This is a genomic window from Klebsiella sp. HN106 (assembly GCF_051209435.1).
Lineage (GTDB): Bacteria > Pseudomonadota > Gammaproteobacteria > Enterobacterales > Enterobacteriaceae > Klebsiella > Klebsiella oxytoca.
In genome coordinates this window covers 1-42342 of the sequence record NZ_JBLURD010000023.1, presented here as the reverse complement: position 1 = coordinate 42342, position 42342 = coordinate 1, and the positions used below count along the sequence as shown (strand labels likewise).

Here is a 42342-nt window from a genome sequence, read left to right as displayed (position 1 = left end):
GTGGCGAAAAGGGACTGGTGGGCGTCGCGCAGGACGACATCGGTAATGGCAACGGTCATGGATTCCTCCGTGAATTAAGGGTTAAGTCGGCGATGGTGGTGGAGAGCGGCGGCAATCACCGGCTTCAAGCGGGCGAAATCGTCAGCGTGCGCGGCGGCGGGCGCAGGTGCCGCCTTCGGCGCGACAGCCGGTTCGGGGAAGAAGCGGTTGACGGCGGCGGACATGCCCTGAATGGCGAAAATCAGCAGAAACAGAAACGCCAGCACGAACCCCATGCCGAGGAACATCAGGGTGAAGCCTTCGCCTAATAGCAGTGCTGCATCAGTCATAGAATAGCCTTCGAGCAGGAGGCACGATAATGATGTTATTTATCCCCGTCGTCTTTCAAGTTGCTTCTTTGTTGGCCAGGTTCATTCACCCCAGTCACTTACTTGAGTAAGCTCCTGGGATTCTCTCTTGCCGCCTCAAAGCAACTCAAAATCCATGGGGTATATAACGAAAATAATAAGGGTGGATTTCCCTGAACCGCCCCGGTCAGAGTCCCTGTTTATTACCGTCATAAACATAACGCCATCATTATCGTGCGAATGATATAAATCAGATTATTTGATAAAACTTACGTTCTGGCATATTTCATCAGCGACAATCTCTTTACGCTGATTGAAAATAACTTTGTTCTGTTCAAACAGGTTATTACCATGCGTATCAATAGAAACAATTAACGGGCCAAACTCTTTCACCCGGCATACCCACAGCGTTTCCGGCATTCCCAGATCGCGCCACTGCGCATCTTCAATCTCTTCCACGCATACTGCCGCCACTACCGCACAGCCTGCCGGGAATACGCAGTGCAGCGCTTTATGCTCCGCACAGCCCTCTTCGGTGCCTTTCCCCATTCCGCCTTTACCAACGATTAATTTCACACCCGTTTTGGCAATGAATTCTTTTTCGAATTTTTCCATGCGCATACTGGTGGTTGGACCAACGGAGACCATTTCAAACTTATCGTCTTCGCCTTTAATTGGGCGGACGATTGGACCAGCGTGCAAAATAGCGCCACCGTTAACGTCTACGGGTAATTCGCGGCCACCTTCAATTAAGCGACGGTGCGCCACATCGCGACAGGTAACAATATGGCCATTGAGGTAAATAATATCGCCAGCTTTAATATCGGCTAAATCTTCATCTTTAATTGGCGTGGTAAGAATTTTTTTAGTCATCAGAAATTCACTCCGCTGTGAGACGTAATGGTGTAGTTCAAGTCTTTATCAAAAACGATATGCCCTTTACGGTGCGACCAGCAGCCGACGTTCACCGCCACTCCGATGGTGGATGGATGGCGCGCGGTGTTTTCAATATTCACGCCCATAACGGAAGTATTACCGGACATGCCCTGCGGCCCGAGGCCAATTTTATTGATGCCGTCTTCAAGCATTTTTTCCAGCGAAGCCGCACGCTCATTCTCATTATGCGAACCAATCGGACGCATCAGCGCTTTTTTCGACAGCAGCGCCGCCGTTTCAACGGAAGTCGCCACGCCCACGCCCACCAGCAGCGGCGGACACGCGTTCAGGCCATAGCTGGTCATCACATCGAGGACAAAGCGAGTGACGCCTTCATAACCCGCGCCCGGCATCAGCACCATCGCTTTCCCCGGCAGGGAGCAGCCGCCGCCCGCCATATAGGTATAAATGCTGCACTGGTCGGAATCCGGGACAATCTCCCAGAATACCGTCGGCGTCCCTTTACCCACGTTTTTGCCGGTATTGTATTCATCAAAAGTTTCGACGCTGTTATGGCGCAGCGGAGAATCGACGGTCGCCTTGATCACCGCTTCACGCAGCAGCGCTTCCAGTTCGCCGATCAGCGGGAAGTTCGCCCCGCACTCCACCAGAAACTGAATCACCCCGGTATCCTGGCAGGAAGGACGATCGAGCTCTTTCGCCAGGCGCTGGTTCTCAATCATGGTCGTAAAGATGACGTCGGCCAGTTTACTGGTCTCTTTTTTATGCAAATCTTCCAGTTTTGCAGTGACGTCATCGGGCAAGACTTTGCCGGTGTATCCCACAAACTTGGCCATAATATTGGTCATATGGGATATCTGTTCACTTTTGCTCATAAATGCTCCTTAGTCAGAACAGCTTCCGTGAGTTACGGATGAAACGGGAAAAGGATTGGCAGCAGAATCAGGCTGACAATAGTGGAAACGATAATCAGAGGGATGCCGGATTTGGCATAGTCGACAAACTTATATCCACCCGCCGACAGCACCATCATGTTGGCAGGCATACCGATTGGGGTGGCATAGGCGCAGGAACTGCCAATCACCGTGGCCATCAGCACGGCGCGCGGATCGGCCCCCATACCGGCAGCAATCGACAGGCTCACCGGTACCAAAAGCGCAACGGTCGCAGTATTGGACATAAAGTTGGTCATAACGACGGATAGTGCGAAAACCACCACCAGCAGCATGAATGGCGAAGAGTTGTTCCCCAGCATGCCGATAACCTGATCGGCAACCAGCTTTCCGGCACCGGTCATTTCCAGCGCTTTTGCTAACGCCAGGGTGCCGCCGAAGATAAAAATAGTTTGTGAATCAATGGCTTTATAGGCCTGCTTTTCGCTCAGCACCCCGGTGACTACCAGCACCAGCGCGCCAATACAGCCCGCTACCGCCAGGCTAATACCGGTCTGTTTTTCGAAAATCATGCCCAGGATCGTGGCAATCAAAACGACCAGCGACAGGATCTGCTTCCAGCGCGGAACGTGGCTGTAATCGCGCTGTTCACCGATGCTGCCGACTTCGCTGCTATTCGGGTTATTGGGCAGAAACTTATAGCCAATCGTCAGGAAATAAATGATGCCGCAAACCAGCATCGGTAGACCCACTTTGGCATATTCAAAAAATCCGAAACCGCTGCCGATATTCTGCAACGCCGATTGTGCAATCAGATTGCCCGGCGCGCCGATCAGCGACAGGTTGCCGCCAAGCGCTGCGGCAAAAACCAGCGGCATCAGCAGACGAGAACGGGTAAAGCCGGATTTCGCCGCCACGCCGATGACGACGGGGATCAATACTGCGGCAGTACCGGTATTTGAAAGAAAGCCGGACATCACGCCGACCACCACCATAATCGTGAAAATCAGCTGCTTTTCAGTTTTGGCGAAGTGCGTAATCACGCCGCCAACTTTATTCGCCATCCCGGTTTCAAATAGCGCGCCGCCGACGATGAACATAGCGACGAAAAGAATAACGTTGGTGTCGATAAAGCCGGCAAAAGCCTGTTTGAGGTCAAGTACGCCGGTGAGAACCAGCGCTACGCAAACCACCATCGAAGTGACCGCAAGGGGAATTTTCTCCCACACGAACATGGCGATAGCAAACACCAGCAAACATAGAGTAATGGTAATCGGTTCCATATTTATAATTGTCCCATCAATGATATATGATATTGTATCCAATATTGACGAGAGGGAAATTATTCCCATGCAAAGAGTAAGTCAATGCGTTTTTCAGGAAAGCGTCAGGAGTGCGATCTTTATCAAAATATCGCAAAAGCAGTCACTTAGCGTAATTAATTGAGCAGATAAATAAGTAAGACGCCTGTAGCGATCGTACAGGCGGGGGGCGTCAAGCGCCGGGATCGTCAACGTAGCGCGTCAGCATATTCTCCATCGAACGGATAATATGTTCGCGCATTCGCAGGCGCGCCAGCTCTTCATCATGCAGCTCCAGGGCCTGTAAAATGCCCTTGTGCTCGCGTATCGAAATGGAAGCGTACTCTTCCTCAGTGACCTTATGTCCCATCGACAGCCCGTTCCACATATTGCTGAGCAAGAGCTTCATTTTAGCATTTCCGGCCGCATTCCATATCTCCATATGAAAGGCCTGATTCATGTCGGAATATTCAGCCGAGTTATTTTCGGCCAGCGCTTTTTCTGCTGAGTAGTGCACTTCGGCAATTCGCGAAATATCCGTCCCGGGATGAGAGGCTTTAGCGACCGCTTCACTCTCCAGCAGCGCGCGAATCTCATAATGCTCGCGAATCGTTTGTTCGTTAATCCCCAGCACGACCGCCCCTTTATTGGGCCGGACTTTAATCAGCCCATCCGCGGCCAGGATCTGAAATGCTTCACGCACGGGCATACTGGAGACGCCGACCATGCTGGCGATCCCTTCAAGGGTAATTTCTTGCCCTTCAACTAAATCGCGCGACAGTATAGCTTTACGTAATACTGCCGCGACCTGCTCTTTCGCTGAAAGAAGCTTAATTTTCCCTAATCGAGGCTTCTGCACTTTCCCAATCCTTCATGTGTTGACGCATTATTTCTGCCAGAGAGAGGAAATAACGCTGCGTTTCCTGCGCGATCTCATCACCATCGCCCCGACGGATAGCGTCCATCAGAGAGCTGAGTATTTGCGCCGACTCCTGATTATCCTCTTTCAGATACAGAATGACATAGCTGATATAGCCATCCAAAAACTGCTGATAAATCTTTTGCAGATAGCGGTTATCAATATATGAAATTAGCGTCTGGTGGAACGCCAACTCCCGCGACCGCTCACCCGGATGCGCCAGCGCGCGCGCGCGCGCAGCGAGCGATTCGCCTGCCGCCGCGGGCACCAATAAAAAAAGCTCCGTGGCCATCACCGCAATTGCCCGAAAAATGTGGCTGACATGGTCAGGCTCCAGCTTCGCGACCTGCATATGGCGGTTTGGCAAGCGCACCAGAAACCCTTCCTGCTCAAGGGCCTGTAGCGCTTCCCGAACCGGCATACGAGAGAGCCCCAGCTGTTCCGCAATACTTTCCTGCGCAAGCTCCTCTCCGGGTTTCATCCCACCGGAAAGGATCTCATAACGGATCATCTGAGTAATGTGGTCCCTGGTCTGCTTTCTTTCAATTTTTTTCACGATGTCCTCATTTGTAGCCGCTTAAGACGCGGGGGAGTTTAGCAGATTTACCAGGCGGGTGAGTCATTCAGAGGCAGGAGAAAACCATAAAAAAGCCGGAACCCAGGTCCCGGCTTCTCTTTTTATGCCAGATTATTTATTCACAAAATCTTCGCCAAGGGCGATATCTTTCTGCAACGTATCCAGCATCCCTTCAAGCGCCTGTTGCTCAAACGCACTGAGTTTGCCAATAGGCTGACGCTGCTCTACGCCATTTTTCCCCAGCAGTAGCGGCTGAGAGAAGAAACGGGCATATTGACCATCACCTTCCACGTAGGCGCATTCCACCACCCCTTTCTCTCCCTGCATGGCGCGAACTAAAGAGAGACCAAATCGGGCTGCGGCCTGACCCATCGACAGGGTTGCTGAGCCGCCGCCAGCTTTGGCTTCAACGACTTCAGTACCGGCGTTTTGAATACGTTTAGTCAGATCCGCCACTTCCTGCTCGCTGAAGCTCACGCCTGGAATTTGTGATAATAAAGGAAGAATAGTTACGCCTGAGTGGCCGCCGATTACCGGAACCTCAACATCGGATGAAGATTTGCCTTTCAGTTCCGCCACAAAGGTATTCGAGCGGATAATATCCAGCGTGGTTACGCCAAACAGCTTGTTCTTGTCGTAAACGCCGGCTTTTTTCAGCACTTCTGCGGCAATCGCCACGGTGGTATTCACCGGGTTGGTGATAATCCCGACGCAGGCCTGCGGGCAGGTTTTAGCAATTTGCTGAACCAGATTTTTCACAATACCGGCGTTAACGTTAAATAAATCGGAGCGATCCATACCGGGCTTACGCGCTACGCCCGCGGATATCAGCACCACATCCGCGCCTTCGAGTGCAGGGGTGGCGTCTTCGCCGGAAAAACCTTTGATTTTTACATCGGTAGGGATATGGCTAAGATCAACCGCCACGCCCGGAGTTACCGGAGCGATGTCGTACAACGAGAGTTCTGAACCTGAAGGCAGTTGGGTCTTAAGTAGTAGGGCAAGCGCCTGGCCAATTCCACCAGCGGCGCCGAGGACTGCAACTTTCATCCTAAACTCCTTATTATGGTTAAAATAATCTTTCGTTACTCCGTCGCCTGGACCTTAATTCACAAGATGAACAATTACAATAAGTATGGCTGAAGAATGCGTGGTCGTGCGCAGCGATGCAGCAGCTTCGCATTTTCCTCCCTGAGACTGACCATCCAGCAAAGTAGTACCGGATCGACTATTGGTTACAATACACCCAGCGTATTGAGCAGAACAACATCATTTAATAACATTTCATTTACTTTTGTAGCAACTCACACGCCGTGACGAAGGCATGTTCCTTATTAGAGTTTTTTGCTAAAATATGCGCCCTTCATAACATTATTTACGCTTCTCCCCTGTGGATTATTTGCATAAAAATGCATTGTTATGCATAATGATGTTGTTTTTACCACCATAATTGGGTGACTTATGCGAAGTTCGGCAAAACAAGAAGAACTGGTTAAAGCGTTTAAAGCGCTGCTTAAAGAAGAAAAATTCAGCTCTCAAGGTGAAATCGTCCAGGCACTACAGGAAGAAGGCTTCGATAATATCAACCAATCGAAAGTCTCACGTATGCTCACCAAATTTGGCGCTGTACGCACGCGCAACGCCAAAATGGAAATGGTTTACTGCCTGCCCGCCGAGCTTGGCGTCCCGACGACCTCCAGCCCGCTGAAAAATCTGGTGCTGGATATCGATTATAACGATTCAGTCGTGGTCATTCACACCAGCCCTGGCGCGGCACAGCTTATCGCCCGGCTTCTCGACTCGCTTGGCAAGGCTGAAGGCATCCTCGGGAGTATTGCAGGTGATGACACCATCTTTACCACCCCGGCCAGAGGTTTTACCGTTAAAGAGCTGCATGACGCCATTCTCGTTCTGTTTGAGCAAGAACTCTGATCCCCTCCCCTCAGGTTAACGCCAGAGGGGAACCTTTCAAAAAATTATCATTCCTTTAACATTTTGTGTGTTTTTCCGCTTCTATACATTCATTTACTTGATGAAATTAACGTAAGCGCACAAAAGATCAAATTATCCTATCTTCATGATTTAAAAAGCTATAAAAGCAATCCATGTCGAAAAAATGACATTTCTAATACTTATACGTTATAAAAACGACGTTTCTTTGTAATTATTTACATGAACAACAATTAGCAAGGTATTAATATTTTCAGTTATTAGTGTATACTTGATTTTGTGATGAGGGTCACGAAACAAAAGACCCCAACAAAAAGATTCGACGAGGTGAACATCATGAAAATCAAAACCACTGTAGCAGCATTGAGCATCCTTTCCGTTCTCTCCTTTGGCGCCTTTGCCGCTGACTCTATCAACAGCGAACAGGCTCAGGGCCGTCAGGCAATCGGCACCGTTTCCGTCGGCGCGGTAAGTTCTTCCCCGATGGATATGCATGAAATGCTGAACAAAAAAGCGCAGGAAGAAGGTGCTTCTTCTTATCGCATTATTGAAGCACGTACCGGTGACCACTGGCACGCAACGGCTGAACTGTATAAATAAGATTTAACGATTGTCGGTCATTAACTAAACAGAATCTCTTCAGCGGCCTCAAGTTGATTACAACTTTCCGCCGCTGAAAATATGAAGGTTGGAGAAAAGATTATGAAAAGCGCAATTATCATCGCATCCCTGGGTCTGGCTTCCGTTCTCTCTTTCGGTGCAAACGCCGCCGTTAATCAAGTGAACGCAGAACAGGCGCAAAATTTACAGTCCATGGGCACCGTTTCCGTTTCTCAGGTAGGCAGCGCACCGATGGATATGCGTCAGGAGCTGGCGGCTAAAGCTGAAAAAGAAGGCGCCAGCAGCTACCGCATCATTGAAGCCCGTACCGGCGATAACTGGCACGCTACGGCTGAACTGTACAAATAAACCCTCGTCGTCTTATCCGACGACTTGCCCCCGCTCTGTCGGGGGCTTTTTTATGAATGCCGCACATTAAAACGAAGCTCTCCTTCCAGCTCCTCTTCCGCCTCATCAAAAAGCAGAATTAATGCGCCGAATCGGCGTCGCTGATTATCGCTTAAATGAATAAACTCAATCTCCAGCGGTAGCGGCAGCAACCCGGCGATCACCGCATCCCATAATGAATCAAGGTTGTTCACTTTCTCACGCTCTAAGTGAAAAGTACGTGAAAACTCGCGATAAAAATCCTGCTGCTCAGCTATTTCGTCAAAATCAAAGGTATAGGTAGTCGTCATTGCCCGCATCCTGTCCACACCTGCAGCTCGTCTTAGCCCGATATTCCGGCGTATCGTCCCACTCTGCTGGAGGAATTCGTTTTCTGACGATTAAGTATAGCGATAAAAAAACCGACGCTTCAGGCGTCGGTTATGGATGCTAGCTGTTGGTGAGTACGTGCTGATACTTATGCAGCATATCCACCAGCCTTCGTACCGGCTCGGTCACCTGGGAAGAGGCTTCCCAGTGCTGTAATTTTTGCTGATAGATATCCAGTTCATCAAGCAAACGGGCAAAATAGTAGCGACGCTTATCATCGCTCTTCGCGGAAATGACGCGATCCGCCGTGCGACGCAGCTGCCGGTGAAAGGCGGACAGATCGTCGTTTATCGGTACCGGTGCATCGCGCAGCCGCTGATGGGCAATAATCAGGGTTAATGCCAGACGAAAGCGCGCGATATCGCCAGGAAACTTATTCAGCAATAAAAAAAGCTGACGATACAGAGCGGGCAAATGGTTCTCTTTACGTCGCGCCGTATTGGTGGTCAACGATGATACCGCTGCCGAGACAAACTGGTTAAGCAGCACGCGTCCGGTGCGAGCCTGGGAGTTATCACGCACCAGCAGGATCACCATCAGCGCGAGGAAGCATCCTACGATCTGACCTAAGGCGCTATCAAGAAACTGGTTGAATTCAAACTTCATCGGGTTGTCGAGCACCAGGATATTAATCGTGCTGGCCAGCGCGCCCAACGACCCCAGGCGCCGCTTCTGTACCTCGATGCCGATAAAAAATGCCATCACCGCAAGGCTAATGCACAGCAGCAGCATACTTTGCTGCGTCGCAGGCATAATCACCAGGAAAAACAGCGCGCCCAGAGGTAAAGCCGCCAGCGTGCCATAAAGGAAATCAATAGCCACCATCCGCGGATTTGGCAAACGCATCGCCAGGGCCGTAACAACCGCAATCATCACCATCGCCCCGCTTCCCGAAGTCCAGCCGGTCCATAGCCAGAACAACGTACCGAGGATACAAGAGATGGAAGTTCGCCAAAAGTTCACCATCGCATGATGGCGCTCGGCGGATTCCACCTTCACCACCACTTCGCCCTGCAGTACTTCCTCTTCAATACGGCTGATTTTGGTATTGCCGACCACGCCCCGCTTCAAAAGCAGATAGCGCGTCGCAGCACCTACCCAGCTGTAGATCGTCACCGGCGTATTATGCTCCCCCTTCCAGGTCAAAAAGCGGCGCATACGTTTTAGCTGACGGTGCACGTCCTGCACGGTCTCAACCGGTTCAGCAAAGAGCTCCCGATAATCATCCGTCACTATCTCAGGCCGGGTGTTCTGAATCAGAAAGGTTTCACAGGCCTGAGTAATCAGGGTCAAAGAGAGGGTGTTGATCGCCTTCAGGCGTTGATTCACTTTAGCCCAGCGCGAAGACTCCATGATCAGGTTGGCGCGCATCCCCTCCAGCCCGTTGGTACGGCGTACCAGGGCGCTCCAGGCCTTATCGACCTCATCTTTATCGCCATGGGCCACGCAAAGCTGCATCAGGCGATATTGATCGATCAGCAGGTTATCCAGCTCAAGATCGATCTCTTTTTTTATCGATCGCGGAGAAAACAGCAGATCGGCCACAATGGCGCTGACGATACCGATGACAATCTCACTGCATCGTTCGACGGCGAACTGCGGCGCCAGCATCGGCTCTTCGTGAATAGTGATAATAATGATGAGCGCGGTATAACCCGCCAGACCCCACGCATAGGAGTTCTCAACCCGCACCAGCGAGGAGATCCAGGTACAGAAGCCCGCCCACAGGCAGCAGACCAGTACCATCAACAGCGGGGCGCGGATCATCAGGATGATAATCGCCAATGCGGCGATACAGCCGATAAAGGTGCCGACGATACGCAGCATCCCGCGATAGCGAATGGCGCCGGAGTAAGGCTCCCCGCCTGCGGCAAATGCCGGACCGGCAGCAACGATCGCTGCAGTAAGCACCGCCCAGCGCGGAGTTTCCAGCTGAAAATGAAAACCGACGAATAACGCCAGCACCACCGCGCAGGCTAACTTAACGGCGAAGCGGAGATGCCGGAGTTCGATGGTGAAGATCCCCATGGCGATTAACCGAACTCACGCAGGCGCATCGCCAGTTTCTGGAAGAAGTTTGCCTGACTGGTATCGCGATCCTCTTTACCCGTGATCACCACCGTCGCCGTGGTGCCCGCTGGCCAGAGATTGCCCTGCTGCTGATCAAGGCGAATACGTACCGGTACCCGCTGCGCCAGGCGCACCCACTCAAGATTAGAATCAATAGAGGCCAGCCCTTTTGAATCGCTGCTGCTGCTGGCATTGGTGACGCCAGCAGCGATGCTGTCGACGGTCCCCCTGAGGGTATGTACGCTTCCCAGAGGGGTAATTTCAGCACGAAACCCGGGGCGCACGCCTTCAAGCTTGGTCTCTTCAAGATAGGCCATGACATAGAAGGTATTTTGCTTCACCAGCGCAACCGCGGTGGAACCTCGGGTGATAAACTCGCCGCGGTACACGTTCAGGTTGGTCACCCAGCCATCGGCCGGAGCGCGAATCACCGTCCGTTCAAGGTCAAGCTTCGCCAGATCGCGACTCGCCGTCGCTTTGGCTAATTGATGTTCAACGGTTTGCAGGACGTTATTCGCCTGGTCTATCTCTTCCCGGGACATGGCCTGGACGCCAAGACGGTTACGACGACCGGCTTCCACGCGCTTCTCCTGCGCCAGAGTCTGGTAATAGGAGACATCGGCTTCGGCCTCTGCTAACGCTTTCTGGTAACGCGGTTGGTCAATGACGAACAAAACCTGGTCTTTCTTAACCAGTTGGTTATCCTTGATATTCACCTGCGAAATCAGGCCGGAAACATCGGGAGCAATGGCTACAATATCCGCACTAAAGCGCGCATCGCGCGTCCAGGGCGATGCGGTGTAGTACACCCATGCGCGAAAAATCGCCATAAATGCAAGGATAACCAGTATCACAGTGATTGCGGTACGGAGGATATTTCTTGTTAGTGTTTTCACATCAACCTCAAACGAACAAACGTGATATCAGATAAAACAAGCAGCAATATAGCGCGGTATTGAACAGGGCCGGGTGCCAGACAAAATCATAGATGCCCGTTGGAACCAGCAGGCGGTGCACCAGCCAGAAGACGGCGAGCGACAACAGCAACTCAAAGAAGATCGGCGGAAATGACAAGCCGAAAATCACAATGACAGGAAACAGACTCATGATGACCTTGATAAGAAGCGTGCAGGTGATATGCGCAATGCGTTTATTATTTAGCTAACTATATAGTACCGTAACAATTGCAGCCTTATCTACAATGTGTGATCTAAATCACTTTTAAGCCAGAGTGAATAATGGAACGATTAAAACGCATGTCCGTTTTTGCCAGAGTGGTCGAATTAGGGTCATTTACCGCCGCGGCTCGCCAGCTCCAGATGAGCGTTTCTTCCATCAGCCAGACGGTAGCCAAACTGGAAGATGAGCTGCAGGTTAAGCTGCTCAACCGCAGTACGCGTAGCCTTGGCTTAACAGAAGCGGGAAAAATCTACTATCAGGGCTGTCGGCGAATGCTGTTCGAAGTCCAGGATGTCCATGAACAGTTGTACGCGTTTAACAATACGCCCATCGGTACCCTGCGCATCGGCTGTTCTTCAACTATGGCACAGAATGTCCTGGCGCGCATAACGGCGGACATGCTTAAAGAGCACCCCGGACTATCGATAAATCTGGTCACGGGCATCCCCGCTCCGGACCTGATTGCGGACGGTCTGGATGTGGTTATTCGCGTGGGGGCGCTGCAGGATTCCAGCCTCTTTTCCCGCCGCCTGGGTTCGATGCCGATGGTGCTGTGCGCGGCGAAAAGCTATCTCCAGCATGCCGGATGTCCGGAAAAACCAGCAGATCTCGCCAGCCACTCCTGGCTGGAATACAGCGTCCGGCCGGATAACGAATTTGAAATCATCGCCCCGGAAGGGATCTCAACCAAACTGATCCCTCAGGGCCGATTTGTCACTAACGATCCAATGACGCTGGTCCGCTGGCTGACGGCAGGCGTCGGCGTGGCTTATGTTCCGCTGATGTGGGCGATCGACGAGATCAACCGCGGCGAACTGGAGATCCTGCTGCCGAGCTACCAGTCCGATCCGCGCCCGGTTTACGCGCTGTATACCGAGAAAGATAAGCTGCCTCTGAAAGTACAGGTATGCATTAATTATCTGACGGAGTATTTCGTCGGGGTGGCAAAAATTTATCAGGGCATGCACGGTCGGGGAATTGCCCGCTAGCCGTCCAAATCAGCCAAAGAGGGCATTAACTCATTATCAGGTCCGGCATCGGAAATGATTTGCGTCACTTCGCTGAGATTTCCGATGCGCACCTCGCCGGCACGATGAAATTTACTTTTGTCGATAAGCAATAGCGACTGCGCCGCCCGTTTCAGGAGCAAGGATTTGTACGCGGCATTGTTAACGCTGGAATCCCAGAGTACGCCATCGTTATCGATCCCTTCGCAGGAAAAAATAAACAGATCGATCTCCAGCGATTTGACCTGCGATAACAGCGCGGGGTTAACGTAATAGCCATATTGACGCAGAAGCTGACCACCGGCGCTAATTAACTGGAGCCGCTCGCGGCGGCCAAGTTCAACGCAGACCGGGTGGCTATTGGTAAATACCGTCAGGTTAATATCCGGCAGCTGACGCGCCAGAAACCAACAGGTTGAGCTGGCATCCAGCGCGATCGTCATGCCTGCATCAATCCACGCCAGCGCCGTACGCGCAATATCGGATTTATGGGCATAGTGGCTTTTCACGCGACGATGAAAAGGCTTCTCGCCGTGATGATTATCGCGTTGAAGAACTCGCGCCCGCCCGTGACTACGCTGAATGCTCCCCTGCCTCTGTAGCTCACTCAAATCGCGGCGAATGGTCTCAATGCTGACCTGCAGAAGATGGGACAACGCTTCGGTGGTTAAAGTGTGATGCTGATTGAGTAACTCAACTATCTGCTGCTGACGCGCGGCTTTCATCGCGACCCCGCGGAGGTAATTTGCGCTTTCGCGGAATGCGAAAGCGCATGATGAGGGATCAGGCGGTACCGCCGACGGTGAGTTTATCCACTTTCAGCGTGGGCTGACCGACGCCAACCGGCACGCTCTGGCCCTCTTTACCGCAAACGCCGACGCCGCTATCCAGCTTCAGATCGTTCCCCACCATCGAAATCTGCTGCATCGCTTCAATGCCGGAGCCGATAAGCGTTGCCCCCTTCACCGCTTTGGTCACTTTCCCTTTCTCAATCAGGTAGGCTTCCGAGGTAGAGAAAACGAATTTCCCGGAAGTGATATCTACCTGACCGCCGCCGAAGTTCGGCGCATAGATACCGTAATCGACCGATGCGATAATTTCCTGCGGCGTGGATTTACCCGCCAGCATGTAGGTGTTGGTCATACGCGGCATAGGCAGATGCGCGTAGGATTCGCGGCGACCGTTACCGGTTGGCGCCACGCCCATCAGCCTGGCGTTGAGCTTGTCCTGCATATAACCTTTCAGAATCCCGTTTTCGATCAGCACGTTATACTGCCCAGGCGTACCTTCATCGTCAATGGCGACGGAGCCGCGACGGTTGGCCATGGTGCCGTCATCCACAACGGTACATAGCTCAGAGGCCACCAGTTCCCCCATATGACCGCTGAACACCGAGGTTCCGCGACGGTTAAAATCGCCTTCCAGGCCGTGACCAACGGCTTCATGCAGCAGCACGCCAGGCCAGCCAGCACCCAGAACAACCGGCAACATCCCGGCAGGCGCTGCGACGGCGGTCAGGTTGACCAGCGCCATACGCACGGCTTCTCTCGCCCAAACATCAGCGCGCACTTCTCCCTCCAGCGAGGCCAGGAAATAGTCGTAGCCAAAGCGGCCGCCGCCGCCGCTGGCGCCGCGCTCGCGTTTGCCGTTTTCTTCCACCAGCACGCTGACGGAAAGACGAACCAGCGGACGAACGTCAGCCGCTAGCGTGCCGTCGGTGGCGGCAACAAGAATTAACTCATAGACACCGGTCAGACTGGCGGACACTTCCTGCACGCGTTTATCGGCCGCGCGGGCGGTTTTATCGACCCGGCGCAGAATATCCAGCTTCTCTTCGCGGCTCATGCTCTGCAGCGGGTCAATGCTGGTATAGAGGGAGCTGTACTCCACCGCTCCAAGGGTATGAACTTTACCATCACCGCGATCGCGCACGATGGTGCGTGCCGCCTGCGCGCTCTGTTCCAGCGCCAGCCGGCTAATCTGATCAGCGTACGCAAAGCCGGTTTTTTCCCCGCTCACCGCGCGAACGCCGACGCCCTGGTCGATATTGTACGAACCATCTTTTATGATGCTGTCTTCCAGAACCCAGGACTCGTGATAGCTCGACTGAAAATAGAGATCGCCGTAATCCAGACGACGCTCGGCCAGCTGGCCAAGAATGGTAAACAGATCCTGATGATTCAGGCCGTTTGCCGACAGTAATTGTTCACTTACCAGGTTCAGACTCATCGTTATGCTACTCGTTTGTTGCCGCCTCTCGGGCGGAAATAAAAAACGCTATCTATTGAGAGTGCGGTAATTCCCCGCAATCGTCAAATCATTGCTTTTTGTCGCTCCGCGCCTGGCGCAGCACTTCGTTAATTTGCGGCTGATCGATAGGACCGGTGATGCGATAGCGCAAAATAGAGACCTTATTCCATAGCGGTCCCAGCACCTTACTGGCGGCAAAGACCGCAGCACCGATTATCGGGTTAACGGCAAAGGCCGCCGCAACGCCTACGGTCGCGGAGATTTCCGGCGCAACCACGGCCTGCATATCCAGCTGGCGGCGAACAAGATCCACCGAGCCTTTCATTGCGATATCCGCTTCCAGACCATCGACCAGGGTATCATCGGTATGCAGAACGCCGTCTTTAATCCATGCCGTGCTGCGAATCGAATCGAAGTAGAACCCTTCGCTGAACGTATCGCTAAAGTCGAAGCGCAGCTTGCGCAGCAGCGCATCAACGCTCAGCAGGCGCAGAAGCTGGCCGGCGTGTCCGGTGCTGATATCGGTAAACTCTCCCTTCCCGAGACGGCTTTTAAGAATGCCGTTAAGCGAAGCAACGTCCGGCTGCCACGGCGGCGCGCGCCAGTGTAGATCGTAATCAATATCGAACGACGATCCTTTTACCGGTGTGGACACGCCGAAGAAGTTTACAAAATCATCGGTTTTATTCCCGTGCAGCTTACCTTTTAATGAGGTCCGTACGCCGCTCGGGGCGCTAACCCATACGCCATCGCTCGTCAGACGGCCAAAACCGGTATCCACCAGCCCGTTCGCCAGGGTCAGGGTATCGCCGCTGATCGTAAAATCGCCGTCGATACGACCATATTTTTGCCCCCACAGCCAGCACTCTGCGCAGCGAAGCTGGAGATCGGGCCAGCCGTGGAAATCTACTTTTGTCTCGGTCAGCGGAGCGCTGCTATTTTCCGTCCCGCTGCTTTTCGCCGAAGTTGGGTTGTAATAGAGGTAGCGAATGGCCGCCAGCCACGGGGCATTTTTGCGCATCGTCAGGGTAGCGTTGACTTCACGCCCCTGAGCTTCAATCTTCGTTCCACCTGCATCGGGCCGGGAGACCAGGCTGACGTTATTCCAGCTCTGACCCGCCATCGTTAACGTCGGCGTACGCAGCGTGACCTGCTGCGGGAAGACAATACTACTGCTGACGTCAGTTGCCGCACCGCGCTGGAACAGCGCCAGCCACTGCGCGCCATCCATCGGCGGCATATTCAGCTCGACGCCTGACTGCGCAGGCAGCGGAGATACGGCTTTACTGTCAGAAGTTAAAATCGCGCGATCTAGTGTGAGCTTATTGCCCAGCAGCCAGCGGCTATTAATGTGATTCTTCGTCCCCATGGAGCCGGTCAAATTAAAGCTGCTTAATCCGCCATCAACCTTAATTTTTACCGGTAAAGGCTCACCGGCCTGCTTATCAACCGGAGCAGGTAAGTGACTACTTACGTTTTTCAGCTCACCGTTAATATCGACTTTATAATTTGCGCTGCCGCGGTACGGAAGCTCAATCGCCACTTTACCGTCCCAGGGCACGCTGCCGCTCAGGCTGTTCTCCAGCGCTTTCGGCAACAGACCGGTACGCGCAGGCTCCCAGTTGGCGTTCATCCCGACGTTAACCAGGAACGCTTTCTCGCCCTCGGTGGTCGAGAAATCAACGTTCAGCGGCTGATTAAACCAGGTCGCGCTCATCGGTTCGCTTTTCAGATCGCCGTTTACAAAGCTGAATTTACCGCTCAGGTTTTGCAGCGTGGTATCGATAGGCTTGATAAACAGACTATTATTCTTCAGCTGGACGTCGCCTTTGGCGGTGGTCATCTCGCCGTCCAGCGGGATGTTCAAATGTAAGCGAGCGCTCACATCCCCATCCAACTGAAGCTCGTCCAGCGCCGCGCCCAGCGTCTCTTTCAACGGCGTCTCGTTAAAGTAAGGACCAACCTCTTTACCCGGGCCGTTAACATCGGCATCAATCAGCAGTTTTTCTCGCGAGTAGTCCGGTATCACCGCGTCCAGATTACTGGCCGTCACTTTGCCGAGCATCGCCTTATCGGCCTTCATCCACAGCCCGTCATTGATAAAGTTAAGATCGATATTCAGGCCGGTGAGCGCTGGCCAGTCAGGCTGAAAGGCGAAGGTGGCGTTTTTTAGCGGTACCGAGACCTGAAACTGACCTTCATTGTGCTTGTAAGGGAACAGATGGGGATTACCGCCGTAAGCCAGCGTGGCGTCGGTGGCCTGGCCGCCTTTAATCGCCCCGCTAAGATAATCCACCAGCTCTTTACCCATCAGATTTTCAGGGAAGTAGCGCCATGCCTGACCGCCATCATTGGTACTGATACCGGCCAGAATACCGAGCCAGGGTTCATCACCCTGCGGTTGCAGATAGCGGAAGCCGCCGCGGGCGCGAACGCCGGTAGCCTGCACGTCAATATCGCGACCGTCGAGCATAAAACCTTTGTCGTTCTTTATCCAACTGAGCGTCGCATCGCCTTTAGCGATCTCCAGCGGCGCGCGAAATACCGTCTCATAAGGCATTTTTGCCTGCTTTATGCTGGCATGCAGGATACCGTTCTCCACGCTCCCGGCAATGCTGCCGGAAAAATGCTCCGCGCCGGGCAACAGCTTCCACTGCTTCCAGGACATGTCGCTCCAGTCCGCTTTGAAACGCGTTTTCTCCGCCATCTGGAGAGGAATATCGAGCGCCAGAAGATTGATCTTGCCATCCGGCTGCGTTGTACGCCAGATTTCACCCAGCGACGGCGCCAGTTTATCCGCCATCGGCTGCAGCCCGGTCAGGCCGCTAAGATTAAGGTTGCTGGCGCGTATGCGCAGCTCATCGCTGCGTTGAGCATTTGTTCCGCCGACATCCTGGGCAGGTATCCACGCCATCGCCAGCGCGCCGCGCGGCCAGGGTTTATCATCCATGGAGATACGCGTGTCCGGGATGCGAAAGCCCCAGCTGTGGTTATCGCGATAGATGTGCGCGGTCAGATTATCGACCGACAGATGATGCTTATCTTTATCGCCCTGCCAGCTGGCGCCGCCTTTTTTCAGCCACACATCGCCACTGGCGACATCGCCTTTATCGATAGTCATCCAGCCTTCCAGGCTAAACTTCGCGCTCTGTAGGGCGATGTTGTCCTGCATCCAGCGTCCAAGCCAGGGCTTAACGTCGATATCATCGGCCTGAAGCCAGACACGCCCCTTATTGAGCAAACCGTCTTCGTCGCGCAGATCCATTCGCACCTGCATCACGCCATGCTGGCCGGTCAGGCTGCTGAGGCTAAGCTGTCCTTCCGCGCGATGGCGATTTTTACCGTTCAGCCAGGTAAGCTGCGGAATCGTAAGTTCTGCCCGCTGACCGGAAATCGTCAGGAAGCTCAGATGACTATCGCGAAGGGTAAAGTGATCGAACTGGCGGAGGAAAAGATCGCTGATGCGGTCAGTTTTCAGACCTTCGCCGCTGTTATTGGTTTGGATCGGCGTGTTGGTATGAACCTGTAGCTGCCAGAAGGTCAGGTCGCGAAACTGCCAGCGCATATGCAGCAGACTTTGCCATACGTCGAGCGCCAGAGTGACGCGTTTGACGGAAAGCTCACCGCCGTCGCTCAGGCCTGCCTTGATATCACGGACATCAAGCGTCGGGCCAAACGTCTGCCAGCTGGCGGTAATTTGTGAGGCATCGACCGGTACGCCGGCCATCGCCGATACTTTTTCCAGCACCTGCGGACGCCAACTGTTCAACTGCGGCAGTACGAGACGCAGACCGCTCACCAGCAGTGCGACGACAACAATCACTGTTGCCGCGGTGAGCAGTAAAATCCCGGGCAGTCGCCTCACGCATCTCTCCTTGTCAGCCTTTTACGCGCCATCCTTTTACCTGCCCCTGTCCTGAAGTGAGCCAGGCAAAACGGATGATTACATCATAACTACATCAAACTGCTCTTGATTATAGAGCGGTTCAATTTGTACTTTGACCTGCTTACCGACAAAGATCTCGACTTCCGCCAGCGCATGCGACTCTTCCCCTTTCAGAGTTTCCGCTACCGCAGGAGAAGCATAGACCAGGAATCGGTCGGAATCGTAGGCGTGGTGTACGCGCACGATTTCACGCATGATTTCGTAGCACACCGTTTCTACCGTTTTCACCGTGCCGCGGCCGTGGCAGGTCGGGCACTCATTGCACAGCACGTGCTCCACACTTTCGCGGGTGCGCTTGCGGGTCATCTCCACCAGCCCAAGCTGAGAGAAGCCGTTTATGCTGGTTTTTACCCGATCCTTGCTCAGCGCCTGTTCCAGCGAATGCAGCACCCGCCGACGGTGATCCTCATTATTCATATCAATGAAATCAATGATGATAATACCGCCAAGATTGCGCAGACGCAGCTGACGGGCAATGGCCTGGGTCGCCTCAATATTGGTATTAAAAATAGTATCGTCAAGATTACGGTGACCGACGAATGCTCCGGTATTGATATCGACGGTAGTCATCGCTTCCGTCTGGTCGATGATCAGATAACCGCCTGATTTCAGTTCAACTTTACGCTCCAGCGCGCGCTGGATTTCGTTTTCCACGTCAAAGAGATCGAAAATCGGCTGGCGGCCGCTGTAGTGCTCCAGCTTGCTGGTCATCTCCGGAATATATTCGGCGGTAAACTCAAGCAGCGATTCGTAGGTCAGACGGGAGTCTACGCGAATACGGTCAAGATGCGCATCGGCGAAATCACGTAGCACGCGCTGCGCCAGGGCCAGTTCACCGTACAGTTGATAACGCGTCTGCTGGCGCTTTTTGCGCTCCATGACTTTTGTCCAGACGCGCTTGAGGTAGGCGGCATCTGCGGCCATCTCCTGCTCATGTACCCCTTCAGCCGCGGTACGAATAATGAAACCGCCCTGTTCGTCACAGTATTCAGACACCACTTTTTTCAGGCGCTCACGTTCCGCTTCGCTTTCAATACGCTGAGAGACGCCGACGTGCGAAGCGCCTGGCATAAAGACCAGATAGCGAGAAGGAATGGTGATATCGGTGGTGAGACGGGCGCCTTTGGTACCCAGCGGGTCTTTCACCACCTGCACCATTAAATCCTGCCCCTGGCGCACCAGTTCGGAAATATCGCGAACGGTGAACTGTTTTTGCTCTTCGCCTGCCACGCATTCGGTGTGCGGCATAATATCGGAAGCGTGCAGAAACGCGGCTTTATCGAGGCCAATATCTACAAAAGCCGCCTGCATTCCCGGCAGCACCCGACTGACACGACCTTTGTAGATATTGCCTACTATTCCGCGTCGCGCTTCACGCTCAATATGAATTTCCTGAAGAATACCGCCATCAATATAAGCGACGCGCGTTTCCGATGGCGTTACGTTAACTAATAATTCAGCAGTCATCTTTATCCCTTTTCTTCACGCAGTGAGTTAAAGTTACTCAGCAACTCATACGTCTCCACCAGCGGTAAGCCCACTACGGCGTGATAGCTGCCGTTTATCTTCCTGACAAAACAGCCACCCAACCCCTGAATACCGTATGCACCTGCTTTATCTAAAGGTTCGCCGCTGGCAACATAATCGGCGATATCCTGTACTGAGAGCACACGGAAAGTGACCTCCGTGACCACCAGGCAATCCAACGTCTGCTGCTTATCGGCCAGGGCCACGGCGGTCATCACCTGATGGGTTTTCCCGGAAAGCATACGCAGCATTTCGGCGGCGTGGCCGGCATCGCGCGGCTTCTCCAGCACTTCACCATTAAGGATGACAATGGTATCCGCTCCCAGTACGGGGAGATCAAGCGGCGCTAACGCCACTCCAGCCTGAGCCTTCTCACGCGCCAGACGTACAACATACTGCTGCGCGCTCTCCTGGGGACGGCGCTGTTCCTCAATACCGGGAATCACGCGTTCAAAAGAGAGACCGAGCTGAGTCAGCAGTTCCTGCCGACGGGGAGAGCCTGAAGCCAGATACAGAGTCGTCATATCAACCTTATTGCACCGCAAACTGCTGACGCACTTTACGCATTAGCAGGAAAATCCATGGCCAGAGCACACCGTTTACTACACTACTCCAGAACACTTCCGGGCGGAAAGAGACGTTGATCACTAAAAACTCTGCCCAGAAAACAATGATATCCACGGCGAGGGATAACATGACTACCACCAGCGCCTGTTGCCAGAGCGCCAGATTGCGGAACAGCTGATATTTCAGCGCAACCAGATAAGCCACAATACTTAATGATAGTGCGCGAACGCCAAGCGTCGAACCGCTAATGAGATCGAGGATTGCGCCCATCACAAAGCCTGTGCCGACGTTAACCCGATGGGGCAACGCAAGAATCCAGTACAACAGGATGAGAAATACCCAGTTTGGCCGGTAAACGCTAATGTCCGCCGGCCAGGGCATAATCTGCAACAAGAGTGCAATAAGGAACGAGAGCCAGATAACCCAGCGTCCCTGGCTACGGTAGCTTGCCACTATTGCCCCCCTGCAGGCAGAGGCTGCTGTGGCATACCGGTTGCTGGCGCCGGCATCTGCGGCCCCATCGCATCCGGCGCAGGCAGAACCTGCGGCATCATCTGCATCAGGCGCTCGTTCGCTACGCGATGAACCTCTTCCGGCGTCATGGGATTAGCTCCGTTGCGATCGGCGCCCCACAGCAGCAGCAGATAGCGCAAGCGCTGCAGACCGGCGGTCGGACGGGCCTGAATCACCGTGTACGCGCGCTGCGTATCCAGCTTAACGGAAGAGACCACGCCCACCGGATACCCTTCCGGGAAGCGGCCGCCGAGCCCCGAAGTCACAAGGACGTCGCCGACGCGAATATCAGTATTGGCCGGCAGATGTTCCAGCTGCAGATCGTCAGTACAACCGTTGCCTGCCGCAATCACGCGAATATCGTTACGCAGCACCTGAATCGGTAACGCATGAGTGGCATCGCAAATCAGCAGCACGCGGCTGGTCAGCTTCGCCACCGCGACCACCTGGCCGACGACGCCTTTATCGCTGATGACCGGTTGACCTTCATATACGCCGTTAACGCTGCCTTTATCGATAACAACCTGATCGCTGTATGGGTCGTTAACCGTTGAGATGACCTGGGTCACCATTTTTTGCTCGTCCTGACGCAGCGGAGAGCCCAGCAGCTCGCGCAGACGCGCGTTCTCCTGTTTATACTGACCCAGCATCAATAGATCGCTGTTTTTTAACAGCAGTTCCTGGCGCAGCGCGCGGTTTTCCAGTTCGAGCTGGTCGCGGGTGGCCAGCGTTTGCGAAACGCTATCCAGCAGTTCCCGGGGACCATTAGAGACAAAGTAGAAAGGGCTGACGGCAGTATCCATGTACGTTCGAATCTGGCTGAACGTACCCAGGCGGCTGTCGGCGATTATCACGCCAAGCGCCACCAAAACCGCCAGAATAAGGCGAATCTGTAGCGACGGGCCACGGCTAAAAATTGGCTTCATAGGCTATGCGTATTCTCGTGTCAGTTAAGACCGGGGCAGCCGTAAGCCAGCTACCCGGATCTCAGGCTGACTACTCTTCGCTGAACAAGTCGCCGCCGTGCATATCGATCATTTCCAGTGCCTTGCCGCCGCCACGAGCGACGCAGGTCAGTGGATCTTCTGCAACTACGACAGGAATTCCTGTCTCTTCCATTAACAGGCGGTCAAGGTTGCGCAGCAGCGCGCCGCCGCCGGTCAGAACCATACCGCGTTCGGAGATATCGGAAGCCAGTTCCGGCGGGCACTGCTCCAGCGCGACCATCACCGCGCTAACGATGCCGGTCAGCGGCTCCTGCAGCGCTTCGAGGATTTCATTGGAATTCAGCGTAAAGCCGCGTGGTACGCCTTCAGCAAGGTTGCGCCCGCGAACTTCGATTTCGCGAACTTCATCACCCGGATAAGCGGAACCGATCTCGTGTTTGATACGTTCTGCGGTCGCTTCGCCGATCAGGGAGCCATAGTTACGACGCACATAATTAATCACCGCTTCGTCAAAACGGTCGCCGCCGATACGTACGGAAGAGGAGTAGACCACGCCGTTCAGGGAGATGACCGCCACTTCAGTCGTCCCGCCACCGATATCCACAACCATCGAACCGGTTGCCTCGGAGACCGGCAGGCCTGCGCCGATCGCAGCCGCCATCGGCTCTTCAATCAGGAAAACTTCACGGGCGCCAGCGCCCTGTGCGGATTCACGAATCGCGCGACGTTCAACCTGAGTCGCGCCAACCGGCACGCACACCAGCACGCGCGGGCTCGGACGCATAAAGCTGTTGCTGTGCACCTGTTTAATAAAGTGCTGAAGCATTTTTTCGGTAACGAAGAAGTCGGCAATAACGCCGTCTTTCATTGGGCGAATAGCTGCAATGTTGCCCGGTGTACGCCCAAGCATCTGCTTCGCTTCATGACCCACCGCTGCGACGCTTTTCGGCGATCCGGCACGATCCTGACGAATGGCCACCACGGAAGGCTCATTCAATACGATGCCTTGTCCTTTTACATAAATCAGGGTATTCGCGGTACCCAGGTCAATGGACAGGTCATTGGAAAACATGCCACGAAATTTTTTTAACATACTAAGGGATAATCCTGAAAGCTGGGGCGGAAAACAAAATCCGCTTACTTTACCAACCACGCGCAGCAGCGACAAGGCGCAAAAATCATCTGCTGCGGTGAAAATTAGTGCAGTTCGTTACCTTTGTTACAAATTTGACTGAGTCCGTCCGATGCCGAAATCTTCAGCAGCGCTCCGCGCTTGAATCTGCAACCTGTCAAAGGTCATTCACTGGCATTTACATTGCGACAATCCGGCAGGTAGACAAGCACACCCCCATCACTATGGCGCGCATTATTCTACGTGAAATCACGCTAAACGGCAGATCAAACAGAGTATCTTTGCGAATATTTTTTCACATTTGTGTCAAGTGGCTGTGAGGCGGCAAAAAATTCCCCCTGACCGCCGGTGACACCGCATTGAGACAGCACCTGCCACTCGCTACGGCTGAGCACGCCGGTTGCGAAAACCTGAACCGGCATCCCCTTACAGGCTTCCACCAGACTCTGCACCAGCAGCTGATTCTCACTGCGTTTTTCTATATTGCGCGATAACCCCGAATGCAGCTTGATAACCTCAACGTCGAGCTGCTTAATCCAGCTGGTTCCAACCAGCGTCAGACCAGCCTGAACTACGGCAACTCGAACACCTAAAGCATTAACCAACCGCATAACCGGCTGCAGGCGGCCGATATATTGACAAACATCCGCCTCTGCAAGTTCAAAAATAATACGCCGACGTTGCGATTTTTCGCATTGCATCAAAGTATCGCGCAGCCAGCGCTGGAAGCGGGGGCGAATTAATGACTCAACCGTCACCTGTAGCGCGAGATTTTCTTCCGGCCAGAAGCCTAAAAACGGCAGCAACCGGGTGATTTGCAGGCGGTCATACTCTTCCGCCAGACCGAACTGCAGTACCATCGGCATATATTCCGCCGCGATAACTTCTTCCTTGCCATCGTAAAGACGACACATTAGCTCGCGGTGGTGTACGCGACCGTCACGCGTTACGGCAGGTTTTTGGTAGAGACGCGGTCCGCCGCGGCTGAGCATTTGCTCGATAAGCGTGCGCCAGCGGACGTTGCCGCGTCCCTTTTCCGGGAGAGAGTCATCGTAGACGGCCCAGCTGTTGCTACCCTGCAATACCGCATTGCGCGTTGCCGCTTCCGCATGCTCCATCACCTGGGCTGCCGTTTGTCCGCTACGGAAGGCGCAGATCCCGATATGCATCATGTCGTCACGATCGAGAATTCGCGTTGGCGGCAGGGCATCCATAGCCTTCAATAGCAATCCGGCGATGCTATCCGCCTCTTTTAACGTGCGATGAGGGAGCAGAACGGCAAAATCGCTTCGGTGATAGCGGGCCAGCAGCGCGCCGGGATAACGCATAATAAAGGTGGAAAGCATGTTGATCAGCGTAAAGTAATGCTCTTCAGTCGCTGTACGCCCCCAGTTATCGCGCAGCAGGTCGAAATCCGGCAGGCGGATCATCATAACAATACCGTACGACCCCACCTTCTCCTGATCTTCAAGCAGCGTCGACAGCTGATTATCAAAGAACAATCGGTTACTGAGTCCGGTTTTTGAATCCTGCGCAACGTAAGAACGAATCAGGGTATCCATGCGGCTTCGCTGATCGCTGGCAAACTGCAGTTCTGATAGCAGCGTATCTAACGCACTGCTGGTGTTGACTGGCCATTCGTGTACCGACCCGCGCACCTGCGGGCCGCGTTCGCCGTTAAGAATACGCACAGAGCGAAGCTCCAGTAGCTCCTGGCCCGCCAGCTGACGACGGATCCAGCGGACGGAAAAAAAGATAATCAGCACCATGAAACCAATGGCGATGGAAAGCGGCGCGGTAACGTGCAGCGAACGGAAATAATTGGCCATCGGATCCAGATAAACCAGATGGATAACCATGCCCGGGTGCTTGAGCGACGGCACGGTGATACTACGGAACTGATTGCTGCTGCCTAACGGACGATAGTTATCGTTGCGGGAATGGCTATAGACTGATTTGCCATTAAGCTGAAAATCAACGTGCACGACTTCGACCGGCGTCATCAGCTCATCCATCTGCGGTTCTAACTGGTCAAAAGATATAGAGACCAGGCGGTTATCCAGCATCGTTGCCACCGCCTGAACGCGGTTGGTCATTTTTAGCTGAATACCGTTATAAAAACTCAGCGAAGCGCCAATCAGCGTGACAAAGATAGTCAGGCTGGTGAGTAACGTGACAAAGGCTGAGAATTTCGTCGTTAATCGCATCCCTGTGTTAACTCCGCGAGTGAATGAGTGCCCGATAAACATCCGGGCTCCAGTGCTGGCGCCTAAACTAAAGTAAGCACTAACTTTCTAAAGAGCGACGCATACTACCAAAGCTGGCGTATCTGGCAATTTATTGCGTTACATCGGTGTAATAATGCCGTTAGCGAGTATAGTCTGCAGAAAAATTTTTCCAATCATCCAACCTACGAGGACCGGCGCATGCAGGCTTTAATCTTAGAACAGCAGGATGGCAAAACTCTCTCTTCGGTGCAAACCATTGACGCCAGCCAGCTGCCGCAGGGCGATGTGACAGTGGATATCGAGTGGTCCAGCCTCAACTATAAAGATGCGCTGGCGATCACCGGTAAAGGAAAAATCATCCGCAACTTTCCGATGATTCCTGGCATCGATTTTGCCGGTTCGGTCCACAGCAGCGAAGATCCTCGCTTTCATGCGGGCCAGCAGGTGCTGCTCACCGGATGGGGCGTTGGCGAAAACCACTGGGGCGGTCTGGCGGAACGCGCTCGCGTTAAAGGCGACTGGCTGGTAGCAATGCCTCAAGGACTGAATGGGCGTAAAGCCATGACCATTGGTACCGCGGGCTTCACCGCCATGCTGTGCGTGATGGCGCTGGAAGATGCCGGAATTCGTCCTGAAGATGGCGAAATTGTAGTTACCGGGGCCAGCGGCGGCGTCGGCAGCACCGCAGTCGCTTTGCTGCATCAGCTGGGGTACAAGGTAGCGGCGGTTTCCGGGCGCGAAAGCACCCATGAATATTTGAAAGCCCTCGGCGCGCAGCGCATCCTTGGCCGAGATGAGTTCGCCGAAACCCGCCCGCTGGAAAAGCAGCTGTGGGCCGGCGCTGTTGACACGGTTGGCGATAAAGTACTGGCAAAAGTACTGGCGCAAATGAACTACGGCGGCTGCGTTGCAGCCTGCGGCCTCGCTGGCGGATTTGCGCTGCCGACCACCGTGATGCCGTTTATTCTGCGCAATGTACGCCTGCAGGGCGTTGACTCGGTGATGACCCCGCCCGCCCGCCGGGCTGAAGCCTGGCAAAGGCTGGTTCGCGATCTGCCGGAATCGTTCTATGCGCACAGCGCAACCGAAATCACCCTCGCCGAAGCCCCTGAGTTTGCTGAAAAGATTATGACCAATAAGATTCAGGGCCGCACGCTGGTTAAAATCGCCTAATCTGCAATTTTTCGTGACATATTCGCAATAACGCCTCGCCTCCGTCATGCTTAGAAAAAACGCATGACGGAGGATGCTATGAAACCCAAAAAACTGACAGAAGCCGACGTTACGGCAGAATCCGTTTTTATGCTGCAACGTCGCCAGGTCCTGAAAATGCTGGGCATCAGCGCGACCGCCCTTTCCCTTACCCCCTCCGCGCAAGCCGATCTGCTGGATTGGTTTAAAGGCAACGATCGCCCGCCGGCGCCGGCGGGCAAAGCGCTAACGTTCGAAAAACCGGCGCAATGGCAAAATAACCTGCCGCTCACGCCGGAGGATAAAGTTGCTGGTTACAACAACTTTTATGAGTTCGGTCTGGATAAAGCCGATCCGGCGGCGAATGCCGGCAGCCTGCGCACCGATCCCTGGACGCTGACGATCGGTGGCGAAGTGGCAAAACCGCTCACGCTCGATCATGACGACCTGACCAGCCGATTCCCGCTGGAAGAACGAATTTATCGAATGCGCTGCGTAGAAGCCTGGTCGATGGTGGTTCCGTGGGTCGGTTTCCCGCTCCATAAGCTGCTGTCGCTGGTCGAACCCACCAGCAATGCTCGCTACGTTGCATTTAAAACGCTTTATGCTCCTGAGCAGATGCCGGGTCAAAAGGACCGTTTTATCGGCGGCGGTCTGGCGTATCCCTACGTTGAAGGACTGCGGCTCGATGAAGCAATGCATCCTCTGACGCTGCTCAGCGTGGGCGTGTATGGCAAGGCGCTGCCCCCGCAGAACGGTGCGCCGGTTCGGCTCACCGTGCCCTGGAAGTACGGCTTCAAAGGGATTAAGTCCATCGTCAGTATTGAGCTCACCCGTGAGCGTCCGCCCACCACCTGGAATCTGGCCGGGCCCGAAGAGTATGGCTTCTACGCCAACGTTAATCCGCATGTCGATCATCCCCGCTGGTCGCAGGCGACTGAGCGTTTTATCGGCGCCGGCGGCGTACTCGACGTTAAACGCCAGCCAACGCTGCTGTTCAACGGCTATGCCGAAGAAGTGGCGTCGCTCTATCGGGGCCTGAATTTGCGGGAGAACTACTAGTGCGCCTGAATGTAAAGCAGATAACCTGGCTGAAAGTGCTTCTCCATCTGGCTGGCTTTTTGCCCGTTGTCTGGCTGTTCTGGGCCGGGCAGCAGGGCTATTTCAGCGCCGACCCGGCAAAGGATATTCAGCACTTTACCGGTAGGATGGCTCTTAAATTCCTGCTGGCTACCTTGCTTGTTTCGCCGCTAGCGCGCTACGCTAAACAGCCGTTATTGATACGCACCCGGCGCTTACTTGGCTTATGGTGCTTTGCCTGGGCAACGCTGCATTTAACCAGCTATACGCTGCTCGAACTCGGGATTAACAATCTGGCGCTTTTGGGTTCAGAAGTTATCAGCAGGCCTTACCTGACGCTGGGTTTACTCAGCTGGCTGATTCTGCTGGCGCTGGCGGCGACCTCCACCCAGGCGATGCAGCGGAAATTAGGCCGCCGTTGGCAAACATTGCATAACTTCGTCTATGTTGTCGCGATCCTTGCGCCGATTCACTACCTGTGGTCGGTGAAGATTTTATCCCCGCAGCCGATCATTTATGCGCTGCTGGCACTGCTGCTTTTAGCATGGCGATACAAGAAGTTTCGCCAGTGGTGGCGCTGATTCCGGATATGTGCAGTTTCCCGCAGTTCTTTTATCAACCGCCCCACTTTACACGATAGCGGTTGATAATCTTCCCTGATAAGACCAGTATTTAGCTGCCAAATGCTACGAAATCGTTATAATGTGCGACTTTGGTTTTCCTTACGGGCTTTTTGAGTCCCGAAAAGGTGACAATCGCGTATCGAAGGTATATTTTGTTTTTTACCCGAGAATGGCAGAAGATGGCCGCATGTTGGCCGGTAAGTTTCGCTTTTTGCTTTCGGGCAGCCGGAGCGTAACCTGTCGACTTATGCCCAATGGCGGCGTCATGAATCAGCAGTAATTCATATGCTTTACAGACGGTGCTAACACGCCTGTCACAATCACACTAAACAAAGAGTACGGAACCCACTCATGGATATTCGTAAGATTAAAAAACTGATCGAGCTGGTTGAAGAATCAGGTATCTCCGAACTGGAAATTTCTGAAGGCGAAGAGTCGGTACGCATTAGCCGTGCCGCGCCAAACGCAGGTTTCCCGGTGATGCAACAGGCTTATGCCGCACCGATGATGCAGCAACAGCCGGCTCTGTCTAACGCAGTCGCAACTGCGGCCACTCCAGCAATGGAAGCCCCTGCGGCAGCGGAAATCAGTGGTCACATCGTACGTTCCCCAATGGTTGGTACTTTCTACCGCACCCCGAGCCCGGACGCGAAAGCCTTCATCGAAATCGGTCAGAAAGTTAACGCGGGCGATACCCTGTGCATCGTTGAAGCCATGAAAATGATGAACCAGATCGAAGCCGATAAATCCGGCGTGGTGAAAGCCATTCTGGTCGAAAGTGGTCAACCGGTAGAATTTGACGAGCCACTGGTCGTCATCGAATAACGAGGCGAACATGCTGGATAAAATTGTTATCGCCAACCGCGGCGAGATTGCATTGCGTATCCTGCGTGCCTGTAAAGAACTGGGCATCAAGACCGTTGCTGTGCACTCAACGGCGGATCGCGATTTAAAACACGTATTGTTAGCGGATGAGACGGTCTGTATTGGCCCGGCTCCGTCCGTAAAAAGTTACCTCAATATCCCGGCTATCATTAGCGCAGCTGAAATCACCGGCGCGGTGGCTATTCACCCGGGTTATGGTTTTCTGTCCGAAAACGCTAACTTCGCTGAGCAGGTTGAGCGTTCCGGCTTTATCTTTATCGGTCCGAAAGCAGACACTATCCGCCTGATGGGCGACAAAGTCTCTGCCATTACCGCAATGAAGAAAGCGGGCGTTCCAACCGTACCGGGCTCTGACGGCCCGCTGGGTGAAGATATGGACGTTAACCGCGCCCATGCCAAACGCATTGGCTACCCGGTGATTATCAAAGCCTCCGGCGGCGGCGGCGGTCGCGGTATGCGCGTCGTGCGCAGCGATGCTGAGCTGGCTCAATCCATCTCCATGACCAAAGCGGAAGCAAAAGCCGCTTTTAACAACGACATGGTGTATATGGAGAAATACCTGGAGAATCCTCGCCACATCGAGATCCAGGTACTGGCTGACGGTCAGGGCAACGCTATCTATCTGGCTGAGCGCGACTGCTCCATGCAGCGTCGTCACCAGAAGGTCGTCGAAGAGGCACCGGCGCCGGGCATTACTCCGGAACTGCGTCGCTATATCGGCGAGCGTTGCTCCAAAGCGTGCGTCGATATCGGCTATCGCGGGGCGGGTACTTTTGAGTTCCTGTTCGAAAACGGCGAGTTCTATTTCATCGAAATGAATACCCGTATTCAGGTAGAACACCCGGTAACCGAGATGATCACCGGCGTCGATCTGATTAAAGAACAGCTGCGCATCGCTGCTGGTCAGCCGCTGTCCATCAAGCAGGAAGAAGTTATGGTTAAAGGCCATGCGGTGGAATGCCGTATCAACGCTGAAGACCCGAACACCTTCCTGCCGAGCCCGGGTAAAATTACCCGCTTCCACGCGCCGGGCGGTTTTGGCGTACGCTGGGAGTCTCATATCTACGCAGGCTACACCGTACCTCCGTACTATGACTCAATGATCGGCAAGCTGATCTGCTATGGTGAAAACCGTGATGTCGCGATTGCCCGCATGAAAAATGCGCTGCAGGAGCTGATTATCGATGGCATCAAAACCAACGTAGATCTGCAGATCCGCATCATGAACGACGAACATTTCCAGAATGGTGGCACCAATATCCACTATCTGGAGAAAAAACTCGGATTGCAGGAGAAGTAATTCTCTTACTGCTGCAAAAGGCCGGATAATCCGGCCTTTTTTCTTTTTCTCTCCTCTCCGCTTTTCCATGCGGTACAATCCCCGCTTTCTTCATCCTCAAGGGACAAAAAATGGACAAACGTTTTGTTCAGGCCCATAAAGAGGCGCGCTGGGCGCTGTGGCTAACCCTTCTTTATCTTGCGGCCTGGCTGGCTGCCGCCTATTTGCCGGGCGTCGGTATTGGCATAACCGGCCTGCCGCACTGGTTTGAAATGGCCTGCCTGCTGGTACCGCTGGTGTTTATCCTGCTGTGCTGGGCAATGGTAAAACTGATTTATCGCGATATTCCTCTGGAGGATGACGATGCAGCTTGAAGTCATACTGCCGCTTGTCGCCTACCTGCTGGTGGTGTTTGCTCTCTCCATCTATGCGATGCGTAAGCGCGTAACGGGTTCCTTCCTGAACGAATATTTCCTCGGTAGCCGCTCGATGGGCGGCATTGTATTAGCCATGACGCTTACGGCTACCTATATCAGCGCAAGCTCGTTTATAGGCGGCCCCGGCGCGGCCTATAAATATGGTCTCGGCTGGGTACTGCTGGCGATGATCCAGCTTCCTGCTATCTGGCTCTCGCTGGGAATTTTGGGTAAGAAATTCGCCATTCTGGCGCGACGTTATAATGCCGTAACGCTGAACGATATGCTCTTTGCCCGCTATCAAAGCCGCCTGCTGGTCTGGCTCGCGAGCCTGAGCCTACTGGTTGCTTTTGTTGGGGCAATGACGGTGCAGTTCATCGGCGGGGCGCGCCTGCTGGAAACCGCGGCGGGCATCCCCTACGAAACCGGCCTGCTGATTTTTGGCGTCAGTATCGCACTTTATACCGCGTTCGGCGGTTTTCGTGCCAGCGTCCTCAATGACACCCTCCAGGGGATGGTAATGCTGATAGGAACGATTGTTCTGCTGGTTGGCGTCGTGCATGCGGCTGGCGGGCTACATAATGCGGTAGAAACGCTACAAACTATCGATCCTAAGCTGGTCTCTCCGCAGGGTGCTGATGATATTCTTTCTCCCACCTTTATGACCTCTTTTTGGGTGCTGGTCTGCTTCGGGGTGATTGGCCTTCCGCACACCGCCGTTCGCTGCATCTCCTATAAAGACAGCAAAGCGGTTCACCGGGGAATTATCATTGGCACAGTAGTCGTCGCGATCCTGATGTTTGGTATGCACCTTGCCGGAGCGCTCGGCCGCGCGGTGATCCCGGATCTGACGGTGCCGGATCTGGTCATCCCTACCCTCATGGTGAAAGTATTGCCGCCATTTGCCGCCGGGATCTTCCTCGCTGCGCCAATGGCCGCCATTATGTCGACGATCAACGCTCAACTGCTGCAAAGTTCCGCTACGATCATTAAAGATCTGTATCTGAATCTGCGCCCCGAGCAGATAACAAATGAAACCCGGTTGAAGCGGATGTCGGCAACGATCACCCTGCTGTTGGGCGCTTTACTGCTGCTGGCAGCCTGGCGTCCGCCTGAGATGATTATCTGGCTCAACCTGCTGGCGTTCGGCGGCCTGGAGGCCGTGTTCTTATGGCCGCTGGTGCTGGGCCTGTACTGGGAACGAGCGAACGCGAAAGGCGCATTGAGCGCGATGATCGTCGGCGGCGTACTCTATGCCATACTCGCCACTTTTAATCTTCAGTACCTGGGCTTCCATCCGATAGTGCCCTCGTTACTGTTAAGTTTATTGGCTTTCCTGGTCGGAAACCGCTTCGGAACCTCCGCCCCGCAAGCCGCCGTATTGACTACTGATAAATAAAGAGTTTTGCCATGCCATGGATCCAACTGAAACTGAACACTACCGGCGCGAACGCGGAAGAACTGAGCGATGCGCTGATGGAAGCGGGTTCCGTTTCCATTACTTTCCAGGATACGCACGACACGCCGGTATTCGAACCTCTGCCGGGCGAGACCCGTCTGTGGGGCGATACTGATGTTATCGGCCTGTTTGACGCTGAAACAGACATGCAAGAAGTGGTCGCGATTCTGGAGCAGCATCCGCTGCTGGGCGCCGGTTTCGTGCATAAAATCGAACAACTGGAAGATAAAGACTGGGAGCGCGAATGGATGGATAACTTCCACCCTATGTGCTTCGGTAAACGCCTGTGGATCTGCCCGAGCTGGCTCGATGTGCCGGATGAAAACGCCGTTAACGTGATGCTCGATCCGGGCCTGGCGTTTGGTACCGGTACGCATCCCACAACGGCAATGTGCCTCGAATGGCTGGATGGACTCGATCTCGCAGGCAAAACGATCATCGATTTTGGCTGCGGCTCAGGCATTCTGGCCATTGCGGCCTTAAAGCTGGGCGCAGCGAAAGCGATTGGTATTGATATCGATCCGCAGGCGATTCAGGCCAGCCGCGATAACGCCGAGCGCAACGGGGTCTCTGAACGCCTGGAACTGTATCTGCCTAAAGATCAGCCAGAGGCGATGAAAGCCGATGTCGTGGTCGCAAACATTCTGGCTGGCCCATTACGCGAGCTAGCCCCGCTTATCAGCGTGCTGCCGGTTACAGGCGGTCTGCTGGGGCTTTCCGGCATCCTTGCCAGCCAGGCGGAAAGCGTTTGTGAGGCATACGCCGACCTCTTTAATCTCGATCCCGTCGTGGAGAAAGAGGAGTGGTGCCGGATTACCGGTATTAAAAAGTAATCTCTCCTTGTGGCCTCATCGCAGGCCACAACTTTTCGCGTTTTCTGTACAAAATCATTCGCCCAATAAGCATAAGATGATGCGGTAACATATTGTAGTTACCAATAAAATCATCATCTTATTCATTGGACGAATTATATGAAAACATCTTTAGGCAAGGCGGCATTGTTGGTGTTAAGCATGATGCCCATTACGGTTTTTGCTTCCCATTGGGGCTATGAAGGCGAAGGTTCGCCGGAGCACTGGGGAGCGCTCAGTGAAGAGTACAAAACCTGCCAGAGCGGCATGAACCAATCTCCCATCAACATCGATACCACGTTCAAAGCGCACCTGTCACCGTTGGAAACCCACTATATTGATGGCCCAATTACGCTCATCAACAATGGTCACACCATTCAGGCCGGGTTAAAAACTACCACAGCGGACACCATTACAATTGACGGTACGCCATTTACCCTTCAGCAGTTCCATTTCCATGCCCCGAGCGAAAATACCGTTCACGGTAAGCACTATGCGATGGAGATGCACCTGGTCCATACCAACGCTCAAGGAGCCATCACTGTCGTAGCGGTGATGTTTGACCAGGGGGCGGAAAATAGTGAGCTGAACAAACTGTGGGCCACTATGCCGGAAAAAGCGGAGCAGAATGCGAAGATCAGCACGCAAATGGACCTCAACGCCCTGCTTCCTGCGGACAAGACATACTGGCGATTCAGCGGCTCTCTGACTACTCCGCCCTGCTCTGAAGGGGTAACCTGGATTGTCCTTAAGCATCCGCTAACGTTGTCTGCCGCGCAGCTGGCAAAATTTAGCCACACCATGCATCACGATAATAATCGTCCGGTGCAGCCGCTGAATGGTCGCGTCGTCATTGAGTAAACATCAGATACGCTTCACGATCATGTTCTGAAATGAGAGCTAACTCACATAAAGCCAAGATAATTTGCTGATTAATTCAGCAGATTATCTTGTCCACACCCCGGGCCGGGAAGAAAAAATGAGAAGTTATGCAAAAATATATGTGTAGATAAATTCATCACATATTTTTAATGCAATGATTTATAAAGCTAATTATTCATGAGCGCCGACCTGGACGGCGATTCTTTGATCCACCTCAGTGGATTGCTCAAAGTTTGGCCTTTCATCTCGTGCAAAAAATGCGTAATATACGCCGCCTTGCAGTCACAGTATGGTCATTTCTTAACTCATGCGCATCGGACACTACCAGCTCAGAAATCGACTTATCGCAGCGCCTATGGCTGGCATTACTGACAGACCATTCCGGACGCTGTGTTACGAGATGGGAGCAGGGTTGACCGTATCCGAGATGATGTCCTCCAACCCGCAGGTCTGGGAGAGCGACAAGTCCCGCTTACGGATGGTGCACGTTGATGAGCCCGGTATTCGTACCGTGCAAATCGCCGGCAGCGTGCCGGAAGAGATGGCTGCAGCCGCCCGTATTAACGTGGAAAGCGGCGCCCAAGTTATTGATATCAATATGGGGTGTCCGGCTAAAAAAGTGAATCGTAAGCTTGCAGGTTCAGCCCTCTTGCAGTACCCCGACCAGGTGAAGTCGATCCTGACGGCGGTCGTCAAAGCAGTGGACGTTCCCGTAACTCTCAAGATTCGCACCGGTTGGGAACCGGAACACCGTAACTGTGTAGAAATTGCCCAACTGGCTGAAGAATGTGGCATTCAGGCTCTGACTATTCACGGACGCACCCGCGCCTGCTTGTTTAACGGAGACGCTGAGTACGACAGTATTCGGGCAGTTAAGCAGAAAGTTTCCATTCCGGTTATCGCGAATGGCGACATTACTGACCCGCTTAAAGCCAGAGCCGTGCTCGACTATACGGGGGCTGATGCCCTTATGATAGGCCGTGCGGCTCAGGGAAGACCCTGGATCTTTCGGGAAATCCAGCACTATCTGGACACTGGAGAGCTGCTGCCCCCGCTGCCCCTGGCAGAGGTTAAGCGCTTGCTTTGTGCACACGTTCGGGAACTGCATGGCTTTTACGGCCACGCAAAAGGGTACCGAATCGCACGCAAACACGTATCCTGGTATCTGCAGGAACACGCTCCAGATGACCAGTTTCGGCGCACATTCAACGCCATAGAAGATTCCAGCGAACAGCTGGAGGCGTTGGAGGCATACTTCGAAAATTTTGCGTAATAGAAATAAAGAGCTGACAGAACTATGTTCGAACAACGCGTAAATTCTGACGTACTGACCGTTTCTACCGTTAACTCTCAGGATCAGGTAACTCAAAAGCCCCTGCGTGACTCGGTTAAACAGGCACTGAAGAACTATTTTGCTCAACTGAACGGTCAGGATGTTAATGACCTGTATGAGCTGGTACTGGCTGAAGTAGAACAGCCCCTGTTGGACATGGTGATGCAATACACCCGCGGTAACCAGACCCGTGCTGCCCTGATGATGGGCATCAACCGTGGTACTCTGCGTAAAAAGCTGAAAAAATACGGCATGAACTGATACTAATCAGTTAAGTGTTTGATATAAAAGGCGCTCTTCGGCATGGGGAAGCGCCTTTTTTATTGCATCCGTTTTAATGATTGACTATCGCCTGTAGCCCGCGGGTTCCGCAAAGGACCGACATAATATTATCAACCAAAGCGGGAGCCTGATGATACAGGTCGAATTTTCCGGGCTCTACGAGCCAGTTTTTAATAATACCGACAAATGCGCTATGTAATACAATTAATGAAATTTCAACGTTGGTTTCCTCTGGTAATAATCCGTTACGAATGCACAGCTGTAAAACACTGCGAATAATGGGATAGCTAAAACCAATTTTTTTGCGAATCTCAGCCTCGGATATCATCTCGCTGGAAAACTCACACTTCTGATACAGAATTTGCATTAGCGCACGTTGACGGGGATTAATGGCGATATATTGCAGACCGATAATAAATTTTTCTCGTAGCCTGCTGAGCGGGTCCTGAGCGTGTGAAGAGGTAAATTCATGTTTAAGCAGATCACGTAACGGAAGCTGCTGTTGCCACATTTCATTAAAGAGTTCCGCTTTGCTGGAAAAGTGCCAGTAGACTGCTCCCCGCGTCACGCCAGCAGCATCAGCGATATCGGCTAACGTTGTACCGGTCACGCCGCGTAGGGCAAACTGTTGAATGGCTGACTCAATCAAAAGCTGCCGCGTCTTTAACGCATCTTCTTTCGTTCTTCTAGGCATACGGTGCTCCGCTCTACGCCAGATTAAGAGTGTGGGAAATAAGTGAATACGTATAAACCTAACATCTGACAATGAATATTGTTTAGCAAAAATACAGATAAGTTAAATCTCAAGTGAAATGCAAATAAATACACCACAAGAATAATTAAAAGAAATTTATTCACCGATTAAATATCAGTGTAAGCAAATTTTAAATTGAGATCATTCTCAAAACATAATCACCGATATTTTGTTTTTGCGTGCCTTGCTGATGGCTAAAAAATAACTATTTCTTACATCCACCGTTTTTTATTTGTAGGATACCAAACCGCATTTTAATTCATTATTTCTTGCACAGATTCGTGGCCAAGCCTGGCTCAAAATCTATAAGGAACAGCAATGACACGTCACGTCAGGGTTACACTTTTATCCAGCCTCATCATCCCGGCCCTCCTGCTCAGCGGCTGTGATGATTCAGGCGATCGGCAACCGCATGCGCAGATACCTCAGGTCTCCGTTTATGTGGTGAACAGCGCGCCGCTGTCCGTGACCACGGAGCTACCTGGCCGGACATCAGCTTACCGCGTAGCGGAAGTTCGCCCGCAGGTTAGCGGCATTATCCTGCATCGTAACTTTGTCGAAGGTAGCGATGTCGCCGCTGGACAGTCTCTCTATCAAATCGATCCGGCGACCTATCAGGCAGCTTATAACAGCGCAAAGGGGGATGAAGCGAAAGCAGAGGCCGCAGCGGCTATCGCCCATTTAACGGTCAAACGTTATGCGCCTCTTCTCGGCACAAAATATATCAGCCAGCAGGAATACGATCAGGCAGTAGCGACTGCCCGCCAGGCGGATGCCGATGTTATCGCAACAAAAGCCGCCGTTGAAAGCGCGCGCATTGATTTGGCGTACACCAAAGTGACTTCACCTATCGGCGGTCGCATCGGCAAATCCAGCGTAACCGAAGGCGCACTGGTGACAAATGGTCAGGCTGATGCAATGGCGACGATACAGCAGCTCGATCCTATTTATGTTGATGTTACCGAGTCCAGTAATGATTTCATGCGCCTGAAGCAGGAGAGTCTGCAGCAGGGCAGTGGCACTAAAAGCGTGCAGCTGATTATGGAAAACGGTCAACCTTATGCGCTGCGGGGCACCCTGCAGTTCTCCGATGTTACGGTAGATGAGAGCACCGGCTCTATTACGCTGCGCGCGATCTTCCCCAACCCACAGCATGCTCTGCTGCCAGGAATGTTTGTTCGCGCTCGCATCGACGAAGGTATTTCACCAGACGCTATTCTCGTTCCTCAGCAGGGGGTAACCCGTACGCCGCGCGGTGATGCCAGCGTGATGCTCGTCAATGACAAAAACCAGGTTGAAACGCGGCCAGTCACCGCCTCGCAGGCGATTGGCGATAAGTGGTTAATCACGAGCGGTCTGAAAGCCGGTGAAAAGGTCATTGTCAGCGGTCTGCAGAAAGTGCGTCCCGGCGTCACGGTGAAGGCCGAAGAGGATACCGCGACGACTGTCGCGCAATAAGGTACGAATCCCTATGTCTAAGTTTTTTATCCATCGCCCGGTTTTCGCCTGGGTGCTGGCAATCATCATGATGATTGCCGGCGGCCTCGCGATTATGCAGCTCCCGATAGCACAATACCCGACCATCGCACCGCCTGCGGTCGCTATCTCCGCCACCTACCCTGGCGCGGATGCCCAAACCGTACAGGATACGGTGACTCAGGTTATCGAACAGAACATGAACGGTATTGATAACCTGATGTATATGTCCTCAACCAGCGATTCCGCCGGCGGCGTGACCATTACGCTGACCTTTACCTCGGGTACGGATCCGGATATTGCGCAAGTTCAGGTACAGAATAAACTCCAGCTGGCAACGCCGCTACTGCCTCAGGAAGTACAGCAGCAGGGGATTAGCGTCGAGAAATCAAGCAGTAGCTTCTTAATGGTCGCTGGTTTCATCTCCGATAACCCCAGCACCACTCAGGATGATATCTCTGACTATGTGGCCTCGAACGTCAAAGATACTATCAGCCGCCTTAACGGCGTGGGTGATGTACAGCTCTTCGGCGCACAGTATGCAATGCGCATCTGGCTGGATGGAAACCTGCTGAATAAGTACAATTTGACGCCTGTTGACGTCATTAACCAGCTTAAAATCCAAAACGATCAGATTGCTGCAGGGCAGCTTGGCGGCACTCCGGCCCTTAAAGGCCAGCAGCTAAATGCATCCATCATTGCCCAGACGCGATTGAAGGACCCCGCAGAATTTGGCAAAGTAACTCTGCGAGTGAACGCCGACGGGTCAGTCGTGCATCTGAAAGATGTGGCACGCATTGAGCTGGGCGGAGAAAACTATAACGTCGTCGCAAGAATCAATGGCAAGCCAGCTTCAGGCCTGGGAATTAAACTTGCGACCGGCGCTAATGCCCTTGATACCGCCGCGGCGATAAAAGCGAAGCTTGCCGAACTGCAGCCGTACTTCCCACAGGGGATGAAGGTCGTCTATCCTTACGACACCACGCCGTTTGTGAAAATCTCTATCCACGAGGTGGTGAAGACGCTATTTGAAGCCATCATCCTCGTCTTCCTTGTGATGTATCTGTTCTTACAGAATATCCGGGCTACTCTGATCCCCACTATCGCGGTTCCGGTCGTTCTGCTTGGCACCTTTGCCGTGCTGGCAACATTCGGTTACTCCATCAATACGCTAACGATGTTTGGCATGGTGCTGGCAATAGGCCTGCTGGTCGACGATGCTATCGTGGTAGTGGAAAACGTCGAACGCGTGATGGTAGAAGAGAAGCTCTCCCCAAAAGAGGCGACGGAAAAATCGATGTCGCAAATCCAGGGGGCATTGGTGGGTATTGCCATGGTGCTATCGGCGGTGTTTGTCCCCATGGCCTTCTTTGGCGGCTCTACGGGGGCGATTTATCGGCAGTTTTCTATCACCATCGTCTCCGCGATGGCGCTGTCCGTACTGGTGGCGCTAATCCTGACCCCCGCGCTTTGTGCCACCTTACTGAAACCCGCATCAGCCGATCATCATGAGAAAAAAGGATTTTTTGGCTGGTTTAATGCGAAATTCGATCGTAGCGTGAATCACTACACCAACAGCGTGAGTGGGATCCTGCGATGTACCGGGCGCTATCTGATCATCTATTTGCTAATCGTTGTGGGTATGGCGATATTGTTTATGCGCCTGCCCACCTCTTTCTTGCCGGATGAGGATCAGGGGGTATTTATGACCATGATCCAGCTTCCTTCAGGCGCAACGCAGGAACGCACGCAGAAGGTTCTTGATACGGTTACCGATTACTATCTGCATAAAGAGAAGGCGAACGTTGAAAGCGTCTTTACCGTTAACGGCTTTAGCTTTAGCGGCCAGGGCCAAAACTCCGGTATGGCGTTTGTCAGCCTGAAGCCATGGGAAGAGCGCAGCGGCGCAGAGAATGGCGTTGAGGCAATCATCAAACGGGCTACCGTTGCCTTTAGTCAGATTAAAGATGCTATGGTCTTTCCTTTCAATCTACCAGCAATTATCGAGCTGGGTACGGCTACCGGTTTTGATTTTGAGCTTATCGATCAGGGTAACCTGGGCCATAGCGCATTAACCCAGGCCCGTAATCAACTTCTGGGTATGGTGAGAGAATACCCTGACCAGCTGGTACGCGTTCGCCCCAACGGGCTCGAAGACACGCCGCAATTCAAGCTTGATGTCGATCAGGAGAAAGCTCAGGCTCTGGGTATTTCGCTATCCGATATCAATGAGACCATTTCCGCGGCGCTAGGGGGCTACTACGTTAACGACTTTATTGACCATGGACGCGTGAAAAAAGTCTATGTTCAGGCCGATGCTAAATTCCGTATGCTGCCGAGCGATATCAATAATATGTACGTTCGCAGCGCGAACGGCGAGATGGTCCCGTTCTCCGCATTCGTGACCTCGCGCTGGGTTTATGGTTCACCGCGCCTGGAGCGCTACAATGGTTTACCCTCTATGGAAGTTTTGGGGGAAGCGGCGCCGGGGAAAAGTACCGGTGATGCGATGATTTTAATGGAACAGCTAGCCAGCAAGCTTCCTGCCGGTATTGGTTACGACTGGACGGGAATGTCCTATCAAGAACGTTTATCGGGTAATCAGGCGCCAGCCCTGTATGCCATTTCGCTGATTGTCGTCTTTCTGTGTCTTGCGGCGCTTTATGAAAGCTGGTCGATTCCCTTCTCTGTCATGCTCGTCGTACCATTAGGCGTTGTTGGAGCATTACTCGCGGCGTCGTTACGCGGGCTTAATAATGACGTTTATTTCCAGGTAGGTTTATTAACCACTATTGGCCTCTCTGCGAAAAACGCGATTCTTATCGTTGAGTTTGCCAAAGACCTGATGGATAAAGAAGGCAAGGGCATTATCGAAGCCACACTGGAAGCATCCCGTATGCGTCTACGTCCTATCCTGATGACTTCCCTTGCTTTTATTTTGGGTGTTCTGCCTCTGGTTATTAGCCATGGCGCAGGCAGCGGAGCTCAAAATGCAGTAGGTACCGGAGTTATGGGCGGAATGTTGACGGCAACATTGCTGGCTATATTCTTTGTCCCGGTCTTCTTTGTGGTAGTAAGGCGGCGCTTTACCAGGCACATAGACTAAATATTCTTTCCAGGGCACCCATCCGGTGCCTTTTTTCTTGCCTGAAAAATAAATACCTATCTCACTGATATTAAATATATTTATTATTCTTTAACCTACCCTCGCCCCGCAACCCACATTATTTACTCATGATCATCTGTCTTTCTTAATAATATTTACGTTAGTCATAAATTGAGATTATTTACTCTGGCGGCCAACTATATTTCTGATGATAAAATAAGCTGTTCCGTATGTACGTGGGTTCGCCACTACAGCGAAGCGGATTATTTAGAGGTAACATCATGAACAAATTTATTATAGTGGCATTGCTGGCTACGCTACTTGCCGGCTGTGCACATGACTCTCCGTGCGTACCGGTTTATGACTCTGAAGGTAGACTCGTCCATACCAATACTTGTGTGAAAGGAACAACTCAGGATAACTGGGAAACCGCTGGCGCGATTGCCGGCGGCGCAGCCGCGGTAGCTGGCCTGACGCTCGGTATTGTAGCTTTAACCCGTTAACGCCTTCTCTTCTCTGCCATAAAAGGTACCGGAGGGTTATCCGGTACCGCTTCCCCGAAGGTAAGTTCCGCGATGCTTAACGGTAGGTATCACCCGCGACTAAAGGCCGGGCAAAGCCCCTCCCCTCAGATAACGTCAAACGGATAAATTGCCATTACCAGCCAGGAAAAAGGATATTTACGCAGGAGCGAAAACGCAAAAAGCCCATCCTAACGGATGGGCTTTTTACTTGTTTGATGCCTGGCAATGCCCTACTCTCACATGGGGAGACCCCACACTACCATCGGCGCTACGGCGTTTCACTTCTGAGTTCGGCATGGGGTCAGGTGGGACCACCGCGCTATCGTTGCCAGGCAAATTCTTTTCAAATCGCCGAACTTTAACCTAAAAACTGGTGCTGATACCCAGAGTCGAACTGGGGACCTCACCCTTACCAAGGGTGCGCTCTACCAACTGAGCCATATCAGCACACTTAATTTGATGCCTGGCAGTTCCCTACTCTCACATGGGGAGACCCCACACTACCATCGGCGCTACGGCGTTTCACTTCTGAGTTCGGCATGGGGTCAGGTGGGACCACCGCGCTATCGCCGCC

The 42342-nt window shown here is 53.1% G+C and carries 39 protein-coding genes, 1 tRNA gene and 2 rRNA genes; 18 read left to right on the top strand and 24 right to left on the bottom strand.

All coding sequences use genetic code 11. The annotated features are described in order from the left end of the window. Nucleotides 1–74: 74 nt before the first annotated feature. The 7 genes from ACSIPU_RS28325 to mdh all read right to left on the bottom strand — a co-directional run bounded on the left by ACSIPU_RS28325 (nt 75) and on the right by mdh (nt 5984). Nucleotides 75–329 (bottom strand): oxaloacetate decarboxylase subunit gamma, encoded by a 255-nt coding sequence (locus ACSIPU_RS28325; RefSeq protein ID WP_004106216.1) that lies wholly within the window; start codon nt 327–329, stop codon nt 75–77. Between the two features lie 273 nt (nt 330–602). Next, nucleotides 603–1220: a L(+)-tartrate dehydratase subunit beta gene (gene ttdB, locus ACSIPU_RS28320; RefSeq protein WP_004106218.1), complete on the bottom strand. Its 618-nt coding sequence runs from the start codon at nt 1218–1220 to the stop codon at nt 603–605. After that, nucleotides 1220–2119: a L(+)-tartrate dehydratase subunit alpha gene (gene ttdA / locus ACSIPU_RS28315; RefSeq protein ID WP_004106220.1), complete on the bottom strand. Its 900-nt coding sequence runs from the start codon at nt 2117–2119 to the stop codon at nt 1220–1222. Before ttdA ends, ttdB begins: the two co-directional genes overlap by 1 nt. 32 nt (nt 2120–2151) lie before the next feature. Beyond that, nucleotides 2152–3420 carry an SLC13 family permease gene (locus ACSIPU_RS28310; protein ID WP_004106221.1) on the bottom strand — a complete coding sequence of 423 codons (1269 nt, stop codon included), beginning with the start codon at nt 3418–3420 and terminating at the stop codon, nt 2152–2154. 211 nt (nt 3421–3631) lie between these two features. Next, complete coding sequence (locus tag ACSIPU_RS28305) at nt 3632–4297, bottom strand: GntR family transcriptional regulator (RefSeq protein ID WP_049593656.1); 666 nt, start codon at nt 4295–4297, stop codon at nt 3632–3634. After that, the gene (locus ACSIPU_RS28300) at nt 4269–4913 is read right to left on the bottom strand and encodes a GntR family transcriptional regulator (RefSeq protein ID WP_004106223.1); all 645 of its coding nucleotides are present in this window, start codon (nt 4911–4913) and stop codon (nt 4269–4271) included. The genes ACSIPU_RS28305 and ACSIPU_RS28300 overlap by 29 nt, the downstream gene beginning before the upstream one ends. Before the next feature lie 132 nt (nt 4914–5045). After that, nucleotides 5046–5984 (bottom strand): malate dehydrogenase, encoded by a 939-nt coding sequence (mdh, locus tag ACSIPU_RS28295; protein WP_004106224.1) that lies wholly within the window; start codon nt 5982–5984, stop codon nt 5046–5048. Between the two features lie 411 nt (nt 5985–6395). Here mdh and argR point away from each other — a divergent pair, with 411 nt between their 5' ends. From argR to yhcN-B, 3 genes are all read left to right on the top strand, one after another. After that, entirely contained in the window at nt 6396–6866 is a 471-nt protein-coding gene (gene argR / locus ACSIPU_RS28290) for a transcriptional regulator ArgR (RefSeq protein ID WP_004106225.1), read from the top strand. 354 nt (nt 6867–7220) lie between these two features. Next, nucleotides 7221–7484 (top strand): peroxide/acid stress response protein YhcN, encoded by a 264-nt coding sequence (gene yhcN / locus ACSIPU_RS28285; protein ID WP_004106226.1) that lies wholly within the window; start codon nt 7221–7223, stop codon nt 7482–7484. Between the two features lie 102 nt (nt 7485–7586). Then, on the top strand, nt 7587–7853 hold the full coding sequence (gene yhcN-B, locus ACSIPU_RS28280; RefSeq protein WP_004106229.1) for a DUF1471 family stress response protein YhcN-B: 267 nt from the start codon (nt 7587–7589) through the stop codon (nt 7851–7853). Nucleotides 7854–7903: 50 nt separating this feature from the next. Here the strand turns inward: yhcN-B and ACSIPU_RS28275 are convergent, their stop codons facing one another. The 4 genes from ACSIPU_RS28275 to aaeX form a co-directional block, all read right to left on the bottom strand. Then, on the bottom strand, nt 7904–8182 hold the full coding sequence (locus ACSIPU_RS28275) for a barstar family protein (RefSeq protein WP_004106231.1): 279 nt from the start codon (nt 8180–8182) through the stop codon (nt 7904–7906). A 139-nt stretch (nt 8183–8321) separates the two neighbouring features. Next, entirely contained in the window at nt 8322–10289 is a 1968-nt protein-coding gene (aaeB, locus tag ACSIPU_RS28270) for a p-hydroxybenzoic acid efflux pump subunit AaeB (protein WP_016808196.1), read from the bottom strand. A 5-nt stretch (nt 10290–10294) separates the two neighbouring features. Beyond that, nucleotides 10295–11227, bottom strand: coding sequence for a p-hydroxybenzoic acid efflux pump subunit AaeA (aaeA, locus tag ACSIPU_RS28265; protein WP_004106235.1), 933 nt, complete (start codon nt 11225–11227; stop codon nt 10295–10297). A gap of 7 nt (nt 11228–11234) precedes the next feature. Next, nucleotides 11235–11438 (bottom strand): p-hydroxybenzoic acid efflux pump operon protein AaeX, encoded by a 204-nt coding sequence (gene aaeX, locus ACSIPU_RS28260; protein ID WP_004106237.1) that lies wholly within the window; start codon nt 11436–11438, stop codon nt 11235–11237. A gap of 131 nt (nt 11439–11569) precedes the next feature. Between aaeX and aaeR the strand changes: the two genes are divergently transcribed. Then, complete coding sequence (gene aaeR / locus ACSIPU_RS28255; RefSeq protein ID WP_004106239.1) at nt 11570–12499, top strand: HTH-type transcriptional activator AaeR; 930 nt, start codon at nt 11570–11572, stop codon at nt 12497–12499. Here aaeR and fucR read toward each other — a convergent pair. The 9 genes from fucR to csrD form a co-directional block, all read right to left on the bottom strand. Continuing rightward, complete coding sequence (gene fucR, locus ACSIPU_RS28250; RefSeq protein ID WP_017145338.1) at nt 12496–13242, bottom strand: L-fucose operon activator; 747 nt, start codon at nt 13240–13242, stop codon at nt 12496–12498. The genes aaeR and fucR overlap by 4 nt on opposite strands. A 58-nt stretch (nt 13243–13300) precedes the next feature. Then, complete coding sequence (gene tldD, locus ACSIPU_RS28245) at nt 13301–14746, bottom strand: metalloprotease TldD (RefSeq protein WP_016808194.1); 1446 nt, start codon at nt 14744–14746, stop codon at nt 13301–13303. Nucleotides 14747–14834: 88 nt separating this feature from the next. Beyond that, the gene (yhdP, locus tag ACSIPU_RS28240; protein WP_004106244.1) at nt 14835–18632 is read right to left on the bottom strand and encodes an AsmA2 domain-containing protein YhdP; all 3798 of its coding nucleotides are present in this window, start codon (nt 18630–18632) and stop codon (nt 14835–14837) included. 78 nt (nt 18633–18710) lie between these two features. Next, nucleotides 18711–20180, bottom strand: a complete 1470-nt coding sequence (gene rng, locus ACSIPU_RS28235; RefSeq protein ID WP_004106246.1) for a ribonuclease G — start codon at nt 20178–20180, stop codon at nt 18711–18713. 2 nt (nt 20181–20182) lie between these two features. After that, complete coding sequence (locus ACSIPU_RS28230) at nt 20183–20764, bottom strand: Maf family protein (protein ID WP_004106247.1); 582 nt, start codon at nt 20762–20764, stop codon at nt 20183–20185. A 7-nt stretch (nt 20765–20771) separates the two neighbouring features. Then, on the bottom strand, nt 20772–21260 hold the full coding sequence (gene mreD, locus ACSIPU_RS28225) for a rod shape-determining protein MreD (protein ID WP_004106250.1): 489 nt from the start codon (nt 21258–21260) through the stop codon (nt 20772–20774). Then, nucleotides 21260–22246, bottom strand: coding sequence for a rod shape-determining protein MreC (gene mreC, locus ACSIPU_RS28220; RefSeq protein ID WP_004106252.1), 987 nt, complete (start codon nt 22244–22246; stop codon nt 21260–21262). The genes mreD and mreC overlap by 1 nt, the downstream gene beginning before the upstream one ends. A gap of 70 nt (nt 22247–22316) precedes the next feature. Further along, nucleotides 22317–23360, bottom strand: coding sequence for a rod shape-determining protein MreB (gene mreB / locus ACSIPU_RS28215; RefSeq protein WP_002918653.1), 1044 nt, complete (start codon nt 23358–23360; stop codon nt 22317–22319). 305 nt (nt 23361–23665) lie between these two features. Next, nucleotides 23666–25606 (bottom strand): RNase E specificity factor CsrD, encoded by a 1941-nt coding sequence (gene csrD / locus ACSIPU_RS28210; protein ID WP_024274767.1) that lies wholly within the window; start codon nt 25604–25606, stop codon nt 23666–23668. Nucleotides 25607–25825: 219 nt separating this feature from the next. On the opposite strand from csrD, the gene acuI reads away from it, so the two are divergent. From acuI to fis, 11 genes are all read left to right on the top strand, one after another. Next, nucleotides 25826–26800 carry an acrylyl-CoA reductase (NADPH) gene (gene acuI, locus ACSIPU_RS28205; protein WP_004106258.1) on the top strand — a complete coding sequence of 325 codons (975 nt, stop codon included), beginning with the start codon at nt 25826–25828 and terminating at the stop codon, nt 26798–26800. A 78-nt stretch (nt 26801–26878) separates the two neighbouring features. Then, nucleotides 26879–27880, top strand: a complete 1002-nt coding sequence (gene msrP, locus ACSIPU_RS28200; RefSeq protein WP_004106261.1) for a protein-methionine-sulfoxide reductase catalytic subunit MsrP — start codon at nt 26879–26881, stop codon at nt 27878–27880. Next, nucleotides 27880–28479 carry a protein-methionine-sulfoxide reductase heme-binding subunit MsrQ gene (gene msrQ, locus ACSIPU_RS28195; protein ID WP_004106263.1) on the top strand — a complete coding sequence of 200 codons (600 nt, stop codon included), beginning with the start codon at nt 27880–27882 and terminating at the stop codon, nt 28477–28479. Before msrP ends, msrQ begins: the two co-directional genes overlap by 1 nt. Nucleotides 28480–28872: 393 nt before the next feature. Beyond that, entirely contained in the window at nt 28873–29346 is a 474-nt protein-coding gene (gene accB, locus ACSIPU_RS28190) for an acetyl-CoA carboxylase biotin carboxyl carrier protein (RefSeq protein WP_004106265.1), read from the top strand. 10 nt (nt 29347–29356) lie between these two features. Continuing rightward, nucleotides 29357–30706, top strand: a complete 1350-nt coding sequence (gene accC, locus ACSIPU_RS28185) for an acetyl-CoA carboxylase biotin carboxylase subunit (protein ID WP_004106267.1) — start codon at nt 29357–29359, stop codon at nt 30704–30706. A gap of 110 nt (nt 30707–30816) precedes the next feature. Continuing rightward, on the top strand, nt 30817–31059 hold the full coding sequence (locus tag ACSIPU_RS28180) for a YhdT family protein (protein ID WP_004106269.1): 243 nt from the start codon (nt 30817–30819) through the stop codon (nt 31057–31059). Then, nucleotides 31049–32500 carry a sodium/pantothenate symporter gene (panF, locus tag ACSIPU_RS28175; RefSeq protein ID WP_004106270.1) on the top strand — a complete coding sequence of 484 codons (1452 nt, stop codon included), beginning with the start codon at nt 31049–31051 and terminating at the stop codon, nt 32498–32500. The genes ACSIPU_RS28180 and panF overlap by 11 nt, the downstream gene beginning before the upstream one ends. An 11-nt stretch (nt 32501–32511) precedes the next feature. Continuing rightward, nucleotides 32512–33393 (top strand): 50S ribosomal protein L11 methyltransferase, encoded by an 882-nt coding sequence (gene prmA, locus ACSIPU_RS28170; RefSeq protein WP_023321695.1) that lies wholly within the window; start codon nt 32512–32514, stop codon nt 33391–33393. 138 nt (nt 33394–33531) lie between these two features. Next, nucleotides 33532–34272, top strand: coding sequence for a carbonic anhydrase (locus ACSIPU_RS28165; RefSeq protein WP_004106274.1), 741 nt, complete (start codon nt 33532–33534; stop codon nt 34270–34272). Nucleotides 34273–34600: 328 nt separating this feature from the next. Next, the gene (gene dusB / locus ACSIPU_RS28160) at nt 34601–35566 is read left to right on the top strand and encodes a tRNA dihydrouridine synthase DusB (RefSeq protein ID WP_017145334.1); all 966 of its coding nucleotides are present in this window, start codon (nt 34601–34603) and stop codon (nt 35564–35566) included. Nucleotides 35567–35590: 24 nt separating this feature from the next. Beyond that, nucleotides 35591–35887: a DNA-binding transcriptional regulator Fis gene (gene fis, locus ACSIPU_RS28155; RefSeq protein WP_000462905.1), complete on the top strand. Its 297-nt coding sequence runs from the start codon at nt 35591–35593 to the stop codon at nt 35885–35887. Nucleotides 35888–35960: 73 nt separating this feature from the next. Here fis and envR read toward each other — a convergent pair whose 3' ends face one another. Next, the gene (gene envR, locus ACSIPU_RS28150) at nt 35961–36602 is read right to left on the bottom strand and encodes an acrEF/envCD operon transcriptional regulator (protein WP_023321697.1); all 642 of its coding nucleotides are present in this window, start codon (nt 36600–36602) and stop codon (nt 35961–35963) included. Nucleotides 36603–36980: 378 nt separating this feature from the next. On the opposite strand from envR, the gene ACSIPU_RS28145 reads away from it, so the two are divergent. The 3 genes from ACSIPU_RS28145 to ACSIPU_RS28135 all read left to right on the top strand — a co-directional run bounded on the left by ACSIPU_RS28145 (nt 36981) and on the right by ACSIPU_RS28135 (nt 41747). Further along, a complete protein-coding gene (locus tag ACSIPU_RS28145; RefSeq protein WP_017145332.1) occupies nt 36981–38120 on the top strand; it encodes an efflux RND transporter periplasmic adaptor subunit in 1140 nt (379 codons plus the stop codon). A gap of 13 nt (nt 38121–38133) precedes the next feature. Further along, complete coding sequence (locus ACSIPU_RS28140) at nt 38134–41244, top strand: efflux RND transporter permease subunit (RefSeq protein WP_023321699.1); 3111 nt, start codon at nt 38134–38136, stop codon at nt 41242–41244. A 281-nt stretch (nt 41245–41525) separates the two neighbouring features. Continuing rightward, the gene (locus tag ACSIPU_RS28135; protein ID WP_004106283.1) at nt 41526–41747 is read left to right on the top strand and encodes a membrane protein; all 222 of its coding nucleotides are present in this window, start codon (nt 41526–41528) and stop codon (nt 41745–41747) included. Between the two features lie 238 nt (nt 41748–41985). Here the strand turns inward: ACSIPU_RS28135 and rrf (ACSIPU_RS28130) are convergent. The 3 genes from rrf (ACSIPU_RS28130) to rrf (ACSIPU_RS28120) form a co-directional block, all read right to left on the bottom strand. Then, a 5S ribosomal RNA gene (rrf, locus tag ACSIPU_RS28130) occupies nt 41986–42101 on the bottom strand. A 38-nt stretch (nt 42102–42139) separates the two neighbouring features. Next, nucleotides 42140–42215 (bottom strand) — tRNA-Thr (locus ACSIPU_RS28125). Between the two features lie 14 nt (nt 42216–42229). Beyond that, nucleotides 42230–42342, bottom strand: a 5S ribosomal RNA gene (gene rrf, locus ACSIPU_RS28120); the annotation flags it as partial.

What these genes read in the sequence shown, in the direction of transcription:
- fucR (WP_017145338.1), bottom strand. Translation starts at nt 13,242, where the DNA reads ATGAAAGCCGCGCGTCAGCAGCAGATAGTTGAGTTACTCAATCAGCAT.
- aaeB (WP_016808196.1), bottom strand. Translation starts at nt 10,289, where the DNA reads ATGGGGATCTTCACCATCGAACTCCGGCATCTCCGCTTCGCCGTTAAG.
- msrP (WP_004106261.1), top strand. Translation starts at nt 26,879, where the DNA reads ATGAAACCCAAAAAACTGACAGAAGCCGACGTTACGGCAGAATCCGTT.
- mreB (WP_002918653.1), bottom strand. Translation starts at nt 23,360, where the DNA reads ATGTTAAAAAAATTTCGTGGCATGTTTTCCAATGACCTGTCCATTGAC.
- fis (WP_000462905.1), top strand. Translation starts at nt 35,591, where the DNA reads ATGTTCGAACAACGCGTAAATTCTGACGTACTGACCGTTTCTACCGTT.
- yhcN (WP_004106226.1), top strand. Translation starts at nt 7,221, where the DNA reads ATGAAAATCAAAACCACTGTAGCAGCATTGAGCATCCTTTCCGTTCTC.
- csrD (WP_024274767.1), bottom strand. Translation starts at nt 25,606, where the DNA reads ATGCGATTAACGACGAAATTCTCAGCCTTTGTCACGTTACTCACCAGC.
- aaeR (WP_004106239.1), top strand. Translation starts at nt 11,570, where the DNA reads ATGGAACGATTAAAACGCATGTCCGTTTTTGCCAGAGTGGTCGAATTA.
- rng (WP_004106246.1), bottom strand. Translation starts at nt 20,180, where the DNA reads ATGACTGCTGAATTATTAGTTAACGTAACGCCATCGGAAACGCGCGTC.
- tldD (WP_016808194.1), bottom strand. Translation starts at nt 14,746, where the DNA reads ATGAGTCTGAACCTGGTAAGTGAACAATTACTGTCGGCAAACGGCCTG.
- ACSIPU_RS28145 (WP_017145332.1), top strand. Translation starts at nt 36,981, where the DNA reads ATGACACGTCACGTCAGGGTTACACTTTTATCCAGCCTCATCATCCCG.
- ACSIPU_RS28275 (WP_004106231.1), bottom strand. Translation starts at nt 8,182, where the DNA reads ATGACGACTACCTATACCTTTGATTTTGACGAAATAGCTGAGCAGCAG.
- mreC (WP_004106252.1), bottom strand. Translation starts at nt 22,246, where the DNA reads ATGAAGCCAATTTTTAGCCGTGGCCCGTCGCTACAGATTCGCCTTATT.
- yhcN-B (WP_004106229.1), top strand. Translation starts at nt 7,587, where the DNA reads ATGAAAAGCGCAATTATCATCGCATCCCTGGGTCTGGCTTCCGTTCTC.
- aaeX (WP_004106237.1), bottom strand. Translation starts at nt 11,438, where the DNA reads ATGAGTCTGTTTCCTGTCATTGTGATTTTCGGCTTGTCATTTCCGCCG.
- accB (WP_004106265.1), top strand. Translation starts at nt 28,873, where the DNA reads ATGGATATTCGTAAGATTAAAAAACTGATCGAGCTGGTTGAAGAATCA.
- ttdA (WP_004106220.1), bottom strand. Translation starts at nt 2,119, where the DNA reads ATGAGCAAAAGTGAACAGATATCCCATATGACCAATATTATGGCCAAG.
- ACSIPU_RS28135 (WP_004106283.1), top strand. Translation starts at nt 41,526, where the DNA reads ATGAACAAATTTATTATAGTGGCATTGCTGGCTACGCTACTTGCCGGC.
- ACSIPU_RS28180 (WP_004106269.1), top strand. Translation starts at nt 30,817, where the DNA reads ATGGACAAACGTTTTGTTCAGGCCCATAAAGAGGCGCGCTGGGCGCTG.
- ttdB (WP_004106218.1), bottom strand. Translation starts at nt 1,220, where the DNA reads ATGACTAAAAAAATTCTTACCACGCCAATTAAAGATGAAGATTTAGCC.
- accC (WP_004106267.1), top strand. Translation starts at nt 29,357, where the DNA reads ATGCTGGATAAAATTGTTATCGCCAACCGCGGCGAGATTGCATTGCGT.
- panF (WP_004106270.1), top strand. Translation starts at nt 31,049, where the DNA reads ATGCAGCTTGAAGTCATACTGCCGCTTGTCGCCTACCTGCTGGTGGTG.
- ACSIPU_RS28140 (WP_023321699.1), top strand. Translation starts at nt 38,134, where the DNA reads ATGTCTAAGTTTTTTATCCATCGCCCGGTTTTCGCCTGGGTGCTGGCA.
- acuI (WP_004106258.1), top strand. Translation starts at nt 25,826, where the DNA reads ATGCAGGCTTTAATCTTAGAACAGCAGGATGGCAAAACTCTCTCTTCG.
- dusB (WP_017145334.1), top strand. Translation starts at nt 34,601, where the DNA reads ATGCGCATCGGACACTACCAGCTCAGAAATCGACTTATCGCAGCGCCT.
- argR (WP_004106225.1), top strand. Translation starts at nt 6,396, where the DNA reads ATGCGAAGTTCGGCAAAACAAGAAGAACTGGTTAAAGCGTTTAAAGCG.
- ACSIPU_RS28230 (WP_004106247.1), bottom strand. Translation starts at nt 20,764, where the DNA reads ATGACGACTCTGTATCTGGCTTCAGGCTCTCCCCGTCGGCAGGAACTG.
- ACSIPU_RS28310 (WP_004106221.1), bottom strand. Translation starts at nt 3,420, where the DNA reads ATGGAACCGATTACCATTACTCTATGTTTGCTGGTGTTTGCTATCGCC.
- ACSIPU_RS28165 (WP_004106274.1), top strand. Translation starts at nt 33,532, where the DNA reads ATGAAAACATCTTTAGGCAAGGCGGCATTGTTGGTGTTAAGCATGATG.
- prmA (WP_023321695.1), top strand. Translation starts at nt 32,512, where the DNA reads ATGCCATGGATCCAACTGAAACTGAACACTACCGGCGCGAACGCGGAA.
- envR (WP_023321697.1), bottom strand. Translation starts at nt 36,602, where the DNA reads ATGCCTAGAAGAACGAAAGAAGATGCGTTAAAGACGCGGCAGCTTTTG.
- ACSIPU_RS28325 (WP_004106216.1), bottom strand. Translation starts at nt 329, where the DNA reads ATGACTGATGCAGCACTGCTATTAGGCGAAGGCTTCACCCTGATGTTC.
- mdh (WP_004106224.1), bottom strand. Translation starts at nt 5,984, where the DNA reads ATGAAAGTTGCAGTCCTCGGCGCCGCTGGTGGAATTGGCCAGGCGCTT.